We start from the raw sequence: 56330 nt of genomic DNA on the forward strand, positions 1-56330 counted from the left end.
CGCGGCAGGTCGATGCGCGATGCACAGTACAGGTCCGGAAGCGTTCCGGCAGCCCAAATGAAAAGCCGCCCCAAATCGGAGCGGCTTCTCAATAGCTTTCAAGGAAGGTAAAGATCAGATGTCGTCGCCGAGAGCGCCCTTGACTTGGCCTTTTACCTGCTGGCCTTTGCCCTTGGCCTCCTGTGACTTGCCTTCCGCTTCAAGGTCATGATTGTCGGTCGCGTCGCCAATCCCGCTCTTGATCTTGCCGGCAGCTTCGTTGGCATTGCCTTTGATCTTGTCGGTAAGTTCACCCATGGAAATTTCCTTTGCTTGTGGGAAGCCGATATTGACTTTCACCCAATCAAACGGGCGCTCCTTCCAACTGTTCCGGCCATTTGCGACGAACGGTTAGCCGCAGATGGCAGATCTTCACGCTTCTGCCATGCTCAGGATGCGCGCCCATTCCGACGGACGAACCGGCGCAACGGAAAGCCGGGACTGCCGGATGATGGCCATGTCCGACAGGCCGCCCTCTCCTTTCATCGCCCGCAGCGAAACGGGGCGAGCGAGCGGACGCACAGGCTCCACGCGCACCGCAGGCCAGCTGCCACCATCATCGGTGGGATCGGGGAAGGCCGCCGCGCTAATCCGCATGATGCCGACGGCGGCCGGTGTGGCCACGGCGCTATGATAGAACAGCGCTTCATCACCCACCGCCATGGCGCGCAAATTGTTCGCCGCCTGATGGTTGCGCACGCCTTCCCACACAGCCGTGCCATGCCGGACAAGGTCGTCCCAGCCATATTCGGCAGGCTCCGACTTCATCAGCCAAAATTGGGGCATGAAAATATCCTTCCATTTGCTAATAGCGTGGCATGACACAGATACCGCTGATTTCACTGAACGCCACCGACCCCGATGCGCTTGGCGACGCGCTGGGCAACAGCTTTCGCACCTATGGCTTTGCGATGGTCAAGGACCATGGGCTCGATGCCGCGCTGATCGACCGGGCCTGGCACCTGACCGAGAAACTGTACGAGCAGGACGATGCCGAGAAGCGCCGTTTCCACAATCCGGACATTGGCGGGGCGCGCGGCTACACGCCGTTCAAGACCGAAATTGCCAAGGGCGCGGCGCATCATGACCTGAAGGAATTCTGGCATGTCGGCCGTGAGCTGCCTGAAGGGCACAAGCTGGCCGATTCCATGCCGCCGAACATCTGGCCGGATCGGCCGGATGGCTTCCGCGACGTCTTCACGCAATTATTTGCGGACATGGACGGCATTGGTGCGCGCATTCTGTCTTCCATCGCACGCTATCTCGATCTGCCCGCCAACTGGTTCGATGCCGCGATCGAGGACGGCAACAGCGTGTTGCGCCTGCTGCATTATCCCCCGATCGAGGGAGACCCGGAAGGCGCCATCCGCGCCGGGGCCCATGAGGATATCAATCTGATCACGCTGCTGCTGGGCGCCGAGGAAGCCGGTCTGGAAATTCTGGGCAAGGATGGGGAATGGATTGCGGTCGACCCGCCGGAAGGCGCGCTGGTGGTGAATGTCGGGGACATGCTGCAGCGCCTGACCAATCACGTGCTGCCGTCGACCACGCACCGGGTGCGCAACCCGGCGGGTGAACGCGCCCATCATCATCGCTATTCGATGCCTTTCTTCCTGCATCTGCGCTCCGACTTCCCGATCGAAACGCTGCCCGGATGCGTCAGCGATGATCGGCCGAACCGCTATCCCGAGCCCATGCTGGCCGATGACTATCTGATGGAGCGTCTGCGCGAGATTGGCCTGGTGAAGGGCTAGACCGCGTCGGCGGTCACGGGACGAGCACGCTCTCCAGAGCATGCACGACCCCGTTGGTCGCCTCGATATCGGTGGCGGTCACCAGCGATGCGCCGCCGCCCTGCTCTTCCACATTCAGGACGTTGTTGGCCGCGGACGGCACCATCTCCGCGTCCTGCTCGTTATTGGCGCTGGGCTTTTCCGTCATGTTCAGATCGCTGCGCGTCAGCGTGAGCGGCTTGCCCGCCAGCGTCTGATAGCTGGTCGATCCCCCCGAACGATTGATGGCCTCGCCAAGATCACGGGCGCTCGCACGCCCCACCAGGATATGCGCGGAGACAAAAGCCGCCAGCGCCTCACGCTGAGCAGGATCGATCAGCTCCGCCCGGCGCGCGGGGCTAAGCTTGTCGAACGCGCTGTCCGTTGGCGCGAAAACGGTAATCGGTGCCTTCCCCGAAACGCGCGGCGCCAGACCGGCTTGCCGCACAAGATCGGCGAAGATCGTGAAGTCGGGATGATTGCGCATAGTGGTGAGCGCATCGGTCAGCACGATCGCATGGACCTCCGGCGTGCCACTTGCCTTCACCTGCGCGGCAGGGTCGCCGCCCTCGATCGGATCACCGCCACAGGCGGAGAGCGCTGCGGTGACAAGGAGAAGCGTTGATAACCGCCGCATCATTCCGGCTTCATGTGCACGAAATCGCGATCGAACTGCTTCAGATGCGCGCCGCCATCCACATAGACCGTTTGCCCCGTCACTGCCCGCGCCTGCGCCAACCAGGCGACGGCATCGGCAATGTCTTCCGGATCGGGCAGCAGGCCAAGCGGCATCTGGGTGGCGATATAGTCCAGCTGATCCTGCTCGTAATCGTCCGTGGGCAGAACCAGGCCAGGCGCCACACCGCACACGCGCGCATGAACGCCAAAGGAGATCGCCAGGGTGCGCACGGATTCGGCCAGCGCCTGCTTCGACAATGTATAGCTCAGCTGATCGCGCGGTGGATTGCGCACCCGCTGATCCAGAATGTGCACGATGGCCGGGCGTGCGCCATCGGCAGCCTTTACTAGCGATCGGGACAGCAGAACCGGTGCAAAGATATTGGTCGCGAACTGCTCGTGCAGATCATTGCCTTCGATGCTTTGCCAGTCGTCCTGGGCAAATTGCGACACGCAATTGACCAGCAGATCCGGCACCTGACCGTAATGCGCCCTCACCTCGGCAATCAGGCCGTCGACCTGATCGCTGTCGGCCAGATCGCAATCGAACACATGCCAGCTGGTCTGTTCACGCTGCAGCACGGCCTGCAAGGCCTCTTCCGGCGCGCTGCCGCTATGACTGGTTAGCGCCAGCGCATAGCCCTCTGCCGCCAGCCGCGCCGCAATTGCCGCACCGACGCGCTTGGTCCCGCCGGTCACGATGGCGAGCTTTCGTCCGGTCCCGGTCATGCGCGTTGCCGTTCCAGCGTGATGCCGATAGCCTCACCGGCTTCGGCAATGGCCAGTTTGATGATCTTTACCGTCACCCGCTGCACACGCTCATCGCCCTGCATTACGCGCGCGATGATATGATCGGCCACCGCTTCGACCAAGGTGAAATGCACGTTCTGCGGAAGCTCGGTCGCCGCGTCGCGCAGATCCATATAGTTTTTGGAGGCGGATAGCGGCGTGCCCGGTTCGTATCGCGGCTCCAGCGACAGCTCCGCCGTTATGGAAATGCGGAGCGGTTGCGGCAGATGCGTCTCTTGGCTGTAGATGCCGGTGAGCACATCCACATCGAGATCATGCACTTCAAGGGTGAGACGATCGGTCACGCTATGTCATTCTCCTGCTGGAATTGGCATCGCCTCGTTTCGGCGTAAAAGCCCTGTAGGCAAAGCATATGGAGCATCACCCCTGCCGGCTCCAACGCGCGAAGATCGCCGTCGGCAGCAGTCGCCCACGCGCTTCCTCGCGCACGGCGAGCTCACCGAACTCCACCTTTCCGGGCAGATCGCCGAAATGATCCTCCATCAACCCGCCGATCGCCAGCGCGGACATGCGCACGGCATAGGCGGTCAGGAAACAGAACTCGCTATCGGCGTCGAGCAGCGCACGGCAGTCCGCGATCAGGCCGGGCAGATCGCGTTCCAACTGCCAGATTTCCCCGCCAGGCCCGCGGCCATATTTGGGCGGATCGAGAATGATCCCGTCATAGCGGCGTCCACGCCGCACCTCGCGTCCGGCGAACTTGGCGGCATCCTCGACGATCCATCGTACCGGCCGATCCTCCATGCCGGAAAGCGCGGCATTATCGCGCGCGGCATTTACCGATTTCTTCGACGCATCGACATGCACCATGCGGGCCCCGGCAGCGGACAGCGCCAAGGTGCCAACGCCGGTATAGCCGAACAGGTTGAGGCATTCCGGCTCCGCCTTGTCTGCGATCAGGCCACGCATCCAGGTCCATACGGTCGCCATGTCCGGGAAATAGCCGAGATGCCGAAACGGCGTACAATGGGCGGCAAAGGCCAGCTCTTCCCAGCCGAGCGTCCACTGTCCTTCCGCGCGCCCGCTGCCATGCTCCCAGCGACCGCCGCCGTCCTCATCCGCGCCGGGCACGAATTCGGCATCGGCCTGCCAGTCGTCCGAAGCCGGTGACCACATGGCCTGCGGCTCGGGCCGGATGACCCGGATATCGCCATAAGCCTCCAGCTTGCGGCCCCCGCCACTATCCAGCAGCCGGAAATCGGCGCGCGGTTCGGCAATCATGGTGATGAAATCGGACATGGAATGTCAGGCCGACGGAACGGCACGCTCCGTAATATAAGCTTTCACCACGTCATAATCGGCGGGCAGAATATCGAGTCGCTCCTCGCGTTCGAACAGATGGCCGACCCGCAAGGGCAAGGCCGGGCGAACGCCGGTCGCCCGTTCCACGGTCTCGCGAAACTTGGCCGGATGGGCGGTGGCAAGGGTAACCACGGCAGTGTCTTCCGGCAGATCGGCCACCCGTGCCGCGTGCAGACCGGCGGCGGTATGCGGATCGATCACTTCGTCGCACTGTTCATGAGCCCAACGCATGGCAGAGGACATGTCATCGGCGTCCGCCCTGCAGGAAGAAAAGAGCGCGACCTTGTCCAGCATCTCCCGCGGAATGGTCATGCGGCCACTTTGGTCGAAATCCGCCATGCGCGCGTTGGTCTTGGCGCCATCGCGCCCTTCCATGTCGAACAGCAGACGTTCGAAATTGCTGGCGATCTGAATGTCCATACTGGGCGCGCCGGTCGCTTCCACGGCACCTTTGGAATAATCCCCCTGGCTGAAGGCGCGGTGCATGATGTCGTTGTTGTTGGTCGCCACGATGATACGCTCGATCGGCAGGCCCATCTGCGCTGCAGCGTAACCGGCAAACGCATCGCCGAAATTGCCCGTCGGAACGGAAAAGGCGACGCGCCGGCTGGGCGCGCCCAGCTGTATCGCTGCCCAGACATAATAGACGATTTGCGCCATCAGCCGCGCCCAGTTGATCGAATTTACGGCGGAGATGGAGAATTTTGCACGCATGTCCTCGTCCCCGAAGATGCGCTTCACCATCGCCTGAGCGTCATCGAAGCTGCCCTCGATCGCGATATTGTGCACATTCGGCGCATGGATGGTGGTCATCTGCCGGCGCTGTACGTCGGTAATCCGGTCATGCGGGTGCAGCATGAAAATCTCGATCCGCTCGCGTCCGGCCAGCGACTGGATGGCCGCCGACCCGGTATCTCCGGAGGTAGCGCCCACAATCGTCAGCGCCTTGCCGGACCGGGCCAGAAATGTTTCGAACAAGCCGCCCAGCATCTGCAGCGCGACATCCTTGAACGCCAATGTGGGGCCATGAAACAGCTCAAGCAGCCAGTGCGCGCCGTCCAGCTGGACCAGCGGCGTGATGGCATCATGCGCAAATCCGCCATAAGCCGTCGAGCAGAGGCTGCGCAGCTCGTCCTGCGTCAGCGCATCGCCCACGAAAGGTGTCATGACCCGCACCGCGGTCTCGACATAGCTGAGACCGCGCAGGGACTCGAAATCTGCGGCGCTCCAACGCGGCCATTCGCGCGGAACATACAGCCCGCCATCGGACGCCAAACCCGCAAGCGTCACCTGCTCGAAATCGAGCGCCGGCGCGCTCCCCCTGGTGCTGATATAGTCCATGCTGCCCCGACTAGCCTTGCGGCGGCGCAGCGGCAAGATGGTCCCTGCCGGAAGGGCTAGCGCGCCGCGCCCTCATGGGGCTTGGCGTCACGCTGCTTGCGCCGCACCGCCAGCACAAAAATGACCGCCGCGATCAGGGCGAACAGAAACCACTGAATGGCATAGGACAGATGATTGTTGGGAATATCCTTGGGCGACGGGCGTGCGAGCGTCTTCGTGCCGGGAATGGCGCCGTCGGACACCAGCTTGATGCGATCGCCAAAGGGGGCGATCATTCCGTCGACCACGCCGCCGGTCCATTGCGGATGATCTGGCCGCGCCGTCCAGCCGACCGCCACGGCGGCACCGGGGCCTTCTGCTCCACCGGTCCGGCATTCGGCGATCTGCATGAAACCGGCCTCACCCTGCGCGCTGCGGCCGCTGATGGTTTGCCAATCGGTCACGCTGATGCAGTTTACCGAAGATCGGCGGTAAAGCATCGGATCGCCCGGCGGCAGCGTGGCCTGCCAGCTTACCGGCGGCAAATCGGCGGCGGCCGCATATTGGGCCAGAAGCGCTTCCTTCTCGCCCTTGCGTTGCAACTGCCAGATGCCAAGCCCGATCATCAGCGCAATCGCCGCGCCCACGATGATGGTCGCCACGGCGGGGAATTTCATCCCGTCCGGCCCTCGCCGGCATCGTTGCGATATTCCAGATAAAGCATCGCAGCCTTGGTACCGCGCAGCGATAGGATCGTGGCCGCCGTGGCCAGCGGCACCCACAGGATGATATGAACCCAGAAAGGCGGCGAAAAACTCAGCTGCACGATAATTGCCAGCGCCACGAACACGGTGCCGATTAGCAGGATCAGCGCAGCGGACGCGCCATCGCCCACGTTAAACTTTTCGAAGTTAAGCCCGCATTTTGGGCAGGTTTTGGAAAATTGCAGCACGCCAGCGAAAAGGGTCTGCGCTCCGCAGCGCGGACACAGACCCTTCAAACTTGCAGCCAGAAATTCCGGCGGCGTTTCAGCCATCAGGCTGCGCCGCCCAGGGGCGCGGTGATCATCCGCCGTAAACCGGCGCGCCCCAGCCGCCCCACACATAGATCACGATGAACAGGAACAGCCATACGACGTCGACGAAATGCCAATACCAGGCCGCCGCTTCGAAACCGAAATGCTTCTTGGGCGTGAAATCGCCCTTCAGCGCGCGGACGAAGCAGACGATCAGGAAGATCGTGCCGATCAGCACATGGGCGCCGTGGAACCCCGTCGCCATGAAAAAGGCCGAGCCATAGTTCAGGCCGGAAAAGGCGAAGGGTGCCTCGATATATTCCACCAACTGGAAGGTCGAAAAGGCCAGGCCCAGGATGATGGTCAGGCCAAGCCCGCGAATCAGGCCCTGCCGATCGCCGTGGATCATCGCATGATGCGCCCAGGTGACGGTGGTGCCGGAGCACAGCAGAATAAGCGTATTGAGCAGCGGCAGCTTGAGCGGATCGAGCACTTCCACGCCCTGCGGCGGCCACTGGCCACCAATCACTTCGGCAGCCGATGGGAAAAGCGAGAAATCGAACCAGGCCCAGAACCATCCGACGAAGAACATGACTTCGGAGGCAATGAACAGGATCATGCCGTAGCGCAGATGCAGCTGCACCACCGGCGTGTGATCGCCTGCATGGCTTTCGGCGATCACATCCGCCCACCAGGCAAAGAAAGTGTACACCAGCCCCAGCGCGCCAGCACCGAAGATCAGCGTGCCATAAGGCATGTCATGCATCCAGCGCACGAGGCCAAAGAACATGACCATGGCCGAAACACTGCCAATCAGCGGATTGGGCGAGGTCGGCAGGATATGATAATCGTGGTTCTTTGTACCGGACATGTCGTGTCGCTTCCCTCGTGGTCCTTCAAGTGCTCTGCGGCGCTGTTGCTTCAGCAGCCTTAGCCGCCCTGTTTATCCGGGTCTACCGGGTAGAATGTATAGCTCAGCGTGATTTCTTCGACCGACTGGGTATCCGGATCGGTCGCGATCTTCGGGTCGATGTAGAAAATCACCGGCATCCTGACCTGCTCGCCGGGCTGCAGCGTCTGCTGGGTGAAGCAGAAACACTGGATTTTGGTGAAATATTTGCCCGCCTGCGCCGGTGTCACATTATAGGTGGCGGTGCCGGTCACCGGGCGGTTAGATTTGTTCTTGGCGATGAAGATCGCCAGATCCCGCGCACCGACGGTGGCGGTGTCCGTGGTTTGCTCAGGCTTGAAATCCCATGGCAGATCATCACGGTGATTCGCATCGAAGCGCACCTGGATCGTCTGACCTTTGACCGCCTGCGAAAAATCGAGTTCGCTGGCTTCCGCCCGGCTCACCGTACCGTTCAGACCGGTCACCTGACAGAAAAGACGGTAAAGCGGGGCCGACGCGAAGCCCATGCCGACCATGCCCAGCGCCACGCCGCCCATGACGATGCCGACGCGCTTGTTCCGCCGCTCCCGCTGCTTGTCAGGTTGCACGCCGCCCATCAAAGCCAGCCTCCGACCTTCACGACGGTGATGGCGAAAAAGAGCACGGCAAGCGCCACGAGCAGCACTGCCAGGATATTCGCCCGCGATTGCTGGCCGGCGCGCACGCGCTGCGATTCTTCCCGCGTCAGGGGCCGATCTTCATGGTCGGTCATGCGAAAAACATCCGATCTGCCGCCAGCAGGGCAAAGAGAAGAAAAAGATAGAGAATGGAGAAGGCGAACAGCCGCTTCTCCGGCTTCATCGCCGCGGTGTCTTCCGTCTGGTTTCGAAAGACCAGCAGCGCGTTCACGAGAAATATGGCGGTCAGGCCAACCGATCCTGCCAGATACAAGGTGCCGGCCAGTCCCAGGAGCGACGGCGCGATCGCGGCGGCGGCCATGGGAAAACTGTAGAGGAACACCTGCAAGCGGGTGGCCTTGCGCCCCTTGACCACCGGCAGCATGGGCACGCCAGCCTCGGTATAATCCGAGTTCATGAACAGCGCGAGCGCCCAGAAATGCGGCGGCGTCCACAGAAAAATGATGGCGAACATGAGGAACGGCAGCAGCGTGATGTCCCCGGTCACCGCTGCCCATCCGATCACGGGCGGGAACGCGCCGGCCGCGCCGCCGATGACGATATTCTGCGGCGTCGCGCGCTTCAGCCACATGGTATAGACCACGGCATAGAACCAAATCGAAAAGGCCAGCAGACCGGCGGAGAACCAGTTGACCGCCAGCCCCATGGTGCCGACGGAAAATCCCGCCAGAATCAGCCCGAATTGCAAGGCGGCCTCACGGCCCATGCGCCCAGCCGGAAGGGGCCGCCCGCGCGTGCGCTTCATCTTGGCGTCGATATCGCTCTCATACCATTGGTTGAGCGCGCCGCTCGCCCCTGCCCCTACGGCGATGCACAGGATCGCGGTGAAGCCAATGATGGGATTGATGGTGCCTGGCGCCGCCAGAAGGCCGCACAGCGCGGTAAAAACCACAAGGCTCATCACCCGCGGCTTGGTAAGGGCCCAGAAGTCCCGCCATTCGGACGGCATCGCGATATCGCGGGCGGCCACACCGGTCATAGCAAAAGGTTTCTCACCGATATTCATGCGTTTCCCAAAAGCACGTTGGGCCGGACATTACGCCCGGCCCCCCGATCTGTAAAAGCTCCGAAGACCTGCCTCACTTGATGTGCGGCAATGTCTCGAACTGGTGGAACGGCGGCGGGCTGGTCAATGTCCATTCCAGCGTCGTCGCGCCCTCACCCCAGGGATTTCCTTCCGCCCGGCGGCCGGCCGCCAGCGAGTAGATGATGTTGATCAGGAAGATGGCCACGCCAGCCGCCATGATAACATATCCGAACGAGGCGATCTGGTTGAAATAGGCAAAGGCGGCAGGATAGTCCGGAATACGGCGTGGCATGCCGGACTGGCCCAGGAAGTGCATGGGGAAGAACAGCACGTTCACGCCAAGGAAGAACACCCAGAAGTGCAGCTTGCCGAGGAATTCATTGTACATCTTCCCGCTCATCTTCGGGAACCAGTAGTAGAAGCCAGCAAACAGGCTGAACACCGCACCCAGCGACAGCACATAGTGGAAATGGGCGACCACATAATAGGTGTCATGAAGCGCATCGTCGATGCCGCCATTGGCCAGCACAACGCCCGTTACGCCGCCAACCGTGAACATGAAGATGAAGCCCAGAGCCCAAAGCATGGGCGTCTTGAAGCTGATCGAGCCGCCCCACATCGTTGCGATCCAGCTGAAGATCTTGATGCCCGTGGGCACCGCGATCACCATGGTCGCCGCCGTGAAGTACATCTTCACGTTCACGCTGAGTCCGGTGGTGAACATGTGGTGCGCCCAGACGACAAATCCGATCACGCCGATCATCACCATGGCATAGGCCATGCCGAGATAGCCAAACACGGGCTTGCGGCTGAACGTGGCCACGATCTGGCTGATCATGCCGAACCCGGGCAGGATCATGATGTACACTTCGGGGTGACCGAAGAACCAGAACAGATGCTGATAAAGCACGGGATCACCACCAGCAGCGGCATCGAAAAACGCACCGCCAAAATTACGATCGACCAGCAGCATGGTGATGGCCGCGGCCAGAACGGGCAGCGCGAGCAACAGCAGGAATGCCGTGACCAGCACCGACCACACGAACAACGGCATCTTGTGCAGCGTCATGCCGGGGGCACGCATATTGAGGATGGTGGCGATGAAGTTGATCGCGCCGAGGATCGACGCCGCACCGGCAAGGTGGAGGGAGAAGATCGCCATATCCACTGCCGGACCGATCGAACCGGACGTCGAAAGCGGTGCATACACCGTCCAACCCGTGCCCGCACCGAGACCCGTGCCGCCGGGCACGAAGCTGGAGCCGAGCAGCATGACGAAGGCCACCGCCGTCAGCCAGAAGCTGACATTGTTCATGCGGGGGAACGCCATATCCGGCGCACCGATCATGAGCGGAATGAACCAGTTGCCGAAGCCGCCGATCATGGCGGGCATGACCATGAAGAACACCATGATCAGGCCATGGGCCGTGATCAGCACGTTCCACATATGATAGGCTTCATCCAGGCTGGCGGCACCTTGGCCCGCCATGGAATTGTGCCAAGTAGCCCAGGTCTGCAGATACTGGATGCCAGGCTCCGCCAGTTCGGCGCGCATCAGGCCGGAAATCGCACCGCCGATAACACCCGCCATGATGGCGAAGATCAGGTACAGCGTGCCGATATCCTTGTGGTTGGTCGACATGAACCAACGCGCAAAAAAGCTCGGCTTGTGGTCTGCATCATGGTGATCGCCCTCATGGGAGAAATCACCGGGGGTCGCAGCTATGGTCGTCATGGCTCTGGCTGTCCTTATTCGGCTACGTCGGTGGCAGCACCGGGCTGCCCGGCTTCCTGCTGGAGCGCCGCTGGATTGCTGGTGGATACGCCGCCTTCTGCTGGCACGGCGTCGGTTGCCGGGGCGTCAGGCGCCGCTTCTTCGTCGCCGGGCATGGTGCCGCCCTGGGCACGAACCCAGGCTGCGAATTGCGCTGGCGGCAGCGCCTCGACGGTGATGGGCATGAAGCCGTGACGCGCACCGCAAAGCTCCGAGCACTGTCCGTAATAGACACCCGGCTTGGTGATCGTCAGCTCCTTTTCGTTCAGGCGGCCCGGAACGGCATCGAGCTTGAACCAAAGCGAGGGCACGGCAAAGCTGTGGATCACGTCCGCGCCAGTGGTCTGAATGCGCAGCGGAACGCCGGCGGGAACCACCATACGGTTATCGGCAGCCAGCATATAGGGCTCACCGCGCGCAACCGCTTCATCTTCCGGCAGCATGTTCGAGATCACCTCGAACCCGCCATTATCGGGATAGCTATAGCCCCAATACCACTGATACCCAGTGGCCTTGATGGTCACCGCGCCCGCTGGTGCGGGGTCATATTGCTTGGCCAGAAGATCGATCGACGGAATGGCGATGCCCACCAGGATGAGGGCGGGCACGAGAGTCCAGATCACCTCGATGGCCGTATTGTGCGTGGTGCGCGAAGGCTCCGCATTGGCCGAGCGGCGGAACCGCACGATGACCCAGAACAACAGCGCCAGAACCACCAGCGAGATCACGATGCACAGCGGCAGCAGGATGTAGCTGTTGATGTTCTTGGCATATTTGCCGTTCTCGCTGAACTGCTCCTGAAAGTTCACCTCTTCCGCCTGTGGCATGCCGATGCCGGCGGTTGGCTTCATCGGCGTGTAACCGGGCAACGAACCATCGTCGGACACCGCAGCGGCAGGCTGGGTGGCGATCGAGCCGTCGGTTGCTTCGCCAGGTTGTGGAAGCGGCGCAGCCGTTTCCTTCGGCGCGGCCTCTGCCGGCACCGCAGAGGCGGGCGAAACCGTGGCGCCGGCCGCTGCAGGCATCAACGCCAGCGCGAAAGCGATCAGAAGTGTCTTTGGACTTTTCATTCGGTTGACCCTGGTACCCCGTTTGATTCGATGCGCCTGCCAGCACGCCATATGAACGCTTTGCGGCGTTGCATGGGGCGTAAAGCGGAAGCGGAAGGCAAGCGGGCTATAGCCACGGTTGCATCCCGTCTCAAGCTTAACTAGGCGTTTTTTCGTCAGCGTCAAATACTCGCTTATCCGCTGAAATCCGCCAGTCATACCGTTGCGGAATCGTCATGAGATGCAGGAGTCGATCAGCCGATATGAACGAAGCAGAGGTTCTCGCCGAATTTCGCGCCTGTGATGCGTTGCTGGAAGGGCATTTTCTGCTCTCCTCCGGCCGTCACAGCGCCAGCTATCTGCAGTGCGCGCGGGTGCTGATGAATGCCGAACGCGCTGGCCGCTTGGCGATCGCGACCGCGCAGGCCATCAGCCGGGATATCCGCGCGGAGATCGACATGGTGGTATCGCCGGCCATGGGCGGCCTGATCATCGGCCATGAAATGGGCCGCGCGCTTGGCAAGGATGCCATTTTTCTGGAACGACCCGATGGCATATTCGAATTCCGGCGCGGCTTCACGCTCGATCAGGGGGCGAAAGTTCTGATGGTGGAAGACGTCGTCACCACCGGCAAATCCTCTCGCGAGGCGATCGAGGCTGTGCACAAGGCCGGCGGCCAGGTGATCGCCGAGGCATCGCTCGTCGATCGCTCGGGCGGCACCGTCGATCTTGGTGTGCCGTTCTTCCCGCTGGTGCAGATCAATGTGCCGACCTACGCGCCGGACGAAGTGCCGGCGGAGCTTGCCGCCATCCCGGCGATCAAGCCCGGCAGTCGCAAGTCTTGACCGCCCGTCTGCGCCTTGGCGTCAATATCGATCATGTCGCGACGGTGCGTAACGCGCGCGGCGGCGAGCATCCCGATCCGGTGCGCGCGGCGGAAATCGTCGCGCGTGTCGGCGGCGACGGCATCACCGCACATCTGCGCGAAGACCGCCGCCATATCCGCGATGCGGACATCCGCCGTATTCAGGATGCGACCGATCTGCCGCTGAACCTGGAGATGGCCGCGACCGAGGAGATGCTGAAAATCGCCCTCGCCCACCGTCCGCATGCGGCATGCATCGTGCCGGAAAAGCGCGAGGAACGCACCACCGAGGGTGGGCTGGACGCAGCTGGACGGCACAACCATCTGGCCAGCTATTGCGCCCGCCTAGCAGACGCCGGAATCCGCGTGAGCCTGTTCATCGAACCGGAAGCGCGGCAGATCGAGGCCGCCATGCGGCTGGGCGCGCCGGTGGTCGAATTCCACACCGGGGCCTACGCCCTGGCCGAAGGAGAAGAGCGCACGGCAGAACTTGCCAGAATTTCCGATGCGGCTGCGCTCGCCGCGAAAAACGGTATCGAGCCACATGCCGGCCATGGGCTGACCTATGACAATGTCATGCCGATTGCCGCCATCCCGCAGCTGGCAGAGCTCAATATCGGCCATTATCTGATCGGCGAGGCGATCTTCACCGGGCTGGAACCGGCGGTGCGGCGCATGCGCGCGCTGATGGACGATGCGCGATGATCATCGGGCTCGGCTCCGACCTGTGCAATATCGAGCGGATCCAGAACTCGCTCGACCGTTTTGGCGAGCGTTTCGAGCTGCGGGTGTTCACGGACATCGAGCGCGCCAAGGCCCGCCGCCGTCCGTTCACCATTGCGGGCACCTATGCCAAGCGGTTCGCCGCCAAGGAGGCCTTTTCCAAGGCCGTTGGCACCGGCTTCCGGCGCGGCGTGTTCATGAAGGATATCGGCGTGGTCAACAAACCGTCCGGCGCGCCCACGCTGGCGCTGGAAGGCGGCGCGAAGGCCGCGCTGGACAAACTGATCCCGCAAGGTCACGAAGCGCATGTTCATTTGACGCTCACCGACGATTATCCATGGGCGCAGGCGTTTATCATCATCGAGGCGCTACCGCTTGGCAGCCGGATCGCGTAACAGCTTCCACTTCTTCTTTCTAAAAGGCAGGCAGTTTCTTGTCCGACAAGGTCACAGACAATAGCGCGGCAGCGGATGCGGCATCCAAGGACAAAAAGGCGCCCATCGACTGGTGGGGAGAGATCAAGGGCCTGCTGATCCTAATTCTGGCGGTGCTGGCCTTCCACACCTTCATCGCCAAGCCATTCTACATCCCGTCATCCTCGATGATGAACACGCTGCTGATCGGCGACCGGCTGATCGTGTCGAAATTCCCCTATGGTTATAGCTGGGTATCTCCATCCTTCCGGGTGTTGCCGCCGATGAAGGGCCGCCTGTTCGGCAGCCTGCCGGAGCGCGGCGACGTGGTGATCCTGAACCCACCCGGCCCACGCAAGGAAGACTGGATCAAGCGCGTGATCGGCTTGCCTGGCGACATTCTCGAAGTGCGCGAGGGTCAGGTTATTCTGAACGGCGTGCCCGTGCCGCAGGAGTCCGTGGCGACCGATCCCATCCCGGTGGACGCCAACAATCCGTGCACCGAGCAGGAATTTCCCGGCGCGCGTCAGCCTGGCCCGGACGGCAATCTTCTGTGCTATGTCAACACGATCCGCGAAACACTGCCCAATGGCGCGACCTATGAAATCCTCGATGCGCGCCGCCAGCGCACCGACAATGTGGCCCCCGTCGTCATCCCGGAAGGCCATGTCTATCTGATGGGAGACAATCGGGACAATAGCGCCGACAGCCGCGTGTCCCTGCCCGAAGGTCTGGGCGGGCCGGTGCCGATCGAGAATATCGGTGGCCGCGCCGAGTTCATCACCTTCTCGCTCGACGGTAGCGAGACGTGGAACCCGCTCAGCTGGTGGCCTGCGCTGCGCGACGGCCGCAGCTGGCGCACCCTTCACCCGCGCATGCTTCCCGCGCCGGCTGCGGAGAGCCCCGCCATCGAGCAGCAAAGATGAGCGAGCCGGAAGATCCGGACTTCCATATCGAAGCAGTCGGCCCCACCGAACTGTACGATCCGGTCTTACGCATAGAACTCAAACGCGCGCTGGTCTGGCTCGGAACGGCCGTGGCGTTCGCACTGGTCGGCTATCTGGCCCAGCCCATCTTGCTGATTGTCGGCGGAATCGTGGTGGCCTCGATGCTGGATGGCGGCGCGCGCCTGCTCGGCCGCGTCATGCCCGGGCCGCGCGGCCTTCGTCTCGCCATCGTCGTGCTCGCTGTGACGGCCTTTCTGCTCTGGACGATCTTTCGCATGGGATCGGAACTGACCGCACAGGCCAGTTCGCTGCAGGAAGTCGTCCTGACGCAGGTCGATGCGGCAGGCACTTATGCCAGATCGCTCGGCTTTGGCTTTTCTCCCGATGATCTGATGGGCTTTGCCAATCAGGCATTCAGCTCGATCGGCCCGGTCACCGCCGCGGTGACCAGCTTTGTCGGCGCGATCGCGGGCATTGCCATGATGCTGGTGCTCGCCATCTTTTTTGCGGCCGAACCGCGGCTCTATGAGCATGGCGTGGCCTGGCTGCTGCCCATGGCCGAGCGCGAGCATTTTTACGGCACGATGCGCAAGATCGGATGGACGCTCCGGCGGCTGATGGCAGGACGGCTGATCGGCATGGCGGTGGAAGGGATCGGCACCTGGGCGCTGCTGCTGGCCGGCGGCGTGCCGATGGCGGCGCTTCTCGGCATCCTCACCGGCCTGCTCGCCTTCCTGCCCAATATCGGAGCGATCGTTTCCGGCGCGCTGATCATCCTCGTCGGCTTTTCCACCGATACCAACACCGGGCTCTATGCGCTGTTCGTCTATCTCGTCGTTCAGGGCATCGATGGTTATATCATCGTACCCTATGTGGCCAAAAAGGCGGTGGATCTGGCCCCCGCGCTGGTGCTGGGCGCACAGATCCTGTTCGGCGCGCTGTTCGGCATATTGGGTCTGGCGCTCGCCGATCCGATCGTGGCGATGATGAAGGTGTTTCTGGAGCGCCGCTCGGTGCGTGCCCGGGAACGGGCGGTAGAGCGCAAGACCGCGCGGCGAAAACGCCGCCAGCAGGAGGCCGCAAAGACTGCGCAGCAGGACATCGCGCCCGATGCCGAACCAGGCGAAATACCGGCGGAAATATAGCCGTCTTGGTGTTCCAGTGACCGGGGTTGATCCGGCCATTGTCCATCGCCGCCGCATGATGGGTTTTGACAGCCATGCCGCCTTGCGCTCTAACAGGTTTCAAACAGCCATCGGCCTTTGGAGAGCGCATGTCCCTTCCCCCTCTTTTCGACAAACTTCGCCTGCCCGTTATCGGGTCACCGCTTTTCATCGTCTCCGGTCCGGAACTGGTGATCGCCCAGTGCAAGGCCGGAGTCGTCGGCAGCTTTCCGGCGCTGAACGCCCGGCCGCAAAGCCAGCTGGACGAATGGCTGCACCAGATCACCGAAGCGCTGGCCGCGCATAATCGTGACAATCCGGACCGGCCCGCCGCGCCCTATGCGGTCAACCAGATCGTCCACAAGACCAACAACCGCCTAGAAGAGGATCTTGCGACCTGCGCCAAATGGAAGGTGCCGCTGACCATCAGCAGCCTCGGCGCGCGCGAGGAAGTGAACGCCGCCATTCATGAATGGGGCGGCATCGTGATGCATGACGTGATCAATGATCGCTTTGCCCACAAAGCCATCGAGAAGGGCGCGGACGGACTGATCCCCGTGGCCGCAGGCGCTGGCGGCCATGCCGGCACGCTTTCGCCCTTTGCCCTGATGCAGGAAATTCGCGCCTGGTTCGACGGGCCCGTCGCCCTGTCCGGCTCCATCGCGCATGGCCAGTCGGTGCTCGCCGCGCAGGCGATGGGCGCCGATTTCGCCTATATCGGATCGGCTTTCATCTCCACCGATGAAGCCAATGCCGAAGATGGCTACAAGGACAATATCGTCGAGGCCAATGCGTCCGACATCGTCTATTCCAACCTGTTTACCGGCGTACATGGCAATTATCTGCGCCAGTCGATCGAGGCGGCCGGCCTCGATCCGAACGATCTGCCCGAAAGCGACCCGAGCAAGATGAACTTCGGCTCCGGCGGCAATAGCAAGGCCAAGGCATGGAAGGATATCTGGGGTTCGGGCCAGGGCATCGGCGCGGTCAAGAGCAAGGGCAGCGTGGCCGATCTGGTGGACCGGATTGAAGGGGAATATCGCGCAGCCAAAAAGGCGCTGGATGCCGCCTATCGCGCTTGAGAAACCTTGTGGCTTGCTGCAAGTTATACGCAGCGGGGCAACGGCCAAGGCTGTGAGAGGATTTCAAGTGACCCTAAAAACCATGCTGGCGGCGGCGCTTCTGGCCGCAACCTTGACCAGTTGCGGTGATGCGCCCGCCATGAAGGCGGAAGAAACCAAGGACGATAGCGATATGACCCCGCTCGGCCCCGTGCCGACCGAGGCGGCGCAGCAGGAAGTGCATGTGCAGCAGACGCGTCTCGTCAGCTGCGCCGCACGCCAGAAATATTATCGCGATCTTGGTGTATGGGTGTCCGGCGGGGTCAGCCCCACGGTGGACCGGGCCAGTTGGGAAGCGCTGAGCACCGACGCGCAGGATGAAATCTTCGATATCGCCGCCTGCCTCGCCGCCAGCGGCAAGAAGGGCCCGCAGGAAGTGACCATCAGCGCCCAGGGGTTCGATGCACCTGTCGTGGTGCGAACGGTGCCGAACCAACGCGACTGGAGCGCTACGCCATGATCGATTTTTACACCGCCGCCACGCCCAATGGCTACAAGATCTCCATTTTGCTGGAAGAGGCGGACATAGATTATACGCCGCATTTCCTGTCGCTGGCCGAGGCCGATCAGAAAAAGCCGGAATTTCTGGCGATCAATCCCAATGGACGCATACCGGCTATCGTGGACCGGGACGCCGGGGATTTCGCTGTCTTCGAATCCGGTGCGATCATGCTCTATCTGGCCGAGAAATTCGGCCAATTCTGGCCGGACGATGCCAAGGAACGGTCCGTCCAGGTTCAATGGCTGATGTGGCAGATGGGCGGACTTGGCCCGATGATGGGCCAGCTCAACGTGTTCAAACGCTATTTTCCTGAAAAGATTCCAGCGGCCATCGAACGCTATGAGCGGGAAAGCTATCGGCTGTTCGGCGTGCTGGAAGGCCAGTTGCGCGAAGACGGATATATCGGCGAGGCTTATGGCCTTGCGGACATGGCCTGTTTCCCCTGGATCGCGGCGCACAAATGGCCCGAACTGACGCTGGACGATTATCCGAAGGTGAAGGCCTGGCATGATCGCATCCGCGCCCGGCCGGCCGTGGAACGCGCCATGCAGGTGCCGCCGCGTGCCGACGTCGCCAGCAAGGACGGCACCGAAAAGTTCGTGAAGGGCGCGCGTTCGATGCTCGCCTGAGCCGGGCGTAGACCGACATGATCCTGCGCAACGCGACGCCTGACGATACTGCGGCCCTGACCGCTTTGGGACGCGACAGTTTCGACGCGGCTTTCGCCCATCTTTATAGTGCGGATGATCTCCAGCAGTTTCTGACCGGCGCCTATGCCGAAGATGTCGTTGCGGGCGAGATCGCGGATCCCAATCTGCTGCATCAGCTGGCCGATGATGGCGATGGTTTGGCCGGGTTCTGCAAACTGGCCCTGACCAGCCCCTATGGCGCGCATAGCGATGCCGCCAACGCGATCGCTCTCGGACAGCTCTACACTGCCCCTGGCCGAACAGGCGCCGGCATCGGCGCACTGCTCATGGCCTGGGCACTGGCGGAAGCGCGGCAGCGCGGGGCGGACGCGGTGCAGCTGTCGGTCTGGGCCGAAAACGTCCGCGCGCAGGCCTTCTACGCGCGCTACGGCTTTCGCAAGATTGCCGATATCGACTTCTGGGTCGGCAATCATCGCGACGATGAGTTTCTGCTGGAGCTGCGTCTCTAGCGCCGCCCCCTGCCCCGCCACCGTGCGGCGGGGCGTCTCATTCAGATACGCACCTGGCTGCCCAGTTCGACCACGCGGTTGGTCGGCAGACGGAAAAACTCCATCGCCGTCGCCGCGTTGCGCAGCATCCAGCTGAACAGCTTCTCGCGCCACATCGCCATCGCCGGCTTTTCAGACGGCAGCAGCGTTTGCCGCGACAGGAAGAAGCTGGTCTGCATCATGTCGAACTTGCCGCCGCAATCATCGATTGCCAGCAGGGCCAGCGGCACATTGGTTTCCTGCATGAACCCGTAATGCAGGATCATGCGCCAGAACCCGTCGCCCAGATCGGTCAGATGATAGCGCTCGCTCTCATCCACGAACGGCACGTCCTGAATTTCCACGGTCATGATCACCACACGCTCATGCAGCACCTTGTTGTGCTTGATATTGTGCAGCAGGGCCGAGGGCACACCACGCGTGCTGGAGGACATGAAGATGGCCGTGCCGGACACGCGGGTCGCACTGCTCTTGGCCGATTTGGTGAAGATCTCGATCGGCAGTGCGACTTCCATCATCCGCTCACGCATCAATTTGCGCCCCTTGGACCATGTCGTCAGCAGCGTGAACGCCACCGCACCGATCAGCAACGGGAACCAGCCGCCATCCGGGATCTTGGTGGTGTTCGCCACGAAATAGGCCCCGTCGACCAAGAAGAAAATGGCGACCAGCGGCACGACCCAAAACAGCTTCCAGCGCCACACGGATACCAGCAGCACCGCCAGCAGACAGGTATCGATCAGCATCGCCCCGGTCACCGCGATCCCATAGGCGGATGCCAGATTGGAGCTGTTCTTGAAGGTGATCACCAGGATCAGCACCGCAATCATCAATACCCAGTTGATGATCGGGATATAGATCTGCCCCTGTTCGGACTCGCTGGTGTGCTGCGTCGACAGGCGCGGCACGAAGCCCAGCTGAATGGCTTGGTGGGTGACGGAGAATGCGCCGGAAATCACGGCCTGGCTGGCGATGAAGGTGGCCATGGTGGCCAGGATCACCATCGGCAGGCGCAGCATATCCGGGGCCAGCAGGAAGAACGGATTTTCCACCGCCTGCTGCGCCGCCGCACCGTCCAGACCGTCGATCATCGCGCCCTGCCCGAAATAATTGATCAGCAGCGCCGGCATCACAAAGCCGAACCAGCTGAGCCGCAGCGGGCCTTTGCCGAAATGGCCCATATCCGCATAGAGCGCTTCGGATCCCGTCACCGCCAGCACGACCGAGCCAAGCGCCAGAAACGCGGTCCATTTGTCGACCATGAAGAATTGCAGCGCGTAATAAGGGTTGATCGCGTATAAAATCACGGGATTATTGACGATCTGGATCATGCCGAGCACCGCCAGCACGAGGAAATAGACAATCATCACCGGCGCGAACAGCGCGCCGACCTTGCTGGTCCCGCTCTTCTGGATCATGAACAGCATGATCAGGAGCACCACCGCGATCGGCACCACCAAGGGCTCGAGGCCGGCCTGGACCACGGTGAGGCCCTCCACGGCCGACAGCACCGAAATGGCCGGGGTGATCATGGAGTCTCCGTAGAACAAGGCGGTGGCAAACACCCCCAAGACCACAATCAACGATCCCCGCTTGGCCGAATTGACCTGCCGCATGAGCAGCGCCAGAAGCGCCAGCGTGCCGCCCTGCCCCTTATTGTCAGCGCGCATCAGGATGACGACATATTTGACCGCAACGACCAAAATCATCGACCACAGGATCAGGCTAACCACGCCGAAAACATGGATACGATCGATGGCCAGCGGATGCGGCCCGACAAAGGTCTCGCGAAACGCATAAATCGGGCTGGTGCCGATATCGCCGAAGACGATGCCGACCGCGCTGAACGCTAGCTTTGCCTTGGCGCTCGGCGCATCGCGCCGCGTATGGGCGCTCACCATCTGCGCGTCGTCAGGCATGCCAGATCTGGCCGGCCATGCGGAAAATAACCGTAGCGCGCATATCGTTACTGCCCTGAAACCCGTGAACATGGCCACGCCGACTCTGGCGTCGAAACGGCGCGATTAGCATGGCCATCTGACCCACGCAATCGCGGCTTAGCGCGGCGCAGCAGGCCCGCCCGGCGCGGCTGGCCGCTGCCGCGCATTGGCCGCCGGGGCGCGCAGCATCTCGGCCAGCGCCTGCGTCTGTACGGCCACTTTGTCACGCCATGGCCCGGCCCGATAATCGCCCGTCATCAGATCGCTCCACAAGCGCTGGGCTTCCTCCGGATTCTGCTCCCGCAGCGCGGCCAGCCCGGTGAAATAAACCGGCCCCGGATGGCGCGGGTCGATGGCCCTGGCCCGGTCGAACGCCAGTTCGGCAGCCGGTGGCAAATGCCCATCAGACGCGATCATCAGCTGCAGGCCGATGGCCGTCCACAGATCGGCATTGCTGCGATCGCTCTTCAGGCCCCCGCGCAGAATCTGCACCGCCCCCTGATAGTCCCCGCGCCGCGCATAACCGTCCGACGGAACGATATAGCGTTTGGCCACGGTGAAATTGCGATCCATATCGCTGCGCAGGGCGATCAGCGACGCGGTCACTTCCTCGCGGTCTTCGGTTTGCTGCGCGGGTGCCCCTGCCAGGCCCGGCCGCCCCTGCCACTGATAACCGGCAAAGGCGAGGAAGAGCGCGGCCGCGACAAATTCGAACGCAGGCCGCCGCATGCCGCCAAAGGCCCAGAGCCCCGCGAACAGCAGCGCGGCCAGGCCCAGCATGAACAGCCAGCCGGTCATCGCCTGAACCGCCAGCCGGTCATCGCCTGAACCGCCCGCGCGCCAGCCACAGGCCGAAGGCGATGATCAGGATCGGCGCCAGCCAGAGCGGCCAGGTCAGCGCGCTGACCGGCGGATCGAAGGTGATATAGTCGCCATAGCGGGCGATGAAATAATCGCGGATGGCGTCCGGCGACTCGCCATTGGCGATGCGGCTGCGCACCTCGCTGCGCATGGCCCCCGCGATCGGCGCATCGCTGTCGGCGATCGACTGGCTCTGGCACTGCACGCAGCGGATGTCATACATCAGATCGCGTGCCTGCGCTTCCTGCGCAGGATCGGCGAGCTGCGTGTTGGCAAAGGGCGCATCCACGCCGCCATCCTGCTGCGCACCGGCGATGTCTGGGATCGACAGCGCAAGGAAGAGCGCGATCATGGCTGATACCCGCTTCATGGCGCCGCCTTCCATGCGCGGATCAGTCCGGGCACGTCCTCGGCACGGATATCGCCGATATGCTGGGCAAGGATCGTCCCGTCGGATCCGACAAGATAGGTTTCCGGGACGCCCGAGGCTCCGAACAGCACCTGCAACCGCCCATCGCGATCGGCACCGATACGCTGAAAGGGATCGCCATATTGGTCTAGAAACTGCGCCACCTTGGCCGGCTCGTCGCGCAGAGCGATGCCATCGATCGGCACGCCCGCCTCGGCCAGCGCTTCGAGCTGCGGTGCCTCCGCGCGGCAGGGAATGCACCAGCTGCCGAAGAAATTGACCAGCCGCGGCGTCCCTTCTGCCAGGTCCGCGCTGGACAGTCCGGGCTTGCCCGCCACCGCCGGCGGCAGATCGAAAGCTGGCACTTGATCGCCGATCAGCTGGGAGCGGACAAAATCGTCCCGTTCCCGGTTCATGCCCCACAGCACGAGCATCAGGATCAAGCCGAAAACGACCAGCGGCGTCCACAAAATCCAGCGGCGGCTCATGCGAAACCTTCCTGCACGCGCTTGGTATAGCGTGCGCGAAAACCGCGCCACAGGCGGCCCAGCAGCGCCAGTGAGCCGCCAAGCGCAATCAGGATGCCACCCAGCCAGATGAGCGAGACGAACGGCTTCCACCACAGCCGCAGCTGCCAGCGGCTCTGCTGATCCTGCGTGCCGAGCGTGGCGTAAAGCTGGCCGTTCCATCGGCTCAACAGCGCGGCCTCATTGGTTTGCATGGGCGGCGATGGATAATTGCGCGATTGCGGCCGCAGGATCCATTCGCCCTCGCCCTTCCTGGCCAGCACACGCGCTTCGATGGCCGTCCAGTTGGGGCCAGCGACGGGATCCAGACCGAGCAGCTGCACCGTCCAGCCACCGACTTCCACCTCTTCGCCATAGCGCACGGCCTGCAGCCGCTCCTGCGTGAACCCGGATTCCGAGGCCATGCCTGCCGCCGCAACGGCCACGCCAAGATGCGCGAGCACCATGCCGTAAATCGGCAGCGGCGTGCGCAGCAGGTTGCGCCCCCATAAGGGCACCAGGCTGGCAATGGCCAGACCCGCGGCAAAGATCAGCCCCAGCAGCGGGAGCAGCCCCGCATCGGGCGCGAACAGCATCAGCAGCACCAGCGCCACCACGCTGGCCCCGGCCGGCAGCAGCAGCTTGCGCGGAAGGCTGCCGGATCCGTCGCGTCGCCAGCGCAGCAGCGGCCCGGCCGCCAGAAACAGCATCAGCACCAGCGTGACCGGCATCGTCGTCTTGTTAAAATAGGGCGGGCCGACCGAGAGCTGCTCATCGAACAGCCCCTCGGCGATCAGCGGATAGAGTGTGCCGATCAGCACGATGGCGAGGATCGACGACAGCAGGATGTTGTTTGCGACTAGCCCGCCCTCCCGGCTGAACAGATGGAACGGCGCGCCCTGCCGCACGCTTCCGATGCGCGTGGCGAACAGGGTCAGCGCGCCGCCGATATACAGCGCCAACAGCACCAGGATGAAGGTTCCGCGCTCCGGATCGACGGCAAAAGCGTGCACGCTGGTAAGAATCCCGGAGCGCACCAGAAAGGTGCCGATCATCGACATGGCAAACCCGGTCAGCGCCAGCATGATGGTCCAGGCGCGCAAGGCATCGCGCGCAGCCAGGACGGAGACGGAGTGCAGCAGCGCAGTGGCCGCCAACCATGGCATCAGCGAGGCGTTCTCGACCGGATCCCAGAACCACCAGCCGCCCCAGCCCAGTTCATAATAGGCCCAGTAGCTGCCCGCCGTGATGCCCAGCGTCAGGAAAATCCAGCTGATCAGCACCCAGGGCCGCATCGCGCGGGCGAAAGCGGGGCCGGCCTTGCCCGTCAGCATGGCGCCAACGGCAAAGGAAAAGGCCACCGAAAGCCCGACATAACCTATGTAGAGCGTGGGTGGATGGAAGGCGAGACCGGGGTCCTGCAGCAGCGGATTCAGCCCCTGCCCCATCGCCGCCGGTGGGCTCAGCCGCGCAAAGGGATTGGAGGAAAACAGCAGAAAGGCATAGAAACCCAGCGCAATCACGCCCTGCGCCCCCAAGGTCGCGGCAAAGCTGCGCGCGTCCAGCTTGCGCTCCATCAGGGCGATCAGGCCGCCGGTCAGCGCCAGCACCGTGACCCAGAGCAGCATGGAGCCTTCATGATTGCCCCATGTTCCGGCGATCTTGTAGAGCATCGGCTTATCGACATGGCTGTTGGTGGCCACGAGCAACACCGACAGATCGGTGCGTGCAAACAGCCAGATCAGCAGCAGGAAGGCCGTGAGGCTCAGCAGGCCTTGCGCCGCCGCAATGCCCCGCAGTGCGCCGGTGAGCGGTGCCAGCCGGTCACCCAGACCGCCGAACCCGGCCAGCGTCTGCAGTAGCGCCAGCGCTGCGGCGAGCCACAGGGCAGCCAGGCCAGCTTCGGCAATCATGGCGCGCACCCGTTCACTTGATCAGGGTTTCGCTTTCGCTGATGACCGCTTCCCGATCGATATTCCCAAGCTCGCGCGGCACATAATTTTCGTCATGCTTGGCCAGAAGATTGTCCGCGACGAAAACACCACCCGCGTCCAACCGCCCGGTTGCGACCACGCCCGATCCCTCGACAAACAGATCCGGCACGATGCCGCGATAGGTCACCGGCACCGTGGCTTTGCCATCGGAAACGCTGAACCGGGTGGTCACGCCATCAGCGGCCTTGGCGATCGATCCCGGCAGCACGAGACCGCCCAGACGGATCGGCTGGCCCGGCGGCACATCCGCCTTCAGCAGCGCGGCGGGCTGATAGAAATAGGCCGCCTGGCTGCGCAGGCCCTGCATCGCCAGCAAGACCGCGCCGATCAGCGCGACCGCGGCGACGACGACCAGCGTCAGGCGTTGATGCTTTGCCTTCATGACAAATGGGCCTTCATTGCTGAGGGGCCTTCATGAGCGCGGCCGCTTCAACGATTCGGCCTGCCGCTCTGCCTTGCGCATCGCCTTCCAGCTCAGGGCCAGCAGCGTCGCCAGCCCGATCAGCACCGCGCCATAAGCCAGCCAGACATAGCTCCACTGGCTCATGCCGCCGCCAACCGCTGCAGCCGCGCCTCGACGCGGATATCGGCCAGCGCCGCGCGCATGCGCATCAGCACGATGGCGCCGAACAGCAGAGAAAAGCCGATGACGCTGGCCAGCAACGGCCAGAGAAAGGCGCTGTCGATGCTGGAGCCGGACAGCGTGATGCTGGGCGGCTGATGCACCGTCTCCCACCACACCACCGAGCGGTTGATGATCGGAATGTTGACCGCGCCGACGATGCCGAAAATGGCGGCGGTGCGGCTGGTCTGGCCGCGCTCGCTGCTGGCATTCACCAGCGCGATATAGCCGATATAGAGAAAGAAAAGGATCAGCATGCTGGTCAGCCGCCCGTCCCACACCCACCAGGCGCCCCAGGTCGGGCGGCCCCAGATCGATCCGGACAGCAAGCAAAGCCCTGCGAACACCGCCCCTGGCATAGCCGCCGCGCGCGCCGCGATCCCGGCCAGTGGATGCCGCCAGACAAGCTGCACGATGCTGGCCAGGGCAATCGCCACCCAGCCGCCCATGCCAAGCCAGGCAGTCGGCACATGAATATAGAGGATCCGTACCGTATCGCCCATCAGACGGTCGGCTGGCGCGGCGGCCAGCCCCCAGATGCACGCGCCCAGAACCAGCGCCAGACCGGACCAGAAACAGATCCAGGTCAGCGGCCGGGCGAGCTTCAGGAAACGGGTCGGGTTGGCAAAGCGGTGCATGGGCTGAATGGCGAAATAGGCCTTTTTCCGCTGGATGAAAAGACGGGCCGGACGGCCCTGCCCGTCTAACGTCCGATCAGCTCGCGCGCCATCTTGTCGGCCACATTGGCAGACGGCACGCCCTCGACTTCGCTGCGCTGCCAGATTTCCTCCAGCCGGGCCGGAATATTGTCGATCCTGGCATTCACTTCGTCTGCCGAGCTTTCGCCCAGATATTCCAGACCGATATTGATCACGCCGCCGGCATTGATGACATAATCTGGCGCGTAGAGCACGCCGCGATCGAACAGGCGCTGCGCATCGTCCGGGCGGGCAAGCTGATTGTTCGCCCCGCCGGCCACGATCGGCACGTTGAGATTGGCGATGGAAACCTCGTCCAGAATGGCCCCCAGCGCATTGGGGCTGAACACGTCCGCCTCCACGCGCATGATCTCGTCCAGGCCAACTTGCCGCGCGCCGGTTTCGGCGGCCAGCGCGGCGGCCTTATCGCGGTCCATATCGGCAATGGTCAGGCTCGCGCCGTCCTTGGCCAGCAATCTGGCCAGTCCGCCGCCCACACTGCCAACGCCCTGAATGGCAACATGCACGCCATCCATCGAATCGCGGCCCATTTTATGGCGCACGGCGGCGCATACGCCCAGATAGATACCGCGCGCGGTGAACGGGCCGGGATCGCCGCCCGCCTCGCTCGCGTCGGTCTGCGGCAGGCCGGAAACATAGCGTGTTTCCTTGGCCACGGCGACCATGTCCTCGGTATTGATGCCGACATCTTCGGCGGTGACATAACGGCCACCCAGCGAATCGATGGTACGGCCATAGGCGGCCAGCATGTCGGCGGTCTTCAGCCGCGCCTCGCCGGCCAGAATCACGCCCTTGCCGCCACCGAGCGGCAGACCGGCCATGGCGTTCTTGTAACTCATCCCCCGCGAAAGGCGCAGCACATCGGTCAGCGCGTCGGCGCGGTCGGCATAATGCCAGAAGCGCGTGCCGCCGGTGCCAGGCCCCAGATGGGTGGAATGGACCGCGATGATCGCCGACAGGCCGGAGCCGATATCATTGGCGAAATGCACAGTCTCATGCGCATCATAGTCTGGGTGGGACCAAAGCGATTGCATGGGCGGCGTCCTGTTCGTCGTTGATGGTGCGAGACCGAAATTTACGGTCTCGGCGGCGCAATAATGCTATAAGCCGCATTTGTCACCGTTTTCCAGACCTCGGACGGCAAGCAATTTTCTGGGGAAAAATGGGGCGATCGACGGGTCTTGAACCCGCGACCTCCGGTACCACAAACCGGCGCTCTGACCAACTGAGCTACGATCGCCATGGGCAGTCTTGCTGCCGCGAACGCGCTCTTTAGAACCCGTTGCGGCGTTGCGCAAGGCCGTTGCCGAATAGAAGCGAATGGCGCTACCGATAGCAGCCATGACAGCGCCCTATTTTCTAAACGACGCGATCCGTGGCCCGCTATAGGCCCGGCCCCGGCATGCTGGTGGCGGCGGCCTTTATCGGCCCCGGCACGGTCACCGCCTGCGCCGTGGCGGGCGTGGGCTTTGGCATGGCCTTGCTCTGGGCGCTGGTGTTTGCCGGTGTGGCGACCATCGTTCTGCAATATACTGCCGCGCGCATAGCGGTTTTGCGCGAACAGGGGCTGGCGCAGGCCATGGTCGGCAGCATCGCCGCACCGCCGGTGAAACTCGCCATGGGCCTGTTGATCGTGACCGCCCTGGGCCTCGGCAATGCCGCCTATGAAAGCGGCAATATCGGCGGGGCCGCGCTGGGGCTTGCCGCGCTCGGGATGACCGCCGCCGCGCCATGGCCGGCGCTGATGATCGGCATCGCCGCTGCGCTGCTGCTGGCGCTCGGCAATCTGCGCTGGCTTATGCGGTTTCTGGTGGCGCTGGTCATGCTCATGAGCCTGGCGTTTCTGGTCGCCTGCATCGCCGTCGCCCCGGACCTCGGCACCGTGGCGCGCGGTCTGGTCCCCCGCATCCCCGAAGACGGACTGTTTACGGCCATCGCGCTGATCGGCACCACCATCGTGCCCTATAATCTGTTTCTGCACGCCGCCGCCGCGCGGGAGCGATGGAAACCGGCGGACGATGCCAGCGACGTGCGAATCGAAACCATCGTCTCCATCGGCATCGGCGCGCTGGTGTCCATTGCCATTCTGGTGACCGCCGCAGCCAGCGGCGTGGGCGGCAACATCACGAACGCCGCCGATATCGCGCGGCAGGTGGAGCCGGTCTATGGCCCACTGGCCCGCTATGCCATCGGGCTGGGGCTGTTCGGCGCAGGGCTGACCTCCGCGGTGACCGCGCCGATGGCGACGGGCTATATCCTGTCCGAACTATGGCCGGGCGGTGATCCGGAACGGCTGGTTTTTCGCGGCACCGCCACGCTGATCGTGCTGATCGGTACGCTGGTGGCGGCCACCAATGCGGATCTGGTGGCGGTGATCCTGATCGCGCAAGTTGCCAATGGCGTGCTGTTGCCGCTGGTCGCCGGCCTGCTCGTCTATCTCGCCTATCGATCGCCCGACATCAGCCGCGCGCTGGTCTCCGGCGCAGCGCTTGTCTGGCTGATCTGTCTCTTGCTGGGAACCCGGCTGGTGCTCCGCGCGCTGGGATTATGGCCATGACACAAACCATCGATCTGAACGCGGACCTCGGCGAAATGCCTGAGTCGGAGGATCGCGACATCGCGATTCTCGATATCGTCAGCAGCTGCAACATCGCCTGCGGCGGCCATGCCGGAAGCAAGGATAGCATGGCGACCATGCTGGCGGCGGCCAAGGCGCGCGGCGTGGCGGCCGGCGCGCATCCAAGCTATCCGGACCGCGCGAATTTCGGCCGCCAGTCGATAGACATGACGCCGGACGCGCTGGCCGATTCGATTGTCCAGCAGCTGACCGCTTATGCCGAGGCTGCCCGCGATGCCGGCCATGCCGTGCATCACGTCAAGCCGCATGGCGCGCTCTATAATGATATGGCCGACGATACCGATCTGGCCATGGCCGTTGCGCACGCATGCGCGCAGGTCTTTCCCGGCGCGGCGCTGGTTGGCCTCGCCGGATCGGCGGTGCGGGACGCGGCACAAGCGGCTGGCCTGCCGTTCATCGCCGAAGCTTTTGTCGACCGCCGCTACACGCCCGACGCTCGGTTGCTTTCTCGTAGCGAGCCAGGGGCAGTGCTCGCCGATTCGCTGGAGCGCGCCAATCAGGCGGTTGCGCTGGCCACGGGGGCTGCGATCGAGGCGTCCGATGGCAGCGCACTGACGATCAGGGCGGACAGCCTATGCCTGCACAGCGACAGCGAGGCCGCGCTGGAGAGCGCCAGCGCCATCCGGGCGGCGCTCGAGCAGGCCAATCTGACGATCCGGCCCGCCGCTGGCACATGACCGACGCATCCAAAGACATGTATCTGGCGGATGACTGGATCAGCGCGCCGATCGCCGATCGCTTCATGCGGCTGGCTGCCGCCGAAGCACTGCGCCGCCATAGCGACTGGACCGAGGTGGTGGCTGGCCTGGACAGTCTGGCCGTGCAGTTCGATCCCGAGCGGACCGATCCCGCCACGGCCCGGCTGCTGTTCCAGCGCCACCTTGGCGGAGTTGAGAGCGGTTCTGAAGCCACAGCAAAGACCGTCATCATTCCAGTCTGTTATGAGGAGGATTTCGGCCCCGATCTCAACCATGTGGCCGACATGCTTCAGATCCATGCCGATGACATACCCTCCTGGCATGCCGCGCAACGCTGGACGGTGGACATGCTCGGCTTCCAGCCCGGCTTTGCCTATTGCCGGTCGGACGGTGACCTTCTGGACATCGCCCGTCTCGATCAGCCGCGCCAGACCGTGCCCGCCGGATCGGTTGGATTGCTGGGCGGCCTGTGCGGGCTTTATCCGTTTGAAGGGCCCGGCGGCTGGCCGCTGATCGGCCGCACGCCGCTCCGGCTCTTCGATCCCGCTCGCGAGCCCGCCAGCCTGCTCGCCGCCGGTACGCCCATCCGCTTTGAAGCCATCGGCCGTGCGCGGTTTAAGGCGCTGAAGGCATGAGCGGACATATGCATATCCTGGACGGCGGACTGCAGACCAGTGTGCAGGGAAAGCCGATGGCTGGACAGCGGCATATCGCCCTGCCCGGCGCAGGCCCGGCCGACCCCATTTCGCTGGCGCTGGCGAATTGGTGCGTCGGCAACGCGCCCGATATGGCCGGACTCGAAATCACCCTGTCTGCCGTCAGCCTGCATTTCGACCACGCCGCGACGATCGCCTTCTGCGGCGCGGCGACGAGCGGTGATATCGATGGCACCCCTATCGAGGCTGGCCAAAGCCATGTCGTGCCGGCTGGTGCCGCGCTGAGGGTACATGGCGCGCGCAGCGGCGTGCGCAGCTATATTGCCGTTGCGGGTGGATTCGATCTGCCGGAAACGCTGGGCGGCACCTCGGCCTATCTTCCTGCCGGCGTCGGTGGCCATATTCTACGCGCTGGCGACAGTCTGCCGCTACGCACTTCTGCCCTGCCCGATCAACGGACCGTCCCGCATCCCTATCGCCCGCCAATCACGGACGAGGTTGCCCTGCACTGCCTTGCCGGGCCGGAACTGGACCGGCTGGATCAAGGTCAACGGCGTGCTTTTTTCTCCGAAGCGTTCACCATCGGCCAGCGCGCCAATCGCATCGGCTGCGAACTGTCCGGCCCCGCGCTGCATGCCAGCCCCGGCGATATTGCCAGTGCGGCCGTCTTTCCCGGCACGATACAGGCGCCGCCGTCCGGCAACCCCTTTCTGCTTGGTGTGGATGCGCAGACGACCGGCGGCTATCCGCGCATCGCCCAGATTGTTCGGGCCGATCGGCCCAGCATCGGCCAGCTCCGCCCCGGTAGCAGAGTGCGGTTCATCGCGGTTACGCCCGCACGCGCGCACGAGCTTTTGCGCCGCAAGCTGCTGCTGTGGCGCAGCCTGATGCCCCAGCTCACCTTGTAGACATTCGCCGGAAACCGAAGGCAAAAAAAAAGCAATCCGCGCCGTCTGCACGAAGCAGCGGCACGGATTGCTGAATATGGCAGTGAACGGGACGAAAACCGCCCCGGCCTGCTTATTTCTTGAGGCTGAGACCGCCGAAACGCTTGTTGAAGCGTGCAACCTGGCCGCCCTGATCGAGCAGGCGCTGATTGCCACCGGTCCAGGCCGGGTGCGATGTGGGATCGATATCAAGCGCCAGCGTATCGCCTTCGGCACCCCAGGTGGAGCGCGTCTGATAGCTGGTGCCGTCGGTCATCTGGACGGTGATCATGTGGTAGTCGGGGTGGATGTCGTTCTTCATGTCTGCGCTCCGGTTGCGGGCTGATTTCCGAACAGCCCCGGCGGGAAAGCGCGGGCCTTACCGGCGCGCGCGGGAATTTGCAAGCGATGCGGCACGCCGCACTGCCATCATGCGCTGGCGGGCGGATCGGCAATCATCGCGGTGAAGCTCGCCTCGGCGGCCAGCTTTCCCTCGATGGTCGCCTTGCCTTCGAACCGGCAAACGCGGGCGCGCTTCTGCACGAAAGATACGTCCAGTTCCAGAAGACAGCCCGGCTCCACGGGCGCACGGAACTTGGCCTGCTCGATCGCCATGAAATAGACCAGCTTGTTGGAGCCGACCAGATCGAAGCTTTCCATCGCCAGAACGCCGGCCGCCTGCGCCAGCGCCTCGACGATCATCACGCCAGGCATGATCGGCCGACCGGGAAAATGACCCTGGAAAAAACCCTCGTTCATGGTCACGGCTTTCACCGCCTTGATCGATTCGCCCTTTTCCAGCGCGACCACACGGTCGACCAGCAGCATGGGATAGCGATGCGGCAGCACCGCCATCACCTTGCGAACGTCATAATCCATAGTGTCGGCCATCACGCTATTCCGGATCAGCGGCTGTCGGGCTGCGCAGCGGCGGGCGCGGCGGCCGGCTGCTGAACCTGCTGCTGCGCGGCCTGGCGCTCACGCTGCGCAGCGGGCACCCAGCCAGCTGGCGGCACAATCTGAGCCGATGGGATCAGGCGGTTCAGTTCCGCCGTCACTTCGTCGGTCAGGTCATAGGCCTCATCGGCATCGATCACGGCACCTGCGGTAAACAGCATGGAAACCTTGGCGCGCGCGCGCGCGGCGTCGACGGCAGCCTTCAGCTGCGCACCGATCTGCTCGTTCACATAAGCTTCGGACAGTGCGAGCGGCTGCAGGATCTGGTTCAGATTCGCTTCGCTCTGCTGCTGGATCTGCTGGATCTGGCCATAGAGGGTCTGCAGCTGCGCCTGATCGGGCGTGGCGGCCTGACGGGCGGTGTTGAACTGGTCGGCCAGCGGCTGCAGGCGGGCGGCATCGGCCTGGCGGGCAGCCTGTGCCTGCTGGATCTGCGCGGCATAGGTCGTCTGGCGCTGCTGCTGGGCGGTGGTGTAGGCCGTCGACTGGCGGGCCGCAGCTTCCAGATCGGCATAGGCCATGCCCTTCACCTGCTGCGCGGCGGCAGGGGCGGTGAAGGAAACGGTGGCAGTGGTCGCCGCAAGAGCCAGCGACGCGGCTTTGACAAGATGTTTCATCAGAATTGGGTTCCTACATTGAATGTAAAGGTCTTGGGGTCGTCGCCTTCCTGCTTCATCAGCTGGGTCGCCACGTCGATACGCAGCGGACCGAAAGGCGAATTCCAGTTCACGCCGGCACCAACCGAGATACGCGGCTTGGCGCTGTCACCGACGAAACGCTCCTGATAGGGCGTGCCCGTCTGTGTGAACACCGTCGTGCCCGTCGGGCAGACCATGCCGGAACCAGCCACCGGCGCGCTGCTGTCGGGGCTGATGCAGAACACATTGCCGCTGCTGTCGGTCGGCGTGGTCGTCAGACGCGGATCGCCGGGCAGGAAGGTGTCGGTAAGCGGGGCGGTAATATCGAACAGCGAACCCACATCGACGAAGATCGACGGACGCAGGCCCAGTTCCGCAACCCCCGCACCCAGCGGGATCTGCAGTTCGAGACGGCCCAGATAATAAGCCCGCCCGCCGATGGCGTTGTCCTGGATCTGGTTGCGATCGGCCGGGAACAGCGGATTGCCATTATCGTCCAGCACGATGTCCGAGACGACATTGCTGGCGCCGCACGGGACCGGATCGGCCCCCTCGGCGCCCGCGCAAAGCACCGGCGCACGCTGCACGCGTGGGCCGACGCCGCGAATGTCGAAACCGCGAATTTGCGGCTCGCCCAGGAAGAAGCGGTCGGTCAGACGGATGTCATCGACGCCCTGCGATTCCAGCCCGCGGTTTTCCAGCGGGTGGATATATCCGCCCTCTGCCGTCGCCGCGAGGACGAAGTCACCGAACAGCCGCCAATATTTGCCACCCTGCAGCTTGGTCCGAAGAAACTTCACATCGCCGCCCAGGCCTGCAAAATCCTGCGTCAGCGTGGCGAACTGCCCGCGCGTCGGGCGGAAACGGTTGTCGCGCGCGTCATAGCTGAGCGAATAGCTGATCTGCGAGGTGATGCGATTGCCCTCGGCGTCGCACAGATAGCGGTTGATCAGGCGCGGATCACATTCCAGATTGCCATCGCCGTCGATATCGCTGCGGAACTGATCGGCCACCGACACATCGTCATTCACCAGGCTGTAGCGCAGCGAGCCATAGAGATATTCGTTGATCGGCACGCCGAGGCCCAGCTGCGCACCGGTCGATACCTGGCTGTAATTGGTCGTGCGATCATTGTTCGCGCCGAAAAAGAAGCTGCTGAAATCCTTGCGGAAAATATCGCCGCTGACGGCGATGTTCCGGTCGAACAGATAAGGTTCGGTAAAGCCCAGCTGCACCGACTTGTTGTAGCTGGAATAGCTTGCGCTTGCGCGCAGGGTCTGCCCCTTGCCGCGGAAGTTGCGCTGCTGGATCGAGCCGGAGAAAATGAAATTCTCGATACTGGAGAAGCCAGCGGACAGCGTCAGCTCACCGGTCGATCGTTCTTCGACATCGGTCGACAGGATGATGCGGTCAGGCGCGCTGCCCTGACGCTGCTTGATCTCCAGACCTTCCTGGAAATAGCCGAGCGACTTGATCCGGTTGGCCGAACGCTGCACCTGGAAACTATTGAAGGCATCGCCTTCCGCCAGACGGAATTCGCGGCGCACCACCTTGTCTTCGGTCACGCGGTTGCCGTTGATCTCCACCTCTTCGACATAGGTCCGGTCGGAGTCTGCGACCACGAAGGTGACCGCCATGGTATGGTCTTCGCGGTTCGGCTCGAAATTCGGGCGGACATCGGCAAAGGCATAGCCGAACAGGCCGGCCGTCTCGGTCAGGCTTTCGACGGTATCCTCGACCAGCTTGGCATTATACCACTGGCCTTCCTTGATCGCGAGATTGCGGGTCAGCGCCGCGCTGTCGAAATCGCGAATTTCGCTTTCCACCGACACATCGCCGAATTTGTAGCGTTCGCCCTCTTCCACCACATAGGTGATGATGAAGTCTTCCTTGTCCGGCGTCAGCTCGGCCACGGCGGAGACGACGCGGAAATCGGCATAACCCTCGGTCAGATAGAATTGGCGCAGCTTCTGCTGGTCATAGGCCAGACGGTCCGGATCGTAGCTGGTGGCGGAGGAAAAGAAGCGGAAGAAGCGAGACTGTTTGGTCGCCATTTCGCTGCGCAGCGCGCTGTCGCCGAATTCCTCATTGCCGATGATGTTGATCGCGCGGACCTTGGACTTCGGCCCTTCGGTGATCTCGAACACGATATCGACGCGGTTCTGGTCAAGCTGGACGGCCTTGGGCTCCACGCTTGCGGCGAAGCGACCCTGGCGCTTGTACAGCTCGATGATGCGGGCCACGTCGGCACGCACCTTGGAACGCGTGAATATCTGCCGCGGCGCAAGCCGGATTTCCGGCACGATCTTCTCATCCTTGAGGCGCTTGTTGCCCTCGATCAGGATGCGGTTGATGACCGGATTTTCCTCGACAGTGATCAGCACCGCGCCATTGTCGTTGCGGATGCTGTAATCGGCAAACAGCTCGGTCTGCGCCAGATCGCGCAGCGCCTCATCCGCGGCCTCGGGCGTGTAGACCTGGCCGGGCCGCAGTTTGACATAAGTAAGCACGGTCTGCGGCTCGAGCCGCTGCGTTCCCGCGACGGCAATGGTGCGGATGACGTCCTGTCCGGGACGGGTCGCATCGCTTTGCGCGGTGCCGGTCGCAGGCGGTGTGGGCGTGGTCTGTCCAGACGCCTGCTCCTGCGCCGCTGCCGGCATGGCCACCGCCGTCAGGATCGTTCCGCCGAGCAGAGCGACCACGAACCGCTTGCGGTCCCGCTTAGGAAAACTCGCTGTCATCTAAATCCCGTTCCCTTACCAGCCGTAGCCGGACCCTTGGCCGCCAGGTTTACCGGGGCCTTTGCAATCGGGCGTCGCCTTGCACCATGTGCGCGGCCCGATCAAGAAAGCTTCGCCTTAGAACAGGCCGAAGGACGACAGATCGTTGAAGGTCACCAGCAGCATGAATGCGATCACGACCGCGAACCCCGTCCGATAGGCCCATTCCACGGCCTGCGGCTCAACCGGTTTGCGGCGCACCGCCTCCAATGCGTACATCAGCAGATGGCCTCCATCGAGCATCGGAATTGGCAGCAGGTTAATGAACCCCAAGTTAATCGAGATGAGCGCGATGAAGCCGATGAATGCATAGACGCCGAGGCTCAATTGTTCGCCCGATACTTGCGCGATCTTGAGCGGTCCGCCCAGTTCCTTCACCGAACGGCGGCCGCTGATAACCTGACCAAGCGTGGTCACCATCAGCCGAACGACTTCGCCAACCTGCTTGGTCGCGGCGATCGGCGCCTCCCAGACGGGAACCTCGCGGATGATTTGCTTGGGCCAGGGCACGCCGAGCATGCCGAACTTGTAATCATTGCCGAAACGGTCCCGCTCCAAGCGGTTGCCGATCGTGCCGTTCAGCGCCAGCGTCTGCCCTGCCCGTTCCACCTCGATCACCACCGCCTCGTCGGGGTGGATCGACACCTCGCGCGCCATCGCACCGAAGGTGTCCGTGCGCGTTCCGGCGACGGACAGGATGCGATCGCCCGGCTGCAGGCCATAGCTTTGCGCCGCGCTGCCTTCCTGCACCGCGGGCACCACACTGGGCGTGACCGGCTGGCCGAATGCCAGGAAGAAACCGGCAAAGATCAGGATCGCGATCACGAAATTGGTGATCGGCCCGGCGGCCACGATGATGGCGCGCTGCCACAGGGGCTTGGCCTGAAACATCTGGTCGCGCTCGGCCTGCGGCAGGGAATCGAAGGCGGGATTGGGCTGACTGGCCGCGCCCATATCGCCGGCAAACTGGACATAGCCGCCCAGCGGCAGCGCGCCGATCTTCCAGCGCGTGCCGCGGCTGTCGGTCCAGCCCGCCAGTTCCTTGCCAAATCCGATGGAAAAGGCATCGGCCTTCACGCCGAACAGCCGCCCGGCCCAATAATGCCCATATTCGTGCACGAACACGAGGCTGCCGATCACGATGCCAAAGGCAAGCAGCGTCAGCAAAACGCCAGGACCTTCAGTCACCACCGCAATATTCTCCCACCAACTCCGACATACGCGCCCTGATAGACCGGTCCACGGTGAATATGTCCTGAAGACCGGAGGGCGGCGCGATGTCCGCCGCGTCGAGCACCCGCTCCACCAGCGCCGCAATATCGAGGAAAGCGATGCGCCCGCCTAGAAACGCGGCAACGGCCACTTCATTGGCGGCGTTCAGCGTGGCGGGCGCGGTGCCGCCCTGCCGCAGCGCCGCGCGGGCCAGCCGGAGCGCGGGAAAGCGATCCTCATCCGGGGCTTCGAAATCCAGCCTGCCGACCGCAGCGAGGTCGAGCGGACCGCAGCCCGTCTCGATCCGTGCGGGCCAGGCCAGCGCGCTGGCGATCGGCACCTTCATATCGGTCGGCCCCATCTGCGCCAGCGTGGAGCAATCCTTATATTCCACCATGGAATGCACCACCGATTGCGGGTGCACCAGGATGTCGATCCGCTCCTCGCCCACCGGAAACAGATGAAAGGCTTCGATCAGTTCGAGCCCCTTGTTCATCATCGTGGCGCTGTCGACGGAGATTTTCGCGCCCATCGACCAGTTGGGATGTGCCACGGCCTGCGCGGGCGTGACGGCTTTCATCCGTTCGCGCGTCCAGTCCCGGAACGGCCCGCCGCTTGCGGTCAGGATCAGGCGGCGCACGTCGGCAATGCGGCCACCGGCCAGGCACTGGAACAGCGCATTATGCTCGGAATCGACCGGCAACAGGGTGGCCCCGCTGCGCTCGACCGCGGCCATCATCAGCGCGCCGGCGGATACCAGCGACTCCTTGTTGGCCAGCGCCACCGTCCGGCCATGCTCTATCGCGGCCATGGTCGGCTCCAGCCCGGCGCAGCCGACGATGGCGGCCATCGTCCAGTCGGGGTCCATATCCGCCGCATCGACCAACGCCTGCTTGCCCGCGGCCACGCGAGTGCCCGTGCCGGACAAGGCGGTTTTCAGATCCTCATAGCGCCGCTCGTCCGCGATCACCGCCAGCTTGGCATCGAACTCGCGCGCCAGCTTCGCCAGACCATCGACATCGCCATGGGCGGTGAGCGCCTGGACGGCATAGGCCTGCCGATCCCGCCGGACGAGATCGAGGGTGGAGGTGCCGACAGACCCCGTCGCGCCAAAAATGCTGATCGTCCGCGCGGTCACATCATCCACCAAAGCCAGAGCAAAGCCACCAGCGGCGCGACCGGGACCAGCCCGTCGAGCCGGTCCATCACCCCGCCATGGCCGGGCAGCAGATCGCCGCTATCCTTCACCCCGGCGCGGCGCTTCAGGAAGCTTTCGAAAAAATCGCCGGCCTGCGCCAGAATGGACAGCACGCCGCTGAACAGCGCCAGCTCCAGCGGCAGCCGCCCGAAATAATGGAACAGCAGGCCGCAACCAAGGGCGCTCAAAATGCCGCCAATGCCGCCGGACCAGGTTTTCTTCGGGCTGATGGCGGGCCAGATTTTGGGGCCGCCGAGGCTCTTGCCCACAAAGAATGCGCCGATATCCGTGGCCCACACCAGGGAGAGCGCCCACATCGCAATCTCGTGGCCAAAATCCAGCTCCCGCAGGAACACCAGCGCCACCGCCGGCAACCCGGCATAGAACAGCCCGAGCGACAGCCGCACCGATTGCGCGCCGATCGCCAGAACGCCGGTCATCAGCACAAAGACGAGCAGTACCGTGATCGACGGCCCCGGAAAAGGGGCCTGCGGGGCCAGCAGCAGCAGCGGCACCGTGATCGCCGCCTGGGCAAGACGGCGTTTATAGCCCTCCTTCACCAGATCGGACCACTCGCCCATCATCAGAATGGAACCGAGCGACACCAGCGCCCAGAAATACAGGCCGCCCAGCCAGATATCGCCTAGCGCCAGCACGATGAGCGCCAGGCCCACGGTGGCCCGGCGGACCAGTTCCCGCTGGAAATGCGGGCGGATGGCGGCGGTCAGGCTCATCGCCCGCCGAAACGCCGTTCGCGCGCGGCATAATCGGCCAAGGCGGACGCCAGATGCTGCCGCGTGAAATCGGGCCACAGGGTGTCGGTAAACCAAAGCTCCGCATAGGCGCATTGCCACAACAGGAAGTTGGACAGGCGCTGTTCGCCAGAAGTGCGGATCAGCAGGTCGAGCGGCGGCATGTCCGCGGTATCGAGCTGCGCCGAAACATGATCGGGCGTCAGGCTGTCAGCGGCCAGCGTGCCATCGGCAATCTGCCCGGCCAGCGAGGCGGTGGCCCGCAGCAGTTCGTCCTGCGCGCCATAATTCAGGGCCACAGCCAGCGTGGTGCGGCTGTTGCCGCTGGTGCGCGCGATCGCGTCGTCGATCAGCGCCACGATATCGGGCGCCAGTTCGCGATAGCGGCCGATGACCTTCAGCCGCACGCCATTGGCTGCGAACTCATCGATATCGGCAATGATGAAATGCTTGAGCAGCCCCATCAGATCGCCGACTTCATCCGCCGGGCGCTTCCAGTTTTCCGAGGAAAAGGCGTAGAGCGTGAGCGCTTCCAGCCCCATGTCGCCTGCCGCGCGGACGATCTCGCGCACCGCCTCCACGCCGCGCCGGTGGCCCATGGCGCGGGGCAGATAGCGCTTCTTGGCCCAGCGGCCATTGCCATCCATGATGATGGCGACATGGCGCGGCATGGCAGCCGCGCCGCTGCCGGACCCTTTTGTTGGTGCGTCCTGTTCCACCGGCCTCATCCCCTCACTGGGTGAGGATTTCCTTTTCCTTGGATTCCGCCGCCGCGTCCGCCTCGGCAATATGATCGTCGGTCATTTTCTGGACCTCGTCGGACAGGCGCTTGGCGTCATCCTCGCCGATTTCCTTCTTGTTCTCGTCCGCCTTGATCATGTCCATGCCGTCGCGCCGCACATTGCGGATGGCGATGCGCGCCTTTTCGGCATAGCTGCTCGCCAGCTTTGCCAGTTCCTTGCGGCGCTCCTCGGTCAGATCGGGGATCGGCAGGCGAATGGTGGTGCCATCGCCGATGGGGTTGAGGCCCAGCCCGGCGGAGCGGATCGCCTTTTCCACCGGCGTGACGTTCGATTTGTCCCAGACCTGTACGGACAGCATGCGCGGCTCCGGTGCGGACACCGTGGCCACCTGGTTCAGCGGCATGTTCGCACCATAAACCTCCACGGTCACCGGATCGAGCAATGCGGTGTTCGCACGGCCCGTGCGCAGCCCGCCAAGATCGCTCTTCAGCGATTCCACGGCCCCGTGCATGCGCCGATCGAGATCGGCCTTGTCATATTGCGCCATCAGTTCGTCTCCTTGTTTCGCACGATCGTGGCTGTCCCCTCGCCCGCCAGAACCTTGGCCAGGTTCCCGCGTTCGCGGATCGAGAAGACCACGATCGGAATGTCATTGTCCCGGCACAGCGCCACTGCGCTGGCGTCCATCACCTTCAGATCGTCGCTGAGCACCTGCCCATAGCTGACGGTATCGAAGCGCACCGCATCGGGATTCTTCTTCGGATCGTCATTATAGACGCCGTCCACGCTGGTGCCCTTGAACAGCGCGTCGCACTGCATTTCGGCAGCGCGCAGGGCCGCGCCGCTGTCGGTCGTGAAATAGGGGCTGCCCACGCCGGCGGCAAAGATCACGATGCGGCCCTTTTCCAGATGGCGCAGCGCGCGCCGCCGGATCACCGGTTCGCACACCTGATCCATCTCGATGGCCGATTGCACGCGCGTTTCCACGCCCAGCTGCTCCAGCGCATTCTGCATCGCCAGGGCATTCATGACCGTCGCAAGCATGCCCATATAGTCGGCCTGCGCCCGGTCCATGCCCTTGGCGGCACCGGCCATGCCGCGGAAGATATTCCCGCCGCCGATGACCAGGCAGATTTCGCTGCCATTATCCTTGGCCGCCTTAACCTCGGCAGCCATTTGTGAAACGGTTTCGGGATCGATGCCGAACTGTCCATCGCCCATCAGGGCCTCGCCGGACAGTTTCAGCAGGATGCGGTTAAAGCCGCGCATGAAATCCCCTCTTTGTTTCGCCCGGCTGGCGCGTCGAAAAACGGCGCGCGCCCGAAGCCGGACATGATGAAGGCGCGCACCTTAGGGGGCACGCGCCTTCAGGCCAAGTGGCCGCGGCGGAAAATTCGCCGCTATCGATCGAAAGGATCAGACGCCGGCGGCAGCAGCCACTTCTGCGGCGAAATCGCTCTCTTCCTTCTCGATGCCTTCACCGAGCTGGAAGCGGACATAGTCGGTCAGCGTGATCTTGGTGCCGGCGTCCTTGCCGGCCTGCGCCACCACGTCCTCGATCGGCGTCTTGTTGTCGATCACGAACACCTGGCTCAGAAGCGCATTTTCCTTGGCGAACTTCTTCATCGAGCCCTGCACCATCTTCTCGACGATATCGGCAGGCTTGCCGCTCTCGGCCGCCTTTTCGCGGGCGATGCCAGCTTCGCGCTCCATCGTGTCCTGATCCAGACCGTCTGCATTCAGCGCCAGCGGGAAGGCCGCTGCGATATGCATGGCCAGCTGCTTGCCAAGCGGCTCGAGCACGTCGTCGCCCGCTTCGCTTTCCAGTGCCACGAGCACGCCGATCTTGCCGAGATTCGGCGCAGCGGCGTTATGCACGTACGATACGACCTTGCCCTTGGAGACCTCGATGGTCTTCGCGCGGCGCAGCGTCTGGTTCTCGCCGATCGTGGCGATGTTGCCGGTCAGCTTCTCGGTCAGCGTGCCGCCACCTGGATAATCGGCATCCTTGATGGTCTCGACGTCGTTCGCGCCATGCTTGAGCGCCAGTTCGGTCGCGTTGCGCACGAAATCCTGGAACTGCTCGTTCTTGGCCACGAAATCGGTTTCGCTGTTCACTTCCAGCGCGGTGCCCTTGGTGCCGTCGACGGCCACGCCGACAAGACCCTCGGCCGCGGTGCGGCTGGACTTTTTCTGTGCAGCGGCCAGGCCCTGCGTGCGCAGCCAGTCAACGGCGGCTTCCACATCGCCGTCGGTCTGGGCGAGCGCTTTCTTGCAATCCATCATGCCAGCGCCCGAACGGTCGCGCAGCTCTTTCACGGTGGCGGCGGTAATAGCCATGTCTGTGATGTCCTTATGCCTTGATCAAATACGGAAAATGGCGCGCGGGCCGGATTGCTCCGGTACCCGCGCGCCCTGTTAGCAGTCTATCTGGTCATTCGTGCGGCATGATCAATGCCATGCCGCCGAACTGGCTGCGTTCAGCCCTCGACCTTGGGTGCGTCCTTGAGCACTTCGGCCGCATCCTTGGCGGATTCCGCCTTGGCTTCGGTCTCGGTTGCCGGATGCTCGGCCGAAGGCTTCTGGCCTTCCGGCACGGCCTGAGCTGCAGGCGCAGCGTCGGCCTTAGGTGCAGGCGCACCGTCGTTCTTCTTGGCCAGCGCCTCGATCTTCTGCGCAGCTTCCTCAGCCGCATAACGCTCCGCAGCCGTAGCCGGCTCCGCCGGCGGCTCGGCCATTGCGCCGAAATCTTCACCGGACGTTTCCATCGCACCCTGCTTGCCACCCTGCGCTGCGGCGGCAATCGCCTCGCAATACAGGCGGATGGCGCGCGCGGCGTCATCATTGGCGGGAACGGGGAAAGCGATGTTCGACGGATCGACATTGGTGTCGAGGATCGCGACTACAGGGATGCCGAGAACATTGGCTTCCTTGATGGCGAGCTCTTCCTTGTTGGCGTCGATCACGAACATGACATCGGGCACGCCGTTCATGTCGCGGATGCCGCCGAGCGAAAGCTCCAGCTTGTCACGCTCGCGCGTCAGCTGAAGAACTTCCTTCTTGGTCAGGCCGGACGTATCGCCGGACAGCTGCTCTTCCAGCGTCTTCAGGCGCTTGATCGAACCGGACACCGTCTTCCAGTTGGTGAGCATGCCGCCCAGCCAGCGATGGTTGACGAAATGCTGGCCGGATGCGCGCGCGGTATCGGCAATCGGCTGCTGCGCCTGGCGCTTGGTACCGACGAACAGGATCTTGCCGCCAGCAGACACGGTCTGCTGTACGAATGAAAGCGCACGCGCGAACAGGGGCACGGTCTGCGAAAGGTCGATAATGTGGATGCCGTTGCGGTCGCCGAAAATATACGGCTTCATCCGCGGGTTCCAGCGATGGGTCTGGTGGCCGAAATGGGCGCCAGCCTCGATCAATTGCTGCATGGTGACGACAGGGGCCGCCATAATCATTCTCCTTAACCGGTTGTACCTCTGGAAAGCGAAAGAACCGAACATCCCCGCCTGAAAGGCCGGGGTCGGCACCGGGTATGGTGCTTTCCATGTGGAATGGAGCGGGCGGTTATCGGCACCGCGCCTGTTTGGCAAGGTTAAAATATGGAACGAAGCAAGAACTTATAACTTGACCCGCTGGAACGTTTCGGGAACACAGGATGTCAGGGCGGGCGGTCATCCGCACCCTTCGATTAAATGCACGTAATCGTGGAACAAAAATTCGCTCCACAGATTATCCACAGGTCTGTCACATGGCGGACGTCTAAAGGTAACAGGTTATGGTCTCGACAATCGCAGCCACGCTTTTCATCTCTGCCATGATATTGGCCATCTGGTCCATGGCACATACCGTCCGCGCCCACGCCGCTCAGATCATGGCGCTGCTGGTGCCTGAACGACCGGCATCCGTGATGATCGCCAAGCCACGCAAGGCATCATCGCAGGTCCGTCGCCCGGTAAAGGTCAGCCCGCTGCGCCGCTCTTCGCTTCGCGCCGCCGCATAGCGGATCGGTAGCTGATCCACGCCAAGGGCAGCAGCGCCAGATAGATGGCGCAGACGAGCACCAGCGTGATAAAGGGCGCGCCGATCAGTGCGGCCACCAGCAAGGCGAACAGCGCGATAGCCTCGAACCGGATATTGCGCCGCAAACGTAGCGAGCCCCAGCTATAGGTCGGTAAGCTCGACACCATCAGGGCCGCTGAGGCCAGCAACCAAGGGCCGGTAACGACCCAGCTGCGCGCTTCCTCAATGTCGAAAGCCAGCCAGACGAAGATCGGCAAGAGCGCCAGACCTGCGCCAGCGGGCGCGGGCACGCCGGTCAGAAAACCCATTTCCTTGCGCGGATGCGCCTCCATGTCGATGCGCGCGTTGAACCGTGCGAGGCGCAGCGCGCAGCTCACGGCATAGAACAGCGCGATCGTCCACCCGAATTTCGGCATGAACTGCAAAGACCATAAATAGGTGATCAAAGCCGGAGACACGCCAAAGGCGATATTGTCCGACAGCGAATCCAGCTCGGCGCCAAATTTGCTTTGCCCTTTCAGCAGGCGCGCGATGCGCCCGTCCATACCATCCAGAATGCCAGCCAGGATTATCGCGCCGACCGCCATGTCCCAGCGCTGCGAGATCGCGAACCATACGCCGGAAAGCCCCGTACACAGCGCCAGCGCGGTCACCGCATTGGGGATGAGCGCGCGGAGCGGGATCGCGTTGGAAAATGCCGTGCCCTTGGCCATGCTCAGTAATGCCCCTGCCGTTTGCCATATGTCATTGCGCAATTCCCTCGATCATCGGTGCCTGGCCAAGCTGCGCCAGCACCGTCTCCCCGGCAATGGCGCGCTGGCCCTTGACGATGCTGGGCAACGTCCCGGCCGGCAGAAACACATCGACCCGGCTGCCGAACCGGATCAGGCCGATACGCTGGCCGCCGGCCATCATGTCGCCGTCCTTCACGAACGGCACGATTCGCCGGGCGACCAGTCCTGCAATCTGCGTCAGACCGATGCGCACGCCGTCCCCGCGTTCGATCAGGACATGCTGGCGCTCATTGTCCTCGCTCGCCTTGTCCAGATCCGCATTGATGAACTTGCCGGCGATATAGGCCACGCGCTTGACCGTCCCGCCGATCGGCGCGCGGTTCACATGCACGTCAAAAACGCTCATGAAGATCGACACGCGCAGCAGCGGCGCATCGCCTAGCCCGTCGGCGCCGCGCATTTCGGGCGGCGGCAGAACTTCCATGATCTGTGTGACCAGTCCGTCTGCCGGGCTGATCACCAGACCGTCGCCGCGCGGTGTGACGCGCACCGGATCGCGAAAAAAAGCCACGGTCCAGATGGTGAGGCCCGCCATCAGCCAGCCGAAGATATCCGGCAGCACGAGGAAGCACAGCAGCGTGATGCCCGCGGCGATCAGGCCGAATTTACGGCCCTCGGGATGGATGGAGGGAAGCGACCATCTGGCCTCCCCTTCTCCCTTGTTGGTCAGGATGCGATTGTTCATTGCGCTTGTTCTAGGCCGGGGCGTTCGGCCTTACAACCGGCCTTGGCGATCCACATGCCGGGCACAAACAAATGCAGGAGCGAACTTGCACCGGATCGTCTGCGGGCTCAAATGGTTGAACTTTGCGGGCGGCTTGCATAGAGCCCGCAACAACCAAGATCGCGCGGCCCTCTGGCGTTTGCGCCCCATTTCAGCGGAAGACATCCATTCATGGCGAAAATCAAAGTCAAAAACCCGGTCGTAGAACTTGATGGCGACGAGATGACCCGGATCATCTGGGAATGGATCCGCGAGAAGCTGATCCTGCCCTATCTGGACGTCGATCTGAAATATTACGATCTCTCCATCCAGAAGCGCGACGAGACCGATGACCGGATCACGGTGGATTCGGCCAATGCGATCAAGGAATATGGCGTTGGCGTAAAATGCGCCACCATCACGCCGGACGAGCAGCGCGTCGAAGAATTCGACCTCAAGAAGATGTGGAAGAGCCCCAATGGCACCATCCGCAACATTCTGGGCGGCGTGGTGTTTCGTGAGCCGATCGTGATCGACAATGTGCCGCGCCTCGTGCCCGGCTGGACCGACCCCATCGTGATCGGTCGCCATGCCTTTGGCGATCAGTACCGCGCCACCGACATGATCATCCCCGGCCCCGGCAAGCTTCGCCTGATCTATGAAGGCGATGATGGCAGCGTGCAGGATGAGGAAGTGTTCCAGTTCCCGTCCGCTGGCGTGGCCATGGCGATGTACAATCTGGACGATTCGATCCGCGATTTCGCACGCGCCAGCTTCAACTATGGTCTGCAGCGCGAATGGCCGGTCTATCTTTCCACCAAGAACACCATCATGAAGAAATATGATGGCCGCTTCAAAGACCTCTTCCAGCAGGTATTCGACGAGGAAGGTTTTGCCGAGCGCTTCAAGGCGGCGGGCACGACCTATGAGCATCGCCTGATCGATGACATGGTGGCCTCTGCGCTCAAATGGTCCGGCAAGTTCGTCTGGGCCTGCAAGAATTACGATGGCGACGTGCAGTCTGACACGCTGGCGCAGGGCTTCGGCTCGCTCGGCCTGATGACGTCTGTGCTGATGGCACCGGACGGCAAGACGGTGGAATCGGAAGCCGCCCATGGCACCGTGACCCGCCATTTCCGCATGCATGAGCAGGGCAAGGCCACCTCGACCAATCCCATCGCATCGATCTTCGCCTGGACCGGCGGGCTGAAATATCGCGGCAAGTTCGACGAGACGCCGGACGTGACGCGCTTTGCAGAAACGCTGGAGCGCGTCTGCGTGGAAACCGTCGAGCAGGGCAAGATGACCAAGGATCTCGCCATCCTGATCGGCCCCGATCAGAGCTGGATGACCTCCGAGCAATTCTTCGAAGCCGTGCGCGAAAATCTGGAAAAGGCGATGGGCGACTGGCAGTAAGCCGCCCGCGCCTCTATCTGGTCAACTGACCCTAAATAAGGTCCCGAGCCTGCCGCACACCCTTCTTCCAGGAAGCGTTGTAACGGAAGCTTCGGGGCCTTCTCATTTCTGAAGGCATTCTCCCATGTCCAATTCCGCCAAAGCCCGCCTTGAAGTCCGTCAGGCCAAGATCTCCGACATTCCTTCCATCGCTCACCTGATCCGGCGCGTGTACAAGGACATGCCGCCCTATACGCATGGAGAACTGCGCGGCCAGATCAACAATTTCCGCGAAGGCAATTTCGTGGCCATTCTGGACGATGAGACGGTGGGCTATTGCGCCTCCTCCCGCATTTCGGGCGCCATCGCCCTGCAACCGCATGATTGGGAAGAGATCAGCGGCAACGGTTTTGGCTCGCGCCACGATCCGGCAGGCGACTGGCTCTATGGCTATGAAATGTGCGTCGATCCCAAGACGCGCGGCACCCGCATCGGCAAGCGCCTCTATGAAGAGCGCCGTACGCTGGCCGAACGGCTGGAGCTGCGCGGCATCCTGTTTGGCGCGCGCATGCCCGGCTATGCCCGCGCGCTGCGCGCCAAGAAGGTGGAAAGCCCGGACGATTATCTGGAGCAGGTGCAGACCAAGAAGATCCGCGATCAGGTCATCAGCTTTCAGATGGCCAACGGGTTCGAGCCGATCGGCGTCCTGAAAAACTATCTGCCCGAGGACAAGGCCAGCAAGGCGTTCGCCGCCCACATGATGTGGAAGAACCCTTATGTGGACCATGACAGCCCCAAGAAATTCCGCGTGCCGCGCGATGTGGAGCAGGTGCGCCTGGCCACCGTGCAATTGCAGGCGCGCGCGGTGAAGGATTTCGAGGATTTCCTCCGGAATATCGAATATTTCGTGGACGTCGCGGCCGATTATGAAAGCGATTTCGTGGTCTTCCCCGAGCTGTTCACGCTCATGCTGCTGTCCAGCGAGGAGAAGGAAACCAGCCCGCAGGAAGCCATCGAGATCCTGTCCAAATGGACGCCGAAGATCCGCAAGGAATTCGCGCGCATGGCGATGAGCTATAACATCAACATCATCGGCGGCTCCCACCCCACCCGCACGGAAGACGGCGACATTCAGAATGTCGCCTATGTCTTCCTGCGCGACGGCGCGATCCACGAGCAGGAGAAGATCCACCCCACGCCCAACGAACGCTATTGGTGGAACATCAAGGGTGGCGACAGCATCGACGTGATCCAGACCGATTGCGGCCCGATCGGCGTGCTGATCTGTTATGATAGCGAATTCCCCGAACTCGCCCGCCGCCTGGTGGACGAGGGTGCGCGGATCATCTTCACGCCCTTCTGCACCGACAGCCGCCAAGGCTATCTGCGCGTGCGCTATTGCTGCCAGGCGCGCGCGATCGAAAATCAGTGTTACGTCGTGATGAGCGGCAATGTCGGCAATTTGCCCAATGTGCACAATATGGACATTCAATATGCGCAGAGCTGCATCCTGACGCCCTGCGATTTTCCGTTCGCGCGCGATGGCATCGCGGCGGAGGCGACGGAGAATGTGGAGACGCTGACCATCAGCGATGTGAACCTGGCCGATCTGGCATGGGCGCGCAGCGAGGGCACGGTGCGCAACCTGACCGATCGCCGGTTCGATCTCTATCATATCGAATGGGACAAGAGCGTGGGCAAGGAACGCCGTGCACGCCCCCGCCGCGAGCCTATCGGCCCCGCCACGCCCGGCGGCGGCTGACCGCTGGGGCCGCGGGCGGCTGTTCGCCTGCTGTCCTACACACCCCTGGCCGGGTACCCCTGGGGCATGCCCCTACTCTGCCCTCACCCGCTGCTTCACCCCGTTCATCGACATTCTGCCACGCTTCGGCAGAATTATGGCGGAACGGGGTGTGTCGCATGCTAACTTCCAAAAGCACGCATATTGCCCTTCGCGGGCGTTGCGATTCGCGCCGCGCCGGGTAAACAGCTCCCATGATGCATGGTGGATTGAACGATCAGGTCAGCGACGCGCTGGTCATCCTGGGGGCGGCGGGTATCGTCATCCCGCTTTTCGCGCGTTTCCGGATCACGCCGATCATCGGTTTCATCCTCGTCGGCATCCTGGTCGGCCCAGGCGGGCTCGGCTCGCTGGTCGATCGCGCGCCTTGGCTCTATTATGTCACCATCACGGATCGTGAGGCGATCGAACCTTTTGCCGAATTCGGCATCATCCTGCTGCTGTTCACCATCGGCCTGGAGCTAAGTTTCCGGCGACTATGGGACATGCGCGCGCTGGTGTTCGGCGTCGGCGCGGCGGAATTGCTGGGCTCCGGCCTGATTATCGGCCTAGCGCTGTACGCCATGGGCCAGCCGACTGCGGGCGCTCTGGGCCTTGGCCTTGCGCTGGCCCTCTCCTCCACCGCGCTGGTGCTGCCGATTTCGGGCACCACCAGCCAGGTCGGACGCTCGGCGCTGGCCATGTTGCTGTTTGAGGATGTGGCCATCGTGCCGATCATCTTCCTGCTCGGCGCGCTGGCGCCTTATGCCGCGAGCGACGGGCTGGAAGGGCTGATGACCACCATCTGGATGGGTGCCGCCGTCATCGTCGGCATGCTGGTGCTTGGCCGCCTGATCCTGCCCAGGCTGTTCGGGCAGGCGGCACGCACGAAGAGCCCGGAGCTTTTTCTGGCTGCCTCGCTGCTCGTCGTCATCGCCGCCAGTCTGGCCACCAGCGCGGTCGGCCTGTCCCCCATCGTCGGCGCGCTCATCGCGGGCCTGCTGATTGCGGAGACCGATTATCGCAGCGAAGTCGAGGTGATTACCGAACCGTTCAAGGGCCTTGCCCTGGGCGTGTTCCTGATCACCGTGGGCATGCAGATCGATCTGCGCGTGTTGGCGGACAACTGGGCGTCACTCCTCACCGCCGTTGCCGGCGTGGTCATCGTCAAGACGCTGGTGACCGGCGCGCTGCTGAAGATCTCCGGCGCGCGCACCGGCACCGCCACGGAAGCCGGGGTGCTGATGTCCAGCCCGTCGGAAACCACGCTGATCGTGCTCACCGCCGCTGCCGAAGCCGCGATCATCCAGCCGGAAACCGCCGCTTTCTGGACCATCGTCACCGCCATCGGCTTGACCATCACCCCGATCCTTGCCCGCATCGGCCATGATGTCTCGCGCCGGATCGAGCTTGGCCAGCATGACGAGCCGGACGACACTCCCGAGGATCAGCCGCGCACCATCGTCATCGGCTTCGGGCGCGTCGGGCAACTGGTGGCGGACATGCTGAAAACCCATGACCAGCCCTATCTGTGCGTCGATTCCGATATCGACTGCGTGGCCGCCGGGCGGCGGGAGGGCTATCCGATCATGTTCGGCGATGTCGCGCGGCCCGAAATGGTTGACCGGCTGAAGCTCGGCCATGCCCGCGCGCTGATCATCACCATGGATGAACCGGTGCTCGCCGCCGCGGTGGTGAAGCGTGTGCGCGGATGGGTGCCGGACCTGCCGATCATCGTGCGCGCCCGCGATGCCGATCATGCTGCCGAACTCTATCGTGCCGGGGCCACCGACGCGGTGCCGGAAACGCTGGAATCCTCCCTGCAACTGTCCGAAGCGGTGCTGGTGGATCTTGGCGTGCCGATGGGACCGGTGATCGCATCGATCCACGACAAGCGCGATCAGTATCGCCGTCAGATCATGGAGTCGGGCGGACTGAGCAAGAAGCCAACGCTCAAGACCCAGACCCTGCGCGCCAAAGCCCCCGCTACGCCAAGCGAAGCCTGAAGGACCATAGGATCATGAGCAGCACCGCCATCGGCATTATCGGCAGCGCAGGGCGCATGGGCCAAGCCATCGCGCAGACCATTGCCCGCCGCGATGACGTGACTCTGGCGGGCGGGATCGATCACGGCGGGAACGCCAGCAGCCTGGCTCAGACGGCAGACGTGCTGGTGGATTTCTCCTCGCCAGAGGCGCTGGAGGACACGCTCGATGCCTGCGTCGCGTCGGGCACGCCGATCCTGATCGGCACCACCGGCTTGCAGGAGCGGCATCACTATTTGATCGATGACGCCGCGCGCGAAATCGCCATCATCCAGACCGGCAACACGTCGCTTGGCGTTACCATGCTGGCCGCGCTCGTGCGGGATGCGGCCGAGCGGCTGGGTGACGATTGGGATATCGAAATCCTGGAAATGCACCACCGCCACAAGGTCGATGCCCCCTCCGGCACGGCGCGGCTGCTGGGCGAGGCGGCGGCGCAAGGACGGCAGGTCGATCTGGACATTGTGACCGAGGGCGGCCGCACCGGCATTACCGGGCCGCGCAAGGACGGCGCGATCGGCTTTGCCTCGCTGCGCGGCGGATCGGTGGCGGGCGACCACCGCGTCATTTTCGCTGGGCCGCAGGAGCGCATCGAGCTGGCCCATTATGCCGAGGATCGTGGCATCTTCGCTAAGGGCGCGGTGCGCGGCGCGCTGTGGCTGGCCGGCCATGCGCCGGGCCGGTTCGACATGGCCAATGTGCTTGGGATTTGACGGACATTCTCCCCGGCCTCCTATATGGGCGAAGCGGACGGGAAGTGGTGGAGGCGCTGGAGGGACGATGTGAAAAAAGCCGATGTCATCGACTTCTTCTCCCGGCTGGCCGAGGATGATCCGCATCCGGTGACCGAGCTGGAATATGGCAATGACTATCAGTTGCTGGTCGCCGTCACGCTCTCCGCCCAGTCCACCGATATCGGCGTGAACAAGGCCACGCGGCGGCTGTTCGAGCAGGTCAAGACCCCGCAGGCCATGGTCGATCTGGGCGTCGAGGGCCTGAAGGAACATATCAAGACCATCGGGCTGTATAACAACAAGGCCAAGAATGTCGTCGCGCTGTCACAGGCCCTGGTGACCGATCATGGCGGAGAAGTGCCGGAAGATCGCGACGCGCTGACCGCGCTACCGGGGGTCGGCCGCAAGACCGCCAATGTGGTGATGAACTCGGCCTTCGGCGCGGAAACCTTTGCTGTGGATACGCATATTTTTCGCGTGTCCAACCGCACCGGGCTGGCTCCGGGCAAGACGGTGCTCGCGGTAGAGAAGAAGCTGGACAAGGCGGTGCCCTCCCCTTTCCGCGTTCACGCCCATCACTGGTTGATCCTGCATGGACGCTATGTCTGCAAGGCGCGCACCCCGGAATGCTGGCGCTGCCGCGTGGCCGATCTGTGCCGGTACAAACCCAAGACGCTGCCGCCCGAAGAGCGCAAGCGGACGAAGGCCTGAACGTTCAGTCCGGCCGCGCATCCTCCGACAGGTTAGACCCTTTGCGCGATGCTTTTTTGGCGGCGCGGGCAATTTCCCGCTGTCGGCGCTTTTCCAACAGGCGCGGGTCGAGCTCATCTTCCAGATGCACATCAGCCATATTCGCGCCCCGTTCACCTGCCGGGCGCTCCGATCCGATGGTGGTATCCCGCATCGTCTGCCGCTCGGCCTCTGCATTCAACAGAGCGCCCAGAAGTAGGGAATAGCAGCTAAGGAACAGCCACATGAGGAACACCACGATCCCTGAGAGCGATCCATAGGTCGCGTTATAGTCGGAGATAAAAGCGACATAGAGACTGAAGCCAAAGGACACGCCAATCCAGAGCAATGTCGATAGCAGTGATCCGGGGGTCAGCCACTGCCATTTGGCCGCCCGCCGATCCGGCCCGAACCGGTTGATCAGGCCAAAGCCGAAGCTGCCCAGAAGCAGCGCGAACATCCAGGTGCTGAGCTTGATCACCGTCGACAAAGCGGTGTTGGCAAAGCCCACATCGATCTTTTGCAGCACGGCGAAAACGGATGCCGATCCGATGCCGACCACGGCCACGAACACGGCGGCCAAGGTTAACCCCAAGGCCGTGGCGTTGAACTTGAGGATGTTGCGCGATTCATGCTCGCCATTGATGATATTCAGCGCGCCGATCAGCCCCTTCGATGCCCGCGACGCGCCAAAGATGGCCAGGAAAAGACTGACCGCCAGCGCAAGCCCGGCCACGCCGCTGCTGGTTTCCACCGCTGCGGTGAGCTGTTCCTGGATCAGACGCGCGGCATCGGCTGGCACCACCTCGATAACAGTCTGCATAGACCGTTCGACGGTTTGGGCATTCCCGATAAGACCATAAAGCAGGACGGTGGATGCCAGCAGCGGCGTCACGGAAAGGAATGTGTAAAAGGCCACGCCAGCGGCCAGCAACGACAGATTGTGGAAGCCGTTCATCACGAAGCAGCGCTTGAGCACCTGCCACCACGCTCTGCCAGACAGCTGCCATGGCGTACTGGCCGCATGGCCGGCGTGCAGCTCATCCGCATCGCCGTTTCGGGCTGCTGCCCCTATCGTCTCGTCCACCATCAAATCCCCGTGTTTTTTTTCTTAACCCCGGCCCAATAGCCATGCTAGGGCACTGACTTTAATGCATCAGGGGTGAGATTGGTGCCGGTGTATCACGGCGAGGGCGCAAGTCGCCCTCTTAAATATGCGCTGATTTGCGCAATGGCCGTGGTGCCGGCAGCCGCGCTTGCACAGCAGGACATGCCGGTCGCGGCTGAACCGAATCCTGCCGCATCGCGGGCGCACGCCGCTCCGCAAACGGACGTCAATTCCCAGACGCCCGATCCAGCGGAGCCGGAAGCGTCAGATGGCGGTCCGATCATCTCCGATGAAGAGTTCGAGGATGTGCTTCCCGAACTCGATCCTGCAATGAACGCCCCGCTCGAATCGATGGAAGCATTCACAGCCCGCCAGGACGCGCTGGATGTCGAGACGAAGCAGCAGGCCGAAGCGACCGAAGCCGGCTCTCCAGAAAGCCTCGCCGCGGCGCAGGACGGGGATGCAGTGGAGGAACTGGCCGATGCGCCGATCACCGATCCGGCCATTGCCGAGCCATTACCGGCCTTGGCGGACTTCCAGGTCGAGCCCGTCACGATCGAGGGCGAAACGCCTGACAATGCCAATGTCGAGATCAAATATAGCTTTCGGATCGATGGTCTCGAGCCGGTCGAGGATGTCGTCGACGACGTCAGCATAGAGTCGACCTTCGCTGATCTTTCGGCGTTGGAAGACGGTGACGGGAAAGCCGCAAACGCTGCGCAAGTGCAAGCGCGTCTGACCAGCGATCAGGAACTGCTGGTAACGATTCTGGAAAGCGAAGGCTATTACGACGCCAGCGTCAATGGCGGCTTGGCACTGCCGGATCAGACCGGGGGCAAGGCGACGGCAACCCTCAACGTCAGCCCCGGCACCCGCTATACCTTCGGTTCGATCAAGCTCGATGCACCACCGGTTGTGCCGGACGATCTGCTCAGCAGCAATTTTGCACTGAATGTCGGCGAACCGATCGTTGCCACCCGCGTGCTGGCCGCGGAAGCACAATTGTCAGTCACGATGCCGCAAGAAGGTTATCCCTTCTTCAGCCTGGGTCAGCGCGATATCCTGCTCGATCCCGTGCCCGCGACCGGCGCCTATACCTTGCCGATCACGCCAGGGCCGCGGTCCAGCTTCGGCGGGTTCAGCACAACAGGCGATCTTGCGTTCGATGCCGAGCATGTCGGCCTGCTGGCGCGGTTCGATCGCGGCGATCTCTATGACAGCCGGATGACCGACGATTTGCGACAGGCTCTGGTGGCGACCGGGCTGTTCAACACCGTGACCGTGGAGCCAAAGCGCACCGGCGAAATTGCACCGGATGGCACCGAATATGTCGAACTCGAAGTCGTGCAGAATGCCGGGCCGCCGCGCACCATAGCGGGCGGCGCTGGCTATGGCACCGGGCAGGGATTTCGGGTGGATGCCAGCTGGCAGCACCGCAACCTTTTCCGGCCGGAGGGCGCGCTCATTGCCAGCGCGGTGGCCGGAACGCAGGAACAGGGCGCGGGCCTCACCTTCCGCCGGTCCAACGCCGGAAAGCGCGATCGTACGGCGGAATTGTCGATCAATGCGCTGCGCAGCAGTTTCGATGCGTTCGATGCGCTCACCGCCAGGATTGCTGGCCGGATTTCCTATGATTCCACGCCAATCTGGCAAAAGCCCCTCACCTATAGCTACGGGTTCGAGATCGTGGCTTCGTCCGAAGAAGGCTATAATGTACCCTTGGGTGCGCGCGAACGGCAGCAATATCTCATCGGTGCCCTGCCAGGTCAGGTGACGTTCGATCAATCCGACGACCTGCTAAACCCAACCAAGGGTTACCGCATCTCGGCACGTCTGTCGCCAGAGGTCGCGCTGAATGACGGCACCCGCATTTATGCACGTACCCTGCTGGAAGGCAGCGCCTATTATCCGCTGGGTGACAGTTTCGTGCTGGCCGGGCGTTTGCGCGCCGGCTCCATTCCCGGGATCGATCGCGACGATCTGGCACCATCGCGGCGCTATTATGCCGGCGGCGGCGGCTCCGTGCGCGGCTTCGGCTTCCAGCAGCTCGGCCCCAAGGATCCGTCCGGGCGCCCGATCGGTGGCCGCAGCCTGAACGAAGCCGCGATCGAGGGCCGCTATCGTTTCGGCAATTTCGGTATCGTGGCGTTCGTCGATGCCGGACAGGTCTATGACAGCGTGCTGCCAAAAGGCGACGATCTGCGCTACGGCGTGGGGATCGGTGGGCGTTTCTACAGCAATTTCGGTCCTTTCCGGTTTGATATCGCAACGCCGATCAACCGGCAGCCCAATGAAAGTATCGTGTCGGTCTATGTCTCCATCGGGCAGGCTTTCTGATGGCTGAAAATAGCATCAACGAACCCGTGAACGACGCGGCGGAAGCCCAGATCGAGGCGGAAAATTACGAGGACAATCGTGCCGAGCCGACCGGCAAGCCGGTGGCGCTGAAAATCCTCAAATGGATCGCCATCGGCGTGGCGGCGCTTTTGCTGTTGCTGGTCGCTATCGTGCTGGGCCTGAACACCGGCCCCGGTCGTTCCTTTGCCGTCGGGCAGATCAACAATCTGGAGCTGGCGTCCGGCCTCGATATCAACATCGAACGCATCGACGGATCGCTTTATGGCGATATGACCGTGGTTGGCCTCACCTTGTCTGATCCGAAGGGGGTGTTTGCCACCTCCCCCGAAGTGCGGGTCGATTGGCGGCCATTCAAGTTCGTGACCGGCAATCTGCTGGACATTCGCACGCTTTCCACGCCGCAAGTCCGCCTGGGACGTTTGCCAGAACTCATTCCGTCGGAAGACGATAGCGGCCCATTGCTTCCCGGTTTCGATATCGATGTCGACACATTGGATGTTCGGCAGCTGATTCTGGAGGAACCGGTCGCCGGCCGCCGCAGCATCGCATCATTGGCTGGCAGCGTGACCATCAAGGACCAGGTGGCCAAGCTCATGCTGGACGCCAAGACGCTACGGCAGCAAGGTCTTGCCGGTGGTGACGTGATCCAGGTGAAGCTGGATGCGGCGCCCGAGCAGAACCGCCTTGCGATCGATCTCAATCTTGATGCGCCAGCCGACGGTCTGGTGAACAGTTTTGCCAATCTGGACCAACCTATTCGGGCGCAGCTGAAAGGCGCTGGCGACTGGCAGCGTTGGGACGGAAAGCTGCTCGCCAATCTTGGTGCGGATCGGTTCGCCTCCATCGATTTGGCGGCGCGCGACGGCACTTTCCGCGTGCGCGGCGAAACCAATCCCGGCCTGCTGACGACCGGCCCCACCCAGGCGCTGTTGTCGCCGATCACGCGGATCGATTTGACCACCAAGGTGGACAACAGCCGCTATGATCTGGCGGGCACTGTTTCGTCCGAAAATTTCGCCCTCACCGCTGACGGCCTGATCGATCTGGGCAAGAATGCCTTTGACGACTTCACCCTCGATTTTCTGCTGAATAAGCCGTCGA

59 protein-coding genes, 1 tRNA gene and 1 pseudogene (1 of these 61 running past the window's edge) are annotated in these 56330 nt (G+C 63.0%); 21 read left to right on the forward strand and 40 right to left on the reverse strand.

All coding sequences use genetic code 11. The features are described 5' to 3' along the window. Nucleotides 1–114: 114 nt before the first annotated feature. Together G410_RS0105745 and G410_RS0105750 are read right to left on the reverse strand one after the other, a co-directional pair. Nucleotides 115–297 (reverse strand): CsbD family protein, encoded by a 183-nt coding sequence (locus tag G410_RS0105745; protein WP_022672699.1) that lies wholly within the window; start codon nt 295–297, stop codon nt 115–117. A gap of 114 nt (nt 298–411) precedes the next feature. Next, nucleotides 412–825, reverse strand: coding sequence for an EVE domain-containing protein (locus tag G410_RS0105750; protein ID WP_022672700.1), 414 nt, complete (start codon nt 823–825; stop codon nt 412–414). A 32-nt stretch (nt 826–857) separates the two neighbouring features. Between G410_RS0105750 and G410_RS0105755 the strand changes: the two genes are divergently transcribed. Beyond that, the gene (locus G410_RS0105755; RefSeq protein ID WP_022672701.1) at nt 858–1793 is read left to right on the forward strand and encodes an isopenicillin N synthase family dioxygenase; all 936 of its coding nucleotides are present in this window, start codon (nt 858–860) and stop codon (nt 1791–1793) included. A 13-nt stretch (nt 1794–1806) separates the two neighbouring features. On the opposite strand, the gene G410_RS0105760 is transcribed toward G410_RS0105755, so the two are convergent. The 13 genes from G410_RS0105760 to coxB all read right to left on the reverse strand — a co-directional run bounded on the left by G410_RS0105760 (nt 1807) and on the right by coxB (nt 12397). Beyond that, complete coding sequence (locus G410_RS0105760; protein WP_028971122.1) at nt 1807–2448, reverse strand: fasciclin domain-containing protein; 642 nt, start codon at nt 2446–2448, stop codon at nt 1807–1809. Continuing rightward, on the reverse strand, nt 2448–3218 hold the full coding sequence (locus G410_RS0105765) for an SDR family oxidoreductase (RefSeq protein WP_022672703.1): 771 nt from the start codon (nt 3216–3218) through the stop codon (nt 2448–2450). Before G410_RS0105765 ends, G410_RS0105760 begins: the two co-directional genes overlap by 1 nt. Continuing rightward, complete coding sequence (locus tag G410_RS0105770) at nt 3215–3583, reverse strand: dihydroneopterin aldolase (protein ID WP_022672704.1); 369 nt, start codon at nt 3581–3583, stop codon at nt 3215–3217. The genes G410_RS0105765 and G410_RS0105770 overlap by 4 nt, the downstream gene beginning before the upstream one ends. 76 nt (nt 3584–3659) lie before the next feature. Beyond that, nucleotides 3660–4538, reverse strand: a complete 879-nt coding sequence (locus G410_RS0105780; protein ID WP_022672705.1) for a class I SAM-dependent methyltransferase — start codon at nt 4536–4538, stop codon at nt 3660–3662. 6 nt (nt 4539–4544) lie between these two features. Beyond that, on the reverse strand, nt 4545–5942 hold the full coding sequence (gene thrC / locus G410_RS0105785; RefSeq protein WP_022672706.1) for a threonine synthase: 1398 nt from the start codon (nt 5940–5942) through the stop codon (nt 4545–4547). Between the two features lie 56 nt (nt 5943–5998). Then, on the reverse strand, nt 5999–6598 hold the full coding sequence (locus G410_RS0105790; protein ID WP_022672707.1) for an SURF1 family protein: 600 nt from the start codon (nt 6596–6598) through the stop codon (nt 5999–6001). Further along, the gene (locus tag G410_RS0105795; RefSeq protein ID WP_022672708.1) at nt 6595–6957 is read right to left on the reverse strand and encodes a DUF983 domain-containing protein; all 363 of its coding nucleotides are present in this window, start codon (nt 6955–6957) and stop codon (nt 6595–6597) included. The genes G410_RS0105790 and G410_RS0105795 overlap by 4 nt, the downstream gene beginning before the upstream one ends. 28 nt (nt 6958–6985) lie before the next feature. Then, nucleotides 6986–7807, reverse strand: a complete 822-nt coding sequence (locus tag G410_RS0105800; RefSeq protein WP_022672709.1) for a cytochrome c oxidase subunit 3 — start codon at nt 7805–7807, stop codon at nt 6986–6988. Nucleotides 7808–7866: 59 nt separating this feature from the next. Continuing rightward, nucleotides 7867–8445 (reverse strand): cytochrome c oxidase assembly protein, encoded by a 579-nt coding sequence (locus G410_RS0105805; RefSeq protein WP_022672710.1) that lies wholly within the window; start codon nt 8443–8445, stop codon nt 7867–7869. Then, nucleotides 8445–8600, reverse strand: a complete 156-nt coding sequence (locus G410_RS18170) for a hypothetical protein (protein WP_022672711.1) — start codon at nt 8598–8600, stop codon at nt 8445–8447. The genes G410_RS0105805 and G410_RS18170 overlap by 1 nt, the downstream gene beginning before the upstream one ends. Beyond that, on the reverse strand, nt 8597–9505 hold the full coding sequence (gene cyoE, locus G410_RS0105815; RefSeq protein ID WP_051137229.1) for a heme o synthase: 909 nt from the start codon (nt 9503–9505) through the stop codon (nt 8597–8599). Before cyoE ends, G410_RS18170 begins: the two co-directional genes overlap by 4 nt. 100 nt (nt 9506–9605) lie before the next feature. Further along, complete coding sequence (gene ctaD / locus G410_RS0105820; RefSeq protein ID WP_022672713.1) at nt 9606–11288, reverse strand: cytochrome c oxidase subunit I; 1683 nt, start codon at nt 11286–11288, stop codon at nt 9606–9608. Nucleotides 11289–11302: 14 nt separating this feature from the next. Continuing rightward, on the reverse strand, nt 11303–12397 hold the full coding sequence (gene coxB / locus G410_RS15815) for a cytochrome c oxidase subunit II (protein WP_022672714.1): 1095 nt from the start codon (nt 12395–12397) through the stop codon (nt 11303–11305). Nucleotides 12398–12639: 242 nt separating this feature from the next. On the opposite strand from coxB, the gene pyrE reads away from it, so the two are divergent. From pyrE to G410_RS0105870, 9 genes are all read left to right on the forward strand, one after another. Beyond that, the gene (gene pyrE / locus G410_RS0105830) at nt 12640–13221 is read left to right on the forward strand and encodes an orotate phosphoribosyltransferase (RefSeq protein WP_022672715.1); all 582 of its coding nucleotides are present in this window, start codon (nt 12640–12642) and stop codon (nt 13219–13221) included. Further along, nucleotides 13218–13946, forward strand: a complete 729-nt coding sequence (locus G410_RS0105835) for a pyridoxine 5'-phosphate synthase (protein WP_022672716.1) — start codon at nt 13218–13220, stop codon at nt 13944–13946. Before pyrE ends, G410_RS0105835 begins: the two co-directional genes overlap by 4 nt. Continuing rightward, complete coding sequence (gene acpS, locus G410_RS0105840; protein WP_022672717.1) at nt 13943–14359, forward strand: holo-ACP synthase; 417 nt, start codon at nt 13943–13945, stop codon at nt 14357–14359. The genes G410_RS0105835 and acpS overlap by 4 nt, the downstream gene beginning before the upstream one ends. A gap of 38 nt (nt 14360–14397) precedes the next feature. Then, nucleotides 14398–15303: a signal peptidase I gene (gene lepB, locus G410_RS15820; RefSeq protein ID WP_022672718.1), complete on the forward strand. Its 906-nt coding sequence runs from the start codon at nt 14398–14400 to the stop codon at nt 15301–15303. Beyond that, nucleotides 15300–16469, forward strand: coding sequence for an AI-2E family transporter (locus G410_RS15825; RefSeq protein ID WP_022672719.1), 1170 nt, complete (start codon nt 15300–15302; stop codon nt 16467–16469). Before lepB ends, G410_RS15825 begins: the two co-directional genes overlap by 4 nt. Nucleotides 16470–16597: 128 nt before the next feature. Continuing rightward, nucleotides 16598–17569 (forward strand): NAD(P)H-dependent flavin oxidoreductase, encoded by a 972-nt coding sequence (locus G410_RS0105855; RefSeq protein WP_022672720.1) that lies wholly within the window; start codon nt 16598–16600, stop codon nt 17567–17569. 67 nt (nt 17570–17636) lie between these two features. Further along, nucleotides 17637–18068, forward strand: a complete 432-nt coding sequence (locus tag G410_RS0105860; protein WP_156851866.1) for a hypothetical protein — start codon at nt 17637–17639, stop codon at nt 18066–18068. Continuing rightward, entirely contained in the window at nt 18065–18739 is a 675-nt protein-coding gene (locus G410_RS0105865; RefSeq protein ID WP_022672722.1) for a glutathione S-transferase family protein, read from the forward strand. Before G410_RS0105860 ends, G410_RS0105865 begins: the two co-directional genes overlap by 4 nt. Before the next feature lie 17 nt (nt 18740–18756). Further along, nucleotides 18757–19269, forward strand: a complete 513-nt coding sequence (locus tag G410_RS0105870) for a GNAT family N-acetyltransferase (protein WP_022672723.1) — start codon at nt 18757–18759, stop codon at nt 19267–19269. A gap of 41 nt (nt 19270–19310) precedes the next feature. Here the strand turns inward: G410_RS0105870 and G410_RS0105875 are convergent, their stop codons facing one another. From G410_RS0105875 to G410_RS0105925, 10 genes are all read right to left on the reverse strand, one after another. Further along, nucleotides 19311–21227, reverse strand: coding sequence for a potassium transporter Kup (locus G410_RS0105875; protein ID WP_022672724.1), 1917 nt, complete (start codon nt 21225–21227; stop codon nt 19311–19313). Between the two features lie 138 nt (nt 21228–21365). Further along, the gene (locus G410_RS15830; RefSeq protein ID WP_022672726.1) at nt 21366–22046 is read right to left on the reverse strand and encodes a tetratricopeptide repeat protein; all 681 of its coding nucleotides are present in this window, start codon (nt 22044–22046) and stop codon (nt 21366–21368) included. 19 nt (nt 22047–22065) lie between these two features. Next, nucleotides 22066–22479 (reverse strand): cytochrome c-type biogenesis protein, encoded by a 414-nt coding sequence (locus G410_RS0105890; protein ID WP_028971126.1) that lies wholly within the window; start codon nt 22477–22479, stop codon nt 22066–22068. Further along, nucleotides 22476–23006 (reverse strand): redoxin domain-containing protein, encoded by a 531-nt coding sequence (locus tag G410_RS0105895; RefSeq protein WP_022672728.1) that lies wholly within the window; start codon nt 23004–23006, stop codon nt 22476–22478. Before G410_RS0105895 ends, G410_RS0105890 begins: the two co-directional genes overlap by 4 nt. Further along, nucleotides 23003–24937, reverse strand: coding sequence for a heme lyase CcmF/NrfE family subunit (locus tag G410_RS0105900; protein ID WP_022672729.1), 1935 nt, complete (start codon nt 24935–24937; stop codon nt 23003–23005). The genes G410_RS0105895 and G410_RS0105900 overlap by 4 nt, the downstream gene beginning before the upstream one ends. Before the next feature lie 13 nt (nt 24938–24950). Beyond that, on the reverse strand, nt 24951–25400 hold the full coding sequence (gene ccmE, locus G410_RS0105905) for a cytochrome c maturation protein CcmE (protein WP_022672730.1): 450 nt from the start codon (nt 25398–25400) through the stop codon (nt 24951–24953). Between the two features lie 30 nt (nt 25401–25430). Then, nucleotides 25431–25565, reverse strand: coding sequence for a heme exporter protein CcmD (gene ccmD, locus G410_RS17665; RefSeq protein WP_022672731.1), 135 nt, complete (start codon nt 25563–25565; stop codon nt 25431–25433). Continuing rightward, nucleotides 25562–26278 (reverse strand): heme ABC transporter permease CcmC, encoded by a 717-nt coding sequence (ccmC, locus tag G410_RS0105915; RefSeq protein WP_022672732.1) that lies wholly within the window; start codon nt 26276–26278, stop codon nt 25562–25564. Before ccmC ends, ccmD begins: the two co-directional genes overlap by 4 nt. A 65-nt stretch (nt 26279–26343) precedes the next feature. Beyond that, entirely contained in the window at nt 26344–27393 is a 1050-nt protein-coding gene (locus tag G410_RS0105920) for a Glu/Leu/Phe/Val family dehydrogenase (RefSeq protein ID WP_022672733.1), read from the reverse strand. A gap of 129 nt (nt 27394–27522) precedes the next feature. Further along, a tRNA-His gene (locus G410_RS0105925) sits at nt 27523–27599 on the reverse strand. Nucleotides 27600–27734: 135 nt separating this feature from the next. Between G410_RS0105925 and G410_RS0105930 the strand changes: the two genes are divergently transcribed. Genes G410_RS0105930 through G410_RS15835 form a run of 4 tightly spaced genes read left to right on the forward strand, consistent with a single transcriptional unit; the run spans nt 27735 to nt 31259 of the window. Next, on the forward strand, nt 27735–28916 hold the full coding sequence (locus G410_RS0105930) for an NRAMP family divalent metal transporter (RefSeq protein WP_022672734.1): 1182 nt from the start codon (nt 27735–27737) through the stop codon (nt 28914–28916). Then, the gene (locus tag G410_RS0105935; RefSeq protein WP_028971127.1) at nt 28913–29674 is read left to right on the forward strand and encodes a LamB/YcsF family protein; all 762 of its coding nucleotides are present in this window, start codon (nt 28913–28915) and stop codon (nt 29672–29674) included. The genes G410_RS0105930 and G410_RS0105935 overlap by 4 nt, the downstream gene beginning before the upstream one ends. After that, on the forward strand, nt 29671–30330 hold the full coding sequence (locus G410_RS0105940) for a 5-oxoprolinase subunit B family protein (RefSeq protein ID WP_022672736.1): 660 nt from the start codon (nt 29671–29673) through the stop codon (nt 30328–30330). The genes G410_RS0105935 and G410_RS0105940 overlap by 4 nt, the downstream gene beginning before the upstream one ends. Further along, nucleotides 30327–31259, forward strand: coding sequence for a 5-oxoprolinase subunit C family protein (locus G410_RS15835; RefSeq protein WP_022672737.1), 933 nt, complete (start codon nt 30327–30329; stop codon nt 31257–31259). The genes G410_RS0105940 and G410_RS15835 overlap by 4 nt, the downstream gene beginning before the upstream one ends. Before the next feature lie 112 nt (nt 31260–31371). Here G410_RS15835 and rpmE read toward each other — a convergent pair whose 3' ends face one another. From rpmE to G410_RS0106020, 14 genes and pseudogenes are all read right to left on the reverse strand, one after another. Continuing rightward, nucleotides 31372–31599, reverse strand: a complete 228-nt coding sequence (rpmE, locus tag G410_RS0105950) for a 50S ribosomal protein L31 (protein WP_022672738.1) — start codon at nt 31597–31599, stop codon at nt 31372–31374. A gap of 107 nt (nt 31600–31706) precedes the next feature. After that, nucleotides 31707–32168 (reverse strand): 3-hydroxyacyl-ACP dehydratase FabZ, encoded by a 462-nt coding sequence (gene fabZ, locus G410_RS0105955; protein ID WP_022672739.1) that lies wholly within the window; start codon nt 32166–32168, stop codon nt 31707–31709. A 14-nt stretch (nt 32169–32182) separates the two neighbouring features. Further along, nucleotides 32183–32851, reverse strand: a complete 669-nt coding sequence (locus tag G410_RS0105960) for an OmpH family outer membrane protein (RefSeq protein ID WP_022672740.1) — start codon at nt 32849–32851, stop codon at nt 32183–32185. Next, nucleotides 32851–35613 (reverse strand): outer membrane protein assembly factor BamA, encoded by a 2763-nt coding sequence (bamA, locus tag G410_RS0105965; protein WP_022672741.1) that lies wholly within the window; start codon nt 35611–35613, stop codon nt 32851–32853. Before bamA ends, G410_RS0105960 begins: the two co-directional genes overlap by 1 nt. Nucleotides 35614–35730: 117 nt before the next feature. After that, the gene (rseP, locus tag G410_RS0105970) at nt 35731–36840 is read right to left on the reverse strand and encodes an RIP metalloprotease RseP (protein WP_028971128.1); all 1110 of its coding nucleotides are present in this window, start codon (nt 36838–36840) and stop codon (nt 35731–35733) included. Next, nucleotides 36833–38002 carry a 1-deoxy-D-xylulose-5-phosphate reductoisomerase gene (locus G410_RS0105975; protein WP_033317436.1) on the reverse strand — a complete coding sequence of 390 codons (1170 nt, stop codon included), beginning with the start codon at nt 38000–38002 and terminating at the stop codon, nt 36833–36835. The genes rseP and G410_RS0105975 overlap by 8 nt, the downstream gene beginning before the upstream one ends. Beyond that, the gene (locus G410_RS0105980) at nt 37999–38796 is read right to left on the reverse strand and encodes a phosphatidate cytidylyltransferase (RefSeq protein ID WP_022672744.1); all 798 of its coding nucleotides are present in this window, start codon (nt 38794–38796) and stop codon (nt 37999–38001) included. The genes G410_RS0105975 and G410_RS0105980 overlap by 4 nt, the downstream gene beginning before the upstream one ends. Then, entirely contained in the window at nt 38793–39485 is a 693-nt protein-coding gene (locus tag G410_RS0105985; protein WP_051137230.1) for an isoprenyl transferase, read from the reverse strand. Before G410_RS0105985 ends, G410_RS0105980 begins: the two co-directional genes overlap by 4 nt. Before the next feature lie 61 nt (nt 39486–39546). Further along, a complete protein-coding gene (gene frr / locus G410_RS0105990) occupies nt 39547–40104 on the reverse strand; it encodes a ribosome recycling factor (RefSeq protein ID WP_022672746.1) in 558 nt (185 codons plus the stop codon). After that, nucleotides 40104–40826, reverse strand: coding sequence for a UMP kinase (gene pyrH / locus G410_RS0105995; protein WP_022672747.1), 723 nt, complete (start codon nt 40824–40826; stop codon nt 40104–40106). The genes frr and pyrH overlap by 1 nt, the downstream gene beginning before the upstream one ends. A 147-nt stretch (nt 40827–40973) precedes the next feature. Beyond that, on the reverse strand, nt 40974–41897 hold the full coding sequence (gene tsf, locus G410_RS0106000) for a translation elongation factor Ts (protein WP_022672748.1): 924 nt from the start codon (nt 41895–41897) through the stop codon (nt 40974–40976). Between the two features lie 365 nt (nt 41898–42262). After that, a pseudogene (gene rpsB / locus G410_RS15840) lies at nt 42263–43012 on the reverse strand (30S ribosomal protein S2); the annotation flags it as partial. Nucleotides 43013–43522: 510 nt separating this feature from the next. Beyond that, nucleotides 43523–44296, reverse strand: a complete 774-nt coding sequence (locus tag G410_RS0106015; protein WP_022672751.1) for a CDP-alcohol phosphatidyltransferase family protein — start codon at nt 44294–44296, stop codon at nt 43523–43525. Between the two features lie 31 nt (nt 44297–44327). Then, nucleotides 44328–45062, reverse strand: a complete 735-nt coding sequence (locus G410_RS0106020; RefSeq protein WP_022672752.1) for a phosphatidylserine decarboxylase — start codon at nt 45060–45062, stop codon at nt 44328–44330. Nucleotides 45063–45272: 210 nt separating this feature from the next. On the opposite strand from G410_RS0106020, the gene G410_RS0106025 reads away from it, so the two are divergent. From G410_RS0106025 to nth, 5 genes are all read left to right on the forward strand, one after another. Continuing rightward, on the forward strand, nt 45273–46496 hold the full coding sequence (locus G410_RS0106025) for an NADP-dependent isocitrate dehydrogenase (protein ID WP_022672753.1): 1224 nt from the start codon (nt 45273–45275) through the stop codon (nt 46494–46496). A 124-nt stretch (nt 46497–46620) separates the two neighbouring features. Beyond that, nucleotides 46621–48237 (forward strand): GNAT family N-acetyltransferase, encoded by a 1617-nt coding sequence (locus G410_RS0106030; RefSeq protein ID WP_022672754.1) that lies wholly within the window; start codon nt 46621–46623, stop codon nt 48235–48237. Between the two features lie 236 nt (nt 48238–48473). Beyond that, complete coding sequence (locus tag G410_RS0106035) at nt 48474–50261, forward strand: cation:proton antiporter domain-containing protein (protein ID WP_028971132.1); 1788 nt, start codon at nt 48474–48476, stop codon at nt 50259–50261. Between the two features lie 14 nt (nt 50262–50275). After that, nucleotides 50276–51013 (forward strand): 4-hydroxy-tetrahydrodipicolinate reductase, encoded by a 738-nt coding sequence (gene dapB, locus G410_RS0106040; protein WP_022672756.1) that lies wholly within the window; start codon nt 50276–50278, stop codon nt 51011–51013. Between the two features lie 69 nt (nt 51014–51082). After that, entirely contained in the window at nt 51083–51745 is a 663-nt protein-coding gene (gene nth, locus G410_RS0106045) for an endonuclease III (protein ID WP_022672757.1), read from the forward strand. Between the two features lie 4 nt (nt 51746–51749). Here the strand turns inward: nth and G410_RS15845 are convergent, their stop codons facing one another. Further along, nucleotides 51750–52853: a YihY/virulence factor BrkB family protein gene (locus tag G410_RS15845; RefSeq protein ID WP_022672758.1), complete on the reverse strand. Its 1104-nt coding sequence runs from the start codon at nt 52851–52853 to the stop codon at nt 51750–51752. A 141-nt stretch (nt 52854–52994) separates the two neighbouring features. On the opposite strand from G410_RS15845, the gene G410_RS0106055 reads away from it, so the two are divergent. Together G410_RS0106055 and G410_RS0106060 are read left to right on the forward strand one after the other, a co-directional pair. Beyond that, entirely contained in the window at nt 52995–55208 is a 2214-nt protein-coding gene (locus G410_RS0106055) for an autotransporter assembly complex protein TamA (protein ID WP_022672759.1), read from the forward strand. Continuing rightward, nucleotides 55208–56330, forward strand: partial view of a translocation/assembly module TamB domain-containing protein gene (locus G410_RS0106060; RefSeq protein WP_022672760.1) — the 5' portion only. It continues 3149 nt past the right edge of the window; 1123 of the gene's 4272 nt are visible here — the first part of the coding sequence; its start codon is at nt 55208–55210; the stop codon falls past the right edge of the window. The genes G410_RS0106055 and G410_RS0106060 overlap by 1 nt, the downstream gene beginning before the upstream one ends.

It is taken from the genome of Novosphingopyxis baekryungensis DSM 16222 (assembly GCF_000420305.1).
In the GTDB taxonomy this organism is placed as follows: domain Bacteria; phylum Pseudomonadota; class Alphaproteobacteria; order Sphingomonadales; family Sphingomonadaceae; genus Novosphingopyxis; species Novosphingopyxis baekryungensis.

Excerpts from the sequence above, each read along its gene's own strand:
- ccmC (WP_022672732.1), bottom strand. The coding sequence starts at position 26,278 with ATGCACCGCTTTGCCAACCCGACCCGTTTCCTGAAGCTCGCCCGGCCG.
- G410_RS0105920 (WP_022672733.1), bottom strand. The coding sequence starts at position 27,393 with ATGCAATCGCTTTGGTCCCACCCAGACTATGATGCGCATGAGACTGTG.
- G410_RS0105940 (WP_022672736.1), top strand. The coding sequence starts at position 29,671 with ATGACCGACGCATCCAAAGACATGTATCTGGCGGATGACTGGATCAGC.
- G410_RS0105875 (WP_022672724.1), bottom strand. The coding sequence starts at position 21,227 with ATGCCTGACGACGCGCAGATGGTGAGCGCCCATACGCGGCGCGATGCG.
- G410_RS15835 (WP_022672737.1), top strand. The coding sequence starts at position 30,327 with ATGAGCGGACATATGCATATCCTGGACGGCGGACTGCAGACCAGTGTG.
- G410_RS0106025 (WP_022672753.1), top strand. The coding sequence starts at position 45,273 with ATGGCGAAAATCAAAGTCAAAAACCCGGTCGTAGAACTTGATGGCGAC.
- ccmD (WP_022672731.1), bottom strand. The coding sequence starts at position 25,565 with ATGAGCCAGTGGAGCTATGTCTGGCTGGCTTATGGCGCGGTGCTGATC.
- rpmE (WP_022672738.1), bottom strand. The coding sequence starts at position 31,599 with ATGAAGAACGACATCCACCCCGACTACCACATGATCACCGTCCAGATG.
- G410_RS0105780 (WP_022672705.1), bottom strand. The coding sequence starts at position 4,538 with ATGTCCGATTTCATCACCATGATTGCCGAACCGCGCGCCGATTTCCGG.
- G410_RS0105890 (WP_028971126.1), bottom strand. The coding sequence starts at position 22,479 with ATGAAGCGGGTATCAGCCATGATCGCGCTCTTCCTTGCGCTGTCGATC.
- G410_RS0105790 (WP_022672707.1), bottom strand. The coding sequence starts at position 6,598 with ATGAAATTCCCCGCCGTGGCGACCATCATCGTGGGCGCGGCGATTGCG.
- G410_RS0105795 (WP_022672708.1), bottom strand. The coding sequence starts at position 6,957 with ATGGCTGAAACGCCGCCGGAATTTCTGGCTGCAAGTTTGAAGGGTCTG.
- G410_RS0106015 (WP_022672751.1), bottom strand. The coding sequence starts at position 44,296 with ATGGCCAAGGGCACGGCATTTTCCAACGCGATCCCGCTCCGCGCGCTC.
- G410_RS0105985 (WP_051137230.1), bottom strand. The coding sequence starts at position 39,485 with ATGCCGCGCCATGTCGCCATCATCATGGATGGCAATGGCCGCTGGGCC.
- G410_RS0105765 (WP_022672703.1), bottom strand. The coding sequence starts at position 3,218 with ATGACCGGGACCGGACGAAAGCTCGCCATCGTGACCGGCGGGACCAAG.
- G410_RS0105800 (WP_022672709.1), bottom strand. The coding sequence starts at position 7,807 with ATGTCCGGTACAAAGAACCACGATTATCATATCCTGCCGACCTCGCCC.
- cyoE (WP_051137229.1), bottom strand. The coding sequence starts at position 9,505 with ATGACCGGTGTGGCCGCCCGCGATATCGCGATGCCGTCCGAATGGCGG.
- coxB (WP_022672714.1), bottom strand. The coding sequence starts at position 12,397 with ATGAAAAGTCCAAAGACACTTCTGATCGCTTTCGCGCTGGCGTTGATG.
- G410_RS0106035 (WP_028971132.1), top strand. The coding sequence starts at position 48,474 with ATGCATGGTGGATTGAACGATCAGGTCAGCGACGCGCTGGTCATCCTG.
- G410_RS18170 (WP_022672711.1), bottom strand. The coding sequence starts at position 8,600 with ATGACCGACCATGAAGATCGGCCCCTGACGCGGGAAGAATCGCAGCGC.
- G410_RS15845 (WP_022672758.1), bottom strand. The coding sequence starts at position 52,853 with ATGGTGGACGAGACGATAGGGGCAGCAGCCCGAAACGGCGATGCGGAT.
- G410_RS0105900 (WP_022672729.1), bottom strand. The coding sequence starts at position 24,937 with ATGATTGCCGAAGCTGGCCTGGCTGCCCTGTGGCTCGCCGCAGCGCTG.
- G410_RS0105960 (WP_022672740.1), bottom strand. The coding sequence starts at position 32,851 with ATGAAACATCTTGTCAAAGCCGCGTCGCTGGCTCTTGCGGCGACCACT.
- G410_RS0105750 (WP_022672700.1), bottom strand. The coding sequence starts at position 825 with ATGCCCCAATTTTGGCTGATGAAGTCGGAGCCTGCCGAATATGGCTGG.
- acpS (WP_022672717.1), top strand. The coding sequence starts at position 13,943 with ATGATCATCGGGCTCGGCTCCGACCTGTGCAATATCGAGCGGATCCAG.
- ccmE (WP_022672730.1), bottom strand. The coding sequence starts at position 25,400 with ATGAAGGCAAAGCATCAACGCCTGACGCTGGTCGTCGTCGCCGCGGTC.
- G410_RS0105935 (WP_028971127.1), top strand. The coding sequence starts at position 28,913 with ATGACACAAACCATCGATCTGAACGCGGACCTCGGCGAAATGCCTGAG.
- G410_RS0105755 (WP_022672701.1), top strand. The coding sequence starts at position 858 with ATGACACAGATACCGCTGATTTCACTGAACGCCACCGACCCCGATGCG.
- dapB (WP_022672756.1), top strand. The coding sequence starts at position 50,276 with ATGAGCAGCACCGCCATCGGCATTATCGGCAGCGCAGGGCGCATGGGC.
- bamA (WP_022672741.1), bottom strand. The coding sequence starts at position 35,613 with ATGACAGCGAGTTTTCCTAAGCGGGACCGCAAGCGGTTCGTGGTCGCT.
- pyrH (WP_022672747.1), bottom strand. The coding sequence starts at position 40,826 with ATGCGCGGCTTTAACCGCATCCTGCTGAAACTGTCCGGCGAGGCCCTG.
- G410_RS0106020 (WP_022672752.1), bottom strand. The coding sequence starts at position 45,062 with ATGAACAATCGCATCCTGACCAACAAGGGAGAAGGGGAGGCCAGATGG.
- fabZ (WP_022672739.1), bottom strand. The coding sequence starts at position 32,168 with ATGGCCGACACTATGGATTATGACGTTCGCAAGGTGATGGCGGTGCTG.
- G410_RS0105760 (WP_028971122.1), bottom strand. The coding sequence starts at position 2,448 with ATGCGGCGGTTATCAACGCTTCTCCTTGTCACCGCAGCGCTCTCCGCC.
- G410_RS0105980 (WP_022672744.1), bottom strand. The coding sequence starts at position 38,796 with ATGAGCCTGACCGCCGCCATCCGCCCGCATTTCCAGCGGGAACTGGTC.
- G410_RS0106030 (WP_022672754.1), top strand. The coding sequence starts at position 46,621 with ATGTCCAATTCCGCCAAAGCCCGCCTTGAAGTCCGTCAGGCCAAGATC.
- G410_RS0105855 (WP_022672720.1), top strand. The coding sequence starts at position 16,598 with ATGTCCCTTCCCCCTCTTTTCGACAAACTTCGCCTGCCCGTTATCGGG.
- G410_RS0105745 (WP_022672699.1), bottom strand. The coding sequence starts at position 297 with ATGGGTGAACTTACCGACAAGATCAAAGGCAATGCCAACGAAGCTGCC.
- G410_RS0106055 (WP_022672759.1), top strand. The coding sequence starts at position 52,995 with ATGGCCGTGGTGCCGGCAGCCGCGCTTGCACAGCAGGACATGCCGGTC.
- ctaD (WP_022672713.1), bottom strand. The coding sequence starts at position 11,288 with ATGACGACCATAGCTGCGACCCCCGGTGATTTCTCCCATGAGGGCGAT.
- frr (WP_022672746.1), bottom strand. The coding sequence starts at position 40,104 with ATGGCGCAATATGACAAGGCCGATCTCGATCGGCGCATGCACGGGGCC.
- G410_RS15825 (WP_022672719.1), top strand. The coding sequence starts at position 15,300 with ATGAGCGAGCCGGAAGATCCGGACTTCCATATCGAAGCAGTCGGCCCC.
- G410_RS15830 (WP_022672726.1), bottom strand. The coding sequence starts at position 22,046 with ATGACCGGCTGGCTGTTCATGCTGGGCCTGGCCGCGCTGCTGTTCGCG.
- thrC (WP_022672706.1), bottom strand. The coding sequence starts at position 5,942 with ATGGACTATATCAGCACCAGGGGGAGCGCGCCGGCGCTCGATTTCGAG.
- tsf (WP_022672748.1), bottom strand. The coding sequence starts at position 41,897 with ATGGCTATTACCGCCGCCACCGTGAAAGAGCTGCGCGACCGTTCGGGC.
- pyrE (WP_022672715.1), top strand. The coding sequence starts at position 12,640 with ATGAACGAAGCAGAGGTTCTCGCCGAATTTCGCGCCTGTGATGCGTTG.
- G410_RS0105805 (WP_022672710.1), bottom strand. The coding sequence starts at position 8,445 with ATGGGCGGCGTGCAACCTGACAAGCAGCGGGAGCGGCGGAACAAGCGC.
- G410_RS0105870 (WP_022672723.1), top strand. The coding sequence starts at position 18,757 with ATGATCCTGCGCAACGCGACGCCTGACGATACTGCGGCCCTGACCGCT.
- G410_RS0105895 (WP_022672728.1), bottom strand. The coding sequence starts at position 23,006 with ATGAGCCGCCGCTGGATTTTGTGGACGCCGCTGGTCGTTTTCGGCTTG.
- G410_RS0105865 (WP_022672722.1), top strand. The coding sequence starts at position 18,065 with ATGATCGATTTTTACACCGCCGCCACGCCCAATGGCTACAAGATCTCC.